At 68.0% G+C, this 57,671-nt stretch carries 48 protein-coding genes (1 of these 48 only partly in view); 23 read left to right on the forward strand and 25 right to left on the reverse strand.

Annotated elements, in window-relative coordinates; translation table 11 throughout:
- A protein-coding gene (locus tag M0G41_RS18755) for a fibronectin type III domain-containing protein (protein WP_248204581.1) crosses the window boundary here: on the forward strand, window positions 1-1,872 show its 3' portion. It extends 786 nt beyond the left edge of the window; only the last 1,872 of its 2,658 coding nucleotides appear in the window; the start codon falls outside the window, past its left edge; the stop codon is at window positions 1,870-1,872.
- A 31-nt stretch (window positions 1,873-1,903) separates the two neighbouring features.
- Here the strand turns inward: M0G41_RS18755 and nei are convergent, their stop codons facing one another.
- Together nei and M0G41_RS01935 are read right to left on the reverse strand one after the other, a co-directional pair.
- Window positions 1,904-2,716 (reverse strand): endonuclease VIII, encoded by an 813-nt coding sequence (gene nei, locus M0G41_RS01930; RefSeq protein ID WP_248204583.1) that lies wholly within the window; start codon window positions 2,714-2,716, stop codon window positions 1,904-1,906.
- 268 nt (window positions 2,717-2,984) lie between these two features.
- Window positions 2,985-3,185 carry a putative motility protein gene (locus M0G41_RS01935; RefSeq protein WP_248204585.1) on the reverse strand — a complete coding sequence of 67 codons (201 nt, stop codon included), beginning with the start codon at window positions 3,183-3,185 and terminating at the stop codon, window positions 2,985-2,987.
- Window positions 3,186-3,843: 658 nt separating this feature from the next.
- Here M0G41_RS01935 and M0G41_RS01940 point away from each other — a divergent pair.
- On the forward strand, window positions 3,844-5,154 hold the full coding sequence (locus M0G41_RS01940) for a hypothetical protein (protein ID WP_248204587.1): 1,311 nt from the start codon (window positions 3,844-3,846) through the stop codon (window positions 5,152-5,154).
- Window positions 5,155-5,208: 54 nt separating this feature from the next.
- Here M0G41_RS01940 and putA read toward each other — a convergent pair whose 3' ends face one another.
- From putA to M0G41_RS01955, 3 genes are all read right to left on the reverse strand, one after another.
- On the reverse strand, window positions 5,209-8,379 hold the full coding sequence (putA, locus tag M0G41_RS01945; protein WP_248204589.1) for a bifunctional proline dehydrogenase/L-glutamate gamma-semialdehyde dehydrogenase PutA: 3,171 nt from the start codon (window positions 8,377-8,379) through the stop codon (window positions 5,209-5,211).
- 287 nt (window positions 8,380-8,666) lie between these two features.
- Window positions 8,667-9,371: a 2OG-Fe(II) oxygenase gene (locus M0G41_RS01950; protein WP_248204591.1), complete on the reverse strand. Its 705-nt coding sequence runs from the start codon at window positions 9,369-9,371 to the stop codon at window positions 8,667-8,669.
- Window positions 9,368-10,387, reverse strand: a complete 1,020-nt coding sequence (locus M0G41_RS01955; protein ID WP_248204592.1) for a class 1 fructose-bisphosphatase — start codon at window positions 10,385-10,387, stop codon at window positions 9,368-9,370. Before M0G41_RS01955 ends, M0G41_RS01950 begins: the two co-directional genes overlap by 4 nt.
- Window positions 10,388-10,465: 78 nt before the next feature.
- Between M0G41_RS01955 and M0G41_RS01960 the strand changes: the two genes are divergently transcribed.
- The 11 genes from M0G41_RS01960 to M0G41_RS02010 all read left to right on the forward strand — a co-directional run bounded on the left by M0G41_RS01960 (window position 10,466) and on the right by M0G41_RS02010 (window position 22,892).
- On the forward strand, window positions 10,466-11,719 hold the full coding sequence (locus M0G41_RS01960; protein ID WP_248204594.1) for an MgtC/SapB family protein: 1,254 nt from the start codon (window positions 10,466-10,468) through the stop codon (window positions 11,717-11,719).
- A 72-nt stretch (window positions 11,720-11,791) separates the two neighbouring features.
- Window positions 11,792-12,229: a D-aminoacyl-tRNA deacylase gene (gene dtd, locus M0G41_RS01965; RefSeq protein ID WP_248204596.1), complete on the forward strand. Its 438-nt coding sequence runs from the start codon at window positions 11,792-11,794 to the stop codon at window positions 12,227-12,229.
- An 85-nt stretch (window positions 12,230-12,314) separates the two neighbouring features.
- Entirely contained in the window at window positions 12,315-14,189 is a 1,875-nt protein-coding gene (gene rpoD, locus M0G41_RS01970) for an RNA polymerase sigma factor RpoD (RefSeq protein ID WP_248204598.1), read from the forward strand.
- A gap of 122 nt (window positions 14,190-14,311) precedes the next feature.
- Entirely contained in the window at window positions 14,312-15,247 is a 936-nt protein-coding gene (locus tag M0G41_RS01975) for an aminotransferase class IV (protein ID WP_248204600.1), read from the forward strand.
- Window positions 15,244-15,975, forward strand: coding sequence for a sulfotransferase-like domain-containing protein (locus M0G41_RS01980; protein WP_248204602.1), 732 nt, complete (start codon window positions 15,244-15,246; stop codon window positions 15,973-15,975). The genes M0G41_RS01975 and M0G41_RS01980 overlap by 4 nt, the downstream gene beginning before the upstream one ends.
- A gap of 1,141 nt (window positions 15,976-17,116) precedes the next feature.
- The gene (locus M0G41_RS01985; RefSeq protein ID WP_248204604.1) at window positions 17,117-17,848 is read left to right on the forward strand and encodes a ParA family protein; all 732 of its coding nucleotides are present in this window, start codon (window positions 17,117-17,119) and stop codon (window positions 17,846-17,848) included.
- A 248-nt stretch (window positions 17,849-18,096) separates the two neighbouring features.
- The gene (gene ahpC, locus M0G41_RS01990) at window positions 18,097-18,660 is read left to right on the forward strand and encodes an alkyl hydroperoxide reductase subunit C (protein ID WP_248204606.1); all 564 of its coding nucleotides are present in this window, start codon (window positions 18,097-18,099) and stop codon (window positions 18,658-18,660) included.
- Window positions 18,661-18,800: 140 nt separating this feature from the next.
- Window positions 18,801-20,384 (forward strand): alkyl hydroperoxide reductase subunit F, encoded by a 1,584-nt coding sequence (ahpF, locus tag M0G41_RS01995; protein ID WP_248204608.1) that lies wholly within the window; start codon window positions 18,801-18,803, stop codon window positions 20,382-20,384.
- Between the two features lie 121 nt (window positions 20,385-20,505).
- On the forward strand, window positions 20,506-21,483 hold the full coding sequence (locus tag M0G41_RS02000; protein WP_248204609.1) for an endonuclease/exonuclease/phosphatase family protein: 978 nt from the start codon (window positions 20,506-20,508) through the stop codon (window positions 21,481-21,483).
- Window positions 21,484-21,733: 250 nt separating this feature from the next.
- A complete protein-coding gene (locus M0G41_RS02005; protein ID WP_248204611.1) occupies window positions 21,734-22,300 on the forward strand; it encodes an outer membrane beta-barrel protein in 567 nt (188 codons plus the stop codon).
- A 148-nt stretch (window positions 22,301-22,448) separates the two neighbouring features.
- Window positions 22,449-22,892 (forward strand): outer membrane lipoprotein, encoded by a 444-nt coding sequence (locus M0G41_RS02010; RefSeq protein WP_248204612.1) that lies wholly within the window; start codon window positions 22,449-22,451, stop codon window positions 22,890-22,892.
- A gap of 80 nt (window positions 22,893-22,972) precedes the next feature.
- Here the strand turns inward: M0G41_RS02010 and M0G41_RS02015 are convergent, their stop codons facing one another.
- The 12 genes from M0G41_RS02015 to dnaA form a co-directional block, all read right to left on the reverse strand.
- Complete coding sequence (locus M0G41_RS02015) at window positions 22,973-23,452, reverse strand: hypothetical protein (RefSeq protein WP_248204614.1); 480 nt, start codon at window positions 23,450-23,452, stop codon at window positions 22,973-22,975.
- A 414-nt stretch (window positions 23,453-23,866) separates the two neighbouring features.
- Window positions 23,867-24,277: an ExbD/TolR family protein gene (locus M0G41_RS02020; protein WP_282452574.1), complete on the reverse strand. Its 411-nt coding sequence runs from the start codon at window positions 24,275-24,277 to the stop codon at window positions 23,867-23,869.
- Between the two features lie 11 nt (window positions 24,278-24,288).
- Window positions 24,289-24,702: an ExbD/TolR family protein gene (locus M0G41_RS02025; RefSeq protein ID WP_248204616.1), complete on the reverse strand. Its 414-nt coding sequence runs from the start codon at window positions 24,700-24,702 to the stop codon at window positions 24,289-24,291.
- Window positions 24,703-24,726: 24 nt separating this feature from the next.
- Window positions 24,727-25,479, reverse strand: coding sequence for a MotA/TolQ/ExbB proton channel family protein (locus M0G41_RS02030; RefSeq protein ID WP_248204749.1), 753 nt, complete (start codon window positions 25,477-25,479; stop codon window positions 24,727-24,729).
- A 111-nt stretch (window positions 25,480-25,590) separates the two neighbouring features.
- Window positions 25,591-26,250 (reverse strand): energy transducer TonB, encoded by a 660-nt coding sequence (locus tag M0G41_RS02035; RefSeq protein WP_248204618.1) that lies wholly within the window; start codon window positions 26,248-26,250, stop codon window positions 25,591-25,593.
- 108 nt (window positions 26,251-26,358) lie between these two features.
- A complete protein-coding gene (locus tag M0G41_RS02040; protein ID WP_248204619.1) occupies window positions 26,359-27,618 on the reverse strand; it encodes a tetratricopeptide repeat protein in 1,260 nt (419 codons plus the stop codon).
- A gap of 185 nt (window positions 27,619-27,803) precedes the next feature.
- Window positions 27,804-28,766 (reverse strand): alpha-L-glutamate ligase-like protein, encoded by a 963-nt coding sequence (locus tag M0G41_RS02045; protein ID WP_248204620.1) that lies wholly within the window; start codon window positions 28,764-28,766, stop codon window positions 27,804-27,806.
- Window positions 28,767-28,770: 4 nt separating this feature from the next.
- Window positions 28,771-30,303 (reverse strand): UUP1 family membrane protein, encoded by a 1,533-nt coding sequence (locus M0G41_RS02050; RefSeq protein ID WP_248204622.1) that lies wholly within the window; start codon window positions 30,301-30,303, stop codon window positions 28,771-28,773.
- 836 nt (window positions 30,304-31,139) lie between these two features.
- On the reverse strand, window positions 31,140-33,575 hold the full coding sequence (gyrB, locus tag M0G41_RS02055; RefSeq protein ID WP_248204624.1) for a DNA topoisomerase (ATP-hydrolyzing) subunit B: 2,436 nt from the start codon (window positions 33,573-33,575) through the stop codon (window positions 31,140-31,142).
- Between the two features lie 54 nt (window positions 33,576-33,629).
- On the reverse strand, window positions 33,630-34,718 hold the full coding sequence (recF, locus tag M0G41_RS02060) for a DNA replication/repair protein RecF (protein ID WP_248204626.1): 1,089 nt from the start codon (window positions 34,716-34,718) through the stop codon (window positions 33,630-33,632).
- Between the two features lie 16 nt (window positions 34,719-34,734).
- The gene (gene dnaN / locus M0G41_RS02065) at window positions 34,735-35,835 is read right to left on the reverse strand and encodes a DNA polymerase III subunit beta (RefSeq protein ID WP_248204628.1); all 1,101 of its coding nucleotides are present in this window, start codon (window positions 35,833-35,835) and stop codon (window positions 34,735-34,737) included.
- 223 nt (window positions 35,836-36,058) lie between these two features.
- Window positions 36,059-37,399, reverse strand: a complete 1,341-nt coding sequence (gene dnaA, locus M0G41_RS02070) for a chromosomal replication initiator protein DnaA (protein ID WP_248204630.1) — start codon at window positions 37,397-37,399, stop codon at window positions 36,059-36,061.
- A gap of 158 nt (window positions 37,400-37,557) precedes the next feature.
- On the opposite strand from dnaA, the gene rpmH reads away from it, so the two are divergent.
- The 5 genes from rpmH to M0G41_RS02095 all read left to right on the forward strand — a co-directional run bounded on the left by rpmH (window position 37,558) and on the right by M0G41_RS02095 (window position 43,086).
- On the forward strand, window positions 37,558-37,692 hold the full coding sequence (gene rpmH / locus M0G41_RS02075; RefSeq protein WP_248204631.1) for a 50S ribosomal protein L34: 135 nt from the start codon (window positions 37,558-37,560) through the stop codon (window positions 37,690-37,692).
- A 43-nt stretch (window positions 37,693-37,735) separates the two neighbouring features.
- On the forward strand, window positions 37,736-38,125 hold the full coding sequence (rnpA, locus tag M0G41_RS02080) for a ribonuclease P protein component (RefSeq protein WP_248204632.1): 390 nt from the start codon (window positions 37,736-37,738) through the stop codon (window positions 38,123-38,125).
- A 103-nt stretch (window positions 38,126-38,228) separates the two neighbouring features.
- Entirely contained in the window at window positions 38,229-39,887 is a 1,659-nt protein-coding gene (gene yidC, locus M0G41_RS02085; RefSeq protein WP_248204634.1) for a membrane protein insertase YidC, read from the forward strand.
- Window positions 39,888-39,912: 25 nt separating this feature from the next.
- Window positions 39,913-41,256 carry a tRNA uridine-5-carboxymethylaminomethyl(34) synthesis GTPase MnmE gene (gene mnmE, locus M0G41_RS02090; RefSeq protein WP_248204636.1) on the forward strand — a complete coding sequence of 448 codons (1,344 nt, stop codon included), beginning with the start codon at window positions 39,913-39,915 and terminating at the stop codon, window positions 41,254-41,256.
- Window positions 41,257-41,349: 93 nt separating this feature from the next.
- Window positions 41,350-43,086: a right-handed parallel beta-helix repeat-containing protein gene (locus M0G41_RS02095; RefSeq protein ID WP_248204638.1), complete on the forward strand. Its 1,737-nt coding sequence runs from the start codon at window positions 41,350-41,352 to the stop codon at window positions 43,084-43,086.
- A 58-nt stretch (window positions 43,087-43,144) separates the two neighbouring features.
- On the opposite strand, the gene M0G41_RS02100 is transcribed toward M0G41_RS02095, so the two are convergent.
- The 4 genes from M0G41_RS02100 to M0G41_RS02115 form a co-directional block, all read right to left on the reverse strand.
- Window positions 43,145-44,314 carry an ABC transporter permease gene (locus M0G41_RS02100; RefSeq protein ID WP_248204640.1) on the reverse strand — a complete coding sequence of 390 codons (1,170 nt, stop codon included), beginning with the start codon at window positions 44,312-44,314 and terminating at the stop codon, window positions 43,145-43,147.
- Complete coding sequence (locus M0G41_RS02105) at window positions 44,311-45,057, reverse strand: ABC transporter ATP-binding protein (RefSeq protein ID WP_248204641.1); 747 nt, start codon at window positions 45,055-45,057, stop codon at window positions 44,311-44,313. The genes M0G41_RS02100 and M0G41_RS02105 overlap by 4 nt, the downstream gene beginning before the upstream one ends.
- Before the next feature lie 3 nt (window positions 45,058-45,060).
- On the reverse strand, window positions 45,061-46,572 hold the full coding sequence (locus tag M0G41_RS02110) for an alpha/beta hydrolase (protein WP_248204642.1): 1,512 nt from the start codon (window positions 46,570-46,572) through the stop codon (window positions 45,061-45,063).
- Window positions 46,573-46,678: 106 nt separating this feature from the next.
- The gene (locus M0G41_RS02115; protein ID WP_343226457.1) at window positions 46,679-47,428 is read right to left on the reverse strand and encodes an FAD-binding oxidoreductase; all 750 of its coding nucleotides are present in this window, start codon (window positions 47,426-47,428) and stop codon (window positions 46,679-46,681) included.
- A 98-nt stretch (window positions 47,429-47,526) separates the two neighbouring features.
- Here M0G41_RS02115 and M0G41_RS02120 point away from each other — a divergent pair, with 98 nt between their 5' ends.
- From M0G41_RS02120 to M0G41_RS02140, 5 genes are all read left to right on the forward strand, one after another.
- Window positions 47,527-48,489: an ABC transporter ATP-binding protein gene (locus tag M0G41_RS02120; protein WP_248204643.1), complete on the forward strand. Its 963-nt coding sequence runs from the start codon at window positions 47,527-47,529 to the stop codon at window positions 48,487-48,489.
- Entirely contained in the window at window positions 48,486-49,292 is an 807-nt protein-coding gene (locus tag M0G41_RS02125) for an ABC transporter permease (RefSeq protein WP_248204644.1), read from the forward strand. Before M0G41_RS02120 ends, M0G41_RS02125 begins: the two co-directional genes overlap by 4 nt.
- Before the next feature lie 94 nt (window positions 49,293-49,386).
- Window positions 49,387-50,772, forward strand: a complete 1,386-nt coding sequence (locus tag M0G41_RS02130) for a hypothetical protein (RefSeq protein ID WP_248204646.1) — start codon at window positions 49,387-49,389, stop codon at window positions 50,770-50,772.
- A gap of 535 nt (window positions 50,773-51,307) precedes the next feature.
- Window positions 51,308-53,191 carry a tRNA uridine-5-carboxymethylaminomethyl(34) synthesis enzyme MnmG gene (mnmG, locus tag M0G41_RS02135; protein ID WP_248204647.1) on the forward strand — a complete coding sequence of 628 codons (1,884 nt, stop codon included), beginning with the start codon at window positions 51,308-51,310 and terminating at the stop codon, window positions 53,189-53,191.
- 78 nt (window positions 53,192-53,269) lie between these two features.
- A complete protein-coding gene (locus M0G41_RS02140) occupies window positions 53,270-53,869 on the forward strand; it encodes a DUF2062 domain-containing protein (RefSeq protein ID WP_248204649.1) in 600 nt (199 codons plus the stop codon).
- A 651-nt stretch (window positions 53,870-54,520) separates the two neighbouring features.
- On the opposite strand, the gene M0G41_RS02145 is transcribed toward M0G41_RS02140, so the two are convergent.
- From M0G41_RS02145 to M0G41_RS02160, 4 genes are all read right to left on the reverse strand, one after another.
- A complete protein-coding gene (locus M0G41_RS02145) occupies window positions 54,521-55,579 on the reverse strand; it encodes a TraB/GumN family protein (protein ID WP_248204650.1) in 1,059 nt (352 codons plus the stop codon).
- 81 nt (window positions 55,580-55,660) lie between these two features.
- Complete coding sequence (rraA, locus tag M0G41_RS02150; RefSeq protein ID WP_248204652.1) at window positions 55,661-56,140, reverse strand: ribonuclease E activity regulator RraA; 480 nt, start codon at window positions 56,138-56,140, stop codon at window positions 55,661-55,663.
- Entirely contained in the window at window positions 56,140-56,481 is a 342-nt protein-coding gene (locus M0G41_RS02155) for a hypothetical protein (RefSeq protein ID WP_248204653.1), read from the reverse strand. The genes rraA and M0G41_RS02155 overlap by 1 nt, the downstream gene beginning before the upstream one ends.
- 109 nt (window positions 56,482-56,590) lie before the next feature.
- Window positions 56,591-57,337: a sulfite exporter TauE/SafE family protein gene (locus M0G41_RS02160; RefSeq protein ID WP_248204751.1), complete on the reverse strand. Its 747-nt coding sequence runs from the start codon at window positions 57,335-57,337 to the stop codon at window positions 56,591-56,593.
- Window positions 57,338-57,671 lie beyond the last annotated feature (334 nt).

Here is a 57,671-nt window from a genome sequence, read left to right on the forward strand (position 1 = left end):
AGCAATCAGGTAACTCTGCGAATGGCATACCAGCCACCGGTGGATCCCTGCGCCTCCGCAAGCGGTGCATTGACCTGCAAGGTCGCCGCGCCCGGCAACGAGGATCTTGTCGTCAATGCGAACGGCAGCTTCACCTTCCTGACTCCGCTGAACATCGACGACACCTTCACCGTGGACATCGCGCCGGCAGGCCAGCCCACTGCGCCGGCGCAGACCTGCACGGTGTCGAACGCCATCACCAAGGCCGCCAGCGGCACGGTCGGCACCTCCGATGTCACCTACATCGTGGTCAACTGCGCCGCGCCTGCCCAGTACACCGTCGGCGGCACGGTCTCGGGCCTGCTCTCCGGCTACAGCGTGACCCTGACCCAGTCGGGCGGCGAAGCCCAGGCCCTGGGCAATGGCGGGTACGTCTTCTCCGTCACCGACGGCAGCAGCTACGCGGTGGCCATCAGCGCCCAGCCCGAAGGTCATACGTGCAGCATCAGCGGCGCGGCCAGCGGCACCGTGATGGGTGCCAACGTCGGCGGCATCGATGTCAGCTGCACGCCCAACGACTACAGCATCGGCGGCAACGTCAGCGGACTGGCTGCAGGCACCCAGGTCACCCTGCGCAACAGCTACGCCCCGGCCGATCCCTGCGTGCCGCAGCCCTCGGGCAGCGACAAGCTGTGCAAGGTCTCCGCGCCCGGCACCGAGGACCTGGTGGTCTCGGCCAACGGCGGCTTCAGCTTCACTACGGCTCTCAACATCGGCGACAGCTACAGCGTCGACGTGGCGCCAGGCGGCCAGCCGAGCAGCCCCAACCAGACCTGCACCGTAACCGGTGGCAGCATCGACAAGCAGCAGGGCAAGGCGGCCACCGGCCAGGTGTCCACCTTCAACGTCAGCAACATCCAGGTGACCTGCACCACCGAGAGTTACACCGTCGGGGGCAGCGTGGTGGGCCTGGCGGCGGGCAACAGCGTGGTGCTGCAGAACAACGGCGGGGACAACCTGACCGTCGCGGCCGACGGCCCGTTCACCTTCGCGACCGCGCTGGCCGATGGCAGCAACTACACGGTCACCGTGCTGACCCAGCCGACCACGCCCAACCAGACCTGCGAGATCTCGCGCCTGACCCCGGGCAAGGGGAGCGGCGTGAACAGCGGCGTGATCGCCGGCGCCAACGTGGTCGACCTCAGGGTTACCTGCACCACCAATCGTTACACCGTCGGGGTCGAGGTGAGCGGACTTGTCGGGAGTGGCCTCGTCCTGCGCAACAACGGCGGCGATGATCTGGCGATCACCGGCAATGGTCCGGCCACTTTCGCCACCTCGCTCGCCGACGGCAGCGGCTACTCGGTCAGCGTCGCGACCCAGCCAGGCAACCCGGCGCAGACCTGCTCGCTGCCGCAACCGGTGAAGACGGCCAAGGGCACGGTGCTGGGCTCGGGCACGATCAATGGTGCCAACGTCACCGGCATCCCGGTCACCTGCGTGACCGATCCCACCGCGCCGGGTGCGCCGACCAATGTGCAGGTCGGCTTCAACGGCGGCATGGCGACCGTCAGCTGGACACCACCGGCGAACGACGGCGGCACCCCGATCACCGGCTACACGGTGGTGCTGCAGCCCGGCGGGCTCGGCTGCACGGTCAGCGGCAATCCGCCGCCGACCAGCTGCCAGATCTCCGGGATCCAGCCGGGTACCGCCTACACGGCCATCGTCACCGCCAGCAACGGGGCCGGCAGCGGCGCGCCCGGCAGCGGCGCCGGGTCTCCGGTAGCAGCGACCCCGGCCGTGATCCCGGTCGACCAGCCCTGGGCCCTGGCCCTGCTGGGGCTGATGTTCGCCCTGGTCGGCGGACGGGTCCTGGTCGGGCGTCGATAGGCACCGCGCTGACGGGGCGCCCCGCGCCCCGTCAGGCCTGGCAGCGCGGACAGAGGTAGAGCCGGCGGCTGCCGCGCTCGGTGCGCAGGATCATCTCGCCGCAGTGCAGGCAGGGCTCGCCGGCGCGGTCGAAGACCCTGAACCGGAACGCGTCCTCGCCACCCTCCATGTACTCGGCCTTCATGCCCTGCGAGCGGCGGATCCCGCGGCTGCGGTAGCTGCGCCGAGGCACCCCCAGCAGGGCCGCAGCCAGGGCCTCGCGCTCGTCTTCATCCAGCTCGCGGGGCCGGCGATCGGGATGCAGGCCGGCCTCGAACAGCACCTCGGAGCGCAGGTAGTTGCCCATGCCGGCGAGGAAGGCCTGGTCGAGCAGCAGGGCCGAGAGCTGGCGGCCGGAGAAACGTTTGGCCGCCAGACGCTCGGCGACCGTATCCGCGTCCAGGGCGGAGTCGAGCACATCGGGACCGATGCGCCGCAGGAACGGGTGCTGCTCGATTTCGGCGTCGCGCCAGAGGCTGACATCCGAAGCCGAATAGAGCCGGATCGCCTTCTTCGCAGTGGCCAGTTCGACGCGCAGCGAGCGACCGGTCTTCGGCGGCTGGTCCGGCTTGCCGACCTTCCAGACCCCATAAAGCTGGTTGTGGGTGTAGAGGGTCCAACCGTTGTCGAAACGGGTCAGCAGCGCCTTGCCGCGCGGTTCGATGGCGCGGATGCGGCACGATTCAAGCTTCCTCTCGTGGCGCTTGAGCTCGGGAAAGGCAAAGAAGACGCGCTGCAGCGGCGTGTTCAGGACCGCCTTGGCAAGCTGGTCCGCCGCGCGGCGGATTTCGGGACCTTCGGGCATGACGCGCTGCTGCGTGGAGACCGGCGTCAGGCTAGGCGACCCCGTGTGGCCAAAACGTCGCAGCCGCTGGAGATCGGGAATGGACCGTCAGCTGGGAGAGCATTGGGCGCAAAGAAGACCTTCCACAACACCCGAATGTAGGAGCCAGCTTGCTGGCGATCGTTCCGTCCGGGGCGCCTATCGCCAGCAAGCTGGCTCCTACAGGGGACTGAGGCGAATGCGAACTTCGCGCCCAAACCAGCCGCTTCTGGCGCGGCCGAGGGACAGATCAGGCGTAGGTGTTGACCAGGGTGCCGAGGGTGCCGGAGCTGGCCAGCTGCGGCTGCGGCAGGGCCTGAATCAGGGCGGCGGCCGAGGCGGCCTGGATGTTCAGCGCGCTCTTCAATACGGCGGTCGACACCTGCTGCTGCAGCTGGGTCTGCTGCAGGCCCTGGGCGGTGCTGACGATGGCGGCGCTGAGCGAATCCACGGCGCTCTCCGGGTGGGGGTGTCGGGCCGGTTATCGGCCAATACCGGCGCTTCTTGAGCACGGAAGTCTCAGAATGTGACGGATATCGCAGTTCTGAGCGCATTTCCGGCCGGCATCGGGAGGGAGACCGCGCCGTGCCGGCCGCGCCACCCGTCCCGAATCCTGCGTGGCGATCGCGACGAAGCCCGCACGAATCATCAAACACGGCGCCGGGCGCTGCTTCAGAGTGCGGCGGGTATCGGCAATTGCCGCTGTGCAGGAGACCGGGATCGTCCGGCCACGGACGGCGCTCGATGGGCTCGGGTCGCGGTACCCCAGCTTGCGCTGGCCAGCGCCAGCGAATCGGTCCCGGCTCGGCTGTCCGCCTCCACGCGCAGGGGTCGGTGGTCCTGAGCGGCCCTGGCGGACCCGCCGCGTGCGAGCCGCAGCCAGTCCGACCGGGGACCAGCCCACCCGCCGATCTGCCCCGCCCCGTCCTTCAGAACTGATCGTTCCACCGCGCCATCCTACCCGACGTGTTGCAGCTTCGCCTCGCGTGACCTGCCGATCAGGCCGCCCCGCCCGCCCGCGGGTCACCGACCTGCCCAGGTCGTCGGCCGGAGGGCCAGAGGGGAAGCCGCCCGCAGAGCCCTCCCCCCATTCCAAACAGGATGCCCTCATGCCCAGTTCCGCTCGCCTCAGTGTCGCCCTGACCCTCGCCCTGGCCGCCTCGTTCGCCCAGGCCGAACTCCGCCTGTCCCCTTCGGGGACCGGCGGCGCGGTCTACGTTCCGTATTTCACCGTCGAGAATGGACAGTCCAGCCTGCTCACGGTCACCAATCATTCGGATGCTCCCGCGTCGGTAGGCATCAACTTCACCGAGCAGCAGAACGGACAGGCCGCGCTGTACTTCATGGTCTTCTTGCCGCCGAAGTCGGCATGGACGGCGGCGGTCGTATCGAGTGGGGAAAGCGCGCTGATGTCCACCGACTCCGAGGTGTGCACCGTTCCCCAGATTCCGCCGGGAGGAGTCAGGCTGCGCAATTTCGACTACGCGCAGAACTTCCCCGACGGCGGACCGACCTCCCTGCAGCGCACCCGGTCGGGAGCGATCGAGCTCATCGAGGGCGCCACCCTGTCCGGGGCCCTCGCAGCGAGCACCGTGGGCCGCGATTGCAACGCGCTGACGATGCGCTACCTGCCGGGCGCCGGCAGCCGAATTGCCGATCTGTCTGCGCCCGCCCAGGGAATCTCGGCCTCGGTCCAGGTCGTCAACGTCGAGGAAGGCGCGCTCTATCCAGTCGCGGGTGTGGCCGTTCGCGGCTACTCGGACAAGCCACTCGACATCGACCCCTCGGGCCCATTCCCGCGTTTCTCCCGCCCGGTGCTGCCCACGGCGAGCCTTGAGTTCGTGGCCCACACGCCGGCCGGCGACCGCCTGGCCTTTGCCGCGAACCGCGGGCCGGACGCCATCAGCAGCCTGTTCATGCAGGGCTCGCTCGGCGGCGAGATCCAGGAGAATGCCACGCTCAACGCCGACACCCAGTGGGTACTGAGCTTCCCCACCAAGCACGAATACGTGGCGCGTTTCCAGGGCACGCTGGCCAGCCGGGTGGGCGCGGGCCAAGCGCTGCCGCCGTTCGCGCGTGCGTTCGCAGCCGGCGGCAGCTGCGAGACGATCGCGTACGGCCAGACCGCGTTCTCGGGCGGCCTGCAGCCCAGCCCTGACACGCTCGATCTGTGCTTCGAGCAGACGATCCTCGAGTTCGAGCCCAACCAGAGCGGCCTGGGCAGCCTGCGGTTTGATGTCGGTGCGACCCGCGAGATCAGTGCGCGCCGCCTGTCCGATGGCCAGACCGTACGCCTGCGCGGTCTACCGGTAATCGGCCAGCGCCTGAGCCGCTTCGTGAATGGTTCGGCGGGTGGCGGCACCCTTGCCAACTACACCGTGGCCCTGCCCCTGGCGGGTGAGCCCAGCAGGGCCGAGTAAGCGCGGTAGATGAGGATGCCCGGCGCGCCCAACGGCGCGCCGGGTCACCCTGCCTCAGTCGCCGAGAGTCAGCAGCGAGGCGTTTCCGCCCGCAGCGGTTGTGTTGATCGTCAACGTGCGCTCGGTGGCGAAGCGCAGCAGGTAGTGCGGGCCGCCGGCCTTGGGGCCGGTGCCGGAGAGCCCTTCGCCGCCAAAGGGCTGCACCCCGACCACCGCGCCGATCTGGTTGCGGTTGACGTAGCAGTTGCCGACCCGGATCCGCCGCGAGATCTTTTCGACGGTCTCGTCGATGCGCGAGTGGATGCCGAGGGTCAGGCCATAGCCGGTGGCGTTGATCGCGTCGATGACCTTGTCCAGCTCATTGGACTCGTAGCGGATCACGTGCAGGATCGGCCCGAACACCTCGCGGGTCAGACGCGACAGCGAATCGATCTCGTAGGCGCGCGGGGCAAAGAAGGTGCCGTGTGCGCACTCGTCACCGAGATTCACCGCCTTGATCAGCGAGCCTTCCTTGTCCATGCGCTCGGCGTGGGCAACCAGGATGCCGCGGGCGTCCTCGTCGATCACCGGGCCGACGTCTGTGGAGAGCAGGCCGGGGTCGCCGACCTTCAGCTCGTCCATCGCGCCGGAGAGCATCGCGATCACCTTGTCGGCGATGTCCTTCTGCACGAACATCACGCGCGCTGCGGAGCAGCGCTGCCCGGCCGAGCCGAAGGCGGCCGTCATGGCGTCCTTGACCAGCTGCTCGGGCAGGGCCGAAGAGTCGGCGATCAGCGCGTTCTGGCCGCCGGTCTCGGCGATCAGGATGCCGAGCGCCGCATCACGGGCGGCCATGCTTCGATTGATTGCGCGGGCGGTCTCGGTGGAGCCGGTGAAGGCCACGCCGTCGACCCGCGGGTCGCGGGTCAGTGCGGCGCCCACCGTGGCGCCGTCGCCCGGCAGATACTGCAGCACCGCTTCCGGCACGCCGGCCTCGTGCAGCAGCTTGACCGCCGCGTGGCCGACCAGGGTGGTCTGCTCGGCCGGCTTGGCGATCACCGCGTTTCCTGCCACCAGCGCCGCAGCGACCTGGCCGACGAAGATCGCCAGCGGGAAGTTCCACGGGCTGATGCAGACGAACACGCCGCGGCCGTGCAGGAACAGCTCGTTGGTTTCGCCGGTCGGCCCGGGCAGCTTCTCCGGGTGGCCGAACAGGCGACGCGCCTGCTGCGCGTAGTAGCGCAGGAAGTCCACCGCCTCGCGCACCTCGGCGACGCCGTCGGGCACAGTCTTGCCGGCCTCGCGCGTGCACAGGGCCATGAACTCCGGCATGCGCGCCTCCAGCAGCGAAGCGGCGTGTTCAAGAACGGCGGCGCGCGAGGCGACCGGCAGGCGGTCCCACTCGGGCTGGGCACGGTGGGCGTTGTCGAGCGCCTGCTCGACGGTGGCGCTGTCGGCCTCGCGGTATTCGCCGACCTCGACCCGGCGGTCCGCCGGCGAGGTCACCTTGACCAGCTTGCCGCCGCTCGAAGCGCCCGGCACCAGCGGGCCGGCGGTCCACGGCTTGATCGCGGCATTCATGGCCTCGCCGAGGCGGCGCAGGTCGTGGTCATTGGCAAGGTTGATGCCCATCGAGTTCTTCCTTCCGTCGCCAAACAGGGCAACCGGCTGCGGGATCTTGGGGTGGGGAATGGAGTCGAACTGGGCCACCGTGCGCCGCGGATCGGCGACCAGCGCCTCCGGGCTCAGCGACTCGTCGGTGATCTTGTTGACGAAGCTGGTGTTGGCACCGTTCTCGAGCAGCCGCCGGACCAGGTAGGGCAGCAGGTCCTCGTGGCTGCCGACCGGCGCGTAGACGCGGCAGGGCACGCCGAGGCGGTCCTTCGGCGTGACCTCCTCGTAGAGGTCCTCGCCCATGCCATGCAGGCGCTGGAACTCGAAGGCCTTGCCGCCGGCCATTTGCGCGATGGCGGCGATGGTGTGCGCGTTGTGGGTGGCGAACATCGGGTAGAAGGCGTCGGTGGCGGCGAGCATGCGCTTGGCGCAGGCCAGGTAGCTGACGTCGGTGTTCGGCTTGCGGGTGTATACCGGGTAGCCCTCGTGGCCATCGACCTGGGCGCGCTTGACCTCGCTGTCCCAGTAGGCGCCCTTGACCAGGCGCACCGGCATCCGCCGCCCGGTCTCGCGGACGATGGCGGCGAGGTAGTCTAGCGCCGCCGGGGCGCGCTTCTGGTAGGCCTGCACCGCGAGTCCATAGCCCTGCCAGCCGTCGAGGGAACGATCAGTGTAGGCGCCGACGATCACGTCGAGGCTGAGCTCGAGGCGCTCGGACTCCTCGGCGTCGACGGTGAAGCCGATGCCCAGCTGTCTTGCTGCCTGCGCCAGCTCGAGCACGCGCGGGGTCAGCTCGGCGCGGACCCGGGCCCGCTTGGACGCCTCGTAGCGCGGATGCAGGGCGCTGAGCTTGACCGAGATGCTCGGCGCGGCGAAGACGTCCTCGCCGACGAAGGTGCCGTTCGGACCGCTGGCGCCGATCGCGGCGATGGCCTTGCGATAGGCCTCGAAATACCGCGCCGCGTCGCGGGCGGTGAAGGCCGCCTCGCCGAGCATGTCGAAGCTGTAGCGGTAGCTGGCATTGCGGCCCTTGCGTGAGCGCTTGAGCGCCTCGCCGATAGTCCGCCCCATGACGAACTGGTGGCCCATGATGCGCATGGCCTGGCGCACCGCGAGGCGAATCACCGGCTCGCCGGTGCGTCCGACCAGGCGACGCAGGGCGCCGCTGAAGTCGCGCCGGGTGTCCTCGCTGAGGCTCACCATGCGCCCGGTCAGCATCAGGCCCCAGGTCGATGCGTTGACGAACAGCGAGTCACTCTGGCCGAGGTGCTTCTTCCAGTTGGCCTCGCCCAGCTTGTCGCGGATCAGCCGGTCGGCGGTGTCCTCGTCGGGGATGCGCAACAGGGCCTCGGCCACGCACATCAGCAGCACGCCTTCCTCCGAGGAGAGGTCGTACTGGCGCATGAAGGCCTCGATGGCGCCCTGGTCCTCGGCCCGGGCGCGAACCCGCTCGACCAGCTGCACCGCGGTGCGCTGGGTGGCGGCCATCTCGGCGGGATCATCACCCAGCTCCTCGAGCAGGGTCGTGACCTGTTCGCGCTCGTCGCGGGCCCAGGCCGCGGTGATCGGTACCCGGCGCGGATCCGGCGCCGGGAGTTCGGAAAGCAGGATGGAGGCCGGCGGATTGCTCACAGGGTTTCCGGGGGGGAGAACGCGCCGCGGGGGGCGCGAAGACGGCCAGTGTAGTGAGGCCCCATGGTGCAGGGAACCCCGTCGCCGGCGTATGGAAAAACGCGCATCGCAGGCCCGCGTACGGACACGACACAAGCACCGCATCAGGGGCGGTCGGGCAGGGCGTAGGGCGACCCGCTGGGTGCCGGCGGGCCCTCGAATGCAGCCGGTCGCCGGCAGCGGGCGCCAGAGCCGGGAGGGGTCACCCGCATCCGGGTCCATCGCCTCGGGAAGCCGAAACGGCCCGATCAGCCCGGCCGCGGCCCGAACAGGGTCTCGGCGCGCTGGAACAGCACCCAGCTGGTGGCGATGTACTTGTCGCCGCCGCGCGGCCGGTTGCCGCGGTGGGTGTGGGTGAAGGCGGTGGGGGCGATGAGCAGCGCGCCGGTGCTGGGGGTGATCTTGCGCTGCTGGTAGAGGAACTCGGTCTCGCCCTCGGCGAAGCCCTCATTGAGATAGACCGTCCAGAGCAGGTGGCGGTGCAGGGGCTCGCAGCTCGGGTCCTTGGGATAGAGCTCGCAGTGCCAGTAGGGATAGCCGCCCTCGTTGGCCCGGTAGTGCTGCAGGTTGATCCCGCCCGGACGCAGGCAGGTGCGCACGAGGTTGCCGAGCGCGTCGTCGTCCATCGCGCGGATGTCCTGCTCGGTGATGCGCCGGGCCTCGCCGGTATGGGGGTCGCTGAGCTGCAGCATCAGCGGGGCGATCAGCATGTACGGGTACTGCCGGACGTAGCGCAGCAGGCAGGCGAACAGCACGTTGTTGAGCGCCGCCTCGGCGTCCTGCCAGTCACTGCGCCCGGTCAGGGTGAGGTCCTCGCTGTTCTTCAGCTCGGGCATGACGCCGCTGCCGACGCGGCCCGGGTGACGCCCGCCGTCGGCACGGAAGCGCTCGATCAGCCGGGCGCAAAGCTCGGCTGACAGGGCCCCCGGATAGACCTCGATGAAGTCGTTCACGAGGCCGCCGCGTCGTGCTCGCGATGCAGGGCGGTGACCCGCTCGACCTCGTTCTTCGAACCAAGGAAGACCGGCACGCGCTGATGCAGGGCCTCGGGTTTGCGCTCGAGCAGGCGCTGCCGGCCGTCGGTGGCCGCGCCCCCGGCCTGCTCGACCAGGAAGGCCATCGGGCTCGCTTCGTAGAGCAGGCGCAGGCGGCCGCCCTTCTCGCGGGTCTTGGCGTCGACCGGGTAATAGAACACGCCGCCGCGGGTCATGATCCGGTGTACGTCGGCGACCATCGAGGCAACCCAGCGCATGTTGAAGTCGCGGCCGCGCGGTCCGGTCTTGCCGTCCAGCAGCTCCTGCACGTAGCGCTGCATCGGCGCCTCCCAGTGGCGCTGGTTCGACATGTTGATGGCGAACTCGCTGGTGTCCTCGGGGATGCGCAGGTTGCGCTGGGTGAGGACGAAGCTGCCGATCTCGCGGTCGAGGGTGAACTGGTGGACGCCGGAGCCGGTGGTCAGCACCAGCAGGGTGCTCGGCCCGTAGACGGTGTAGCCGGCGGCGACCTGCTCCACGCCGGGCTGCAGGAAGTGCTCGGCGGTCGGCTCGGTCACGCCCTCCGGGCAGCGCAGCACCGAGAAGATCGTGCCGACCGAGATGTTGACATCGATGTTCGAGCTGCCGTCCAGCGGATCGAAAACCAGCAGGTAGTTGCCCTTCGGGAAGCGGTGCGGGATCAGGTGCGGGGCTTCCATCTCCTCGGAGGCCAGCGCTGCCAGGTGGCCGCCCCACTCGTTGGCCTCGAGCAGGATCTCGTTGGACAGCACGTCGAGCTTCTTCTGCGCCTCGCCCTGCACGTTGTAGGCCTCGGCATTGCCGAGCACCCCGCCGAGTTCGCCCTTGCTGATGGCCAGCGAGATGTGCTTGCAGGCGCGGGCGACCACCTCGATCAGCAGACGCAGGTCAGGGGTGATCTGGCGGCGCGAGCGCTGCTCCTCGATCAGGAAGCGGGTCAGGGAGATGGGTTTCATGGGGGCCCCGGGCGAAAAGCCGCTATTGTCGACGACGCGGGCAGGCTTGTCAGTCAGCCGGGTGGTTCGATGCAGGGGATGGGCGGGATCGACATGGCGGAGCTGCACGCGCTGGCCGTGGCACTCGGCGTCGGCCTGCTGATGGGCGTCGAGCGCGAACGCCACGCCGCGGGCAGCGATGCGTCGACGGCGGGCGTGCGCAGCTTCGCCCTGGCCGCCCTGTGCGGCTGGCTGGCTGGCCTGTTCGGCCTCGCGCTGATCGCCGTGGCCCTGTCCGGCACCGCCCTGCTGGCCGGGCTCGGCTACTGGCGCAGCTCGCGGCGCGATCCGGGCATGACCAGCGAACTGGCCCTGCTGCTGTGCTGCCTGCTCGGTGCGCTGGCCGTGTCCCGACCTGCCCTGGCCGCCGGCGTCGGGGTGGTGGCCGCCCTGCTGCTGGCCACCAAGCGCGGACTGCACCGGGTCTCGCGCGAACTGATCAGCGAGGCCGAACTGCGCGACGGGCTGCTGCTGGCAGCGGCGGCCCTGGTCGTCCTGCCCCTGCTGCCCGACCGCGCCATGGACCCCTGGGGCATCTTCAACCCGGCTGCCATCTGGCGGCTGGTCGTGCTGATCATGGGCATCGGCGCGATCGGCCATCTCGCCCTGCGCGCCCTCGGCGAGCGCTGGGGCTGGATGGTCGCCGGCTTCTTTTCCGGCTGCGTGTCGTCGACCGCCGCCACGCTCAGCTTCGCGCAGTCGACCCGCAGGGATCCGGCGCTGAACCGCCGGGCGGCAACCGCCGCGCTGGCCGCGAACCTGGCCTCGCTGTGCCTGCTGGCGCCGGTGATGGCCGCGGTGTCGCCGCCGGCCGCGCTGGCCGTGCTGCCGGTGCTGGGCGGCGCAGCGCTGGGTCTGGGGGCCACCCTGCTGGTGGTCGGCCTCGGCAGCCGTTCATCGCCCCCGCGCAGCAGGACGGCGGAGCCAGCGCAGCGCATGTTCCGACTTCTGCAGGCGATCTGGATGGCCCTCGTCCTGAGCGCGGTGATCATCGCAGCCGGCCTGGTCAATCGCTGGTTCGGCAGCGCGGCGGCCCTTCTCACCGCGCTGGTGGCGGGCTCGGTCGAGGTGCATTCGGCCAGTGCCGGACTGGCCCAGCTGCACAGCACCGGCGGTCTTACCGCAGGCCAGCTGACCCGGGGCACCACCCTGATCCTGCTGTCGAGCAGCCTGGTCAAGACGGTTCTGGCGCTCTCCGCTGGGTCGCGCAGCTACGCGCTCCTGCTGGGCATCGGTCTTGCCGCGATGGCCGGGAGTGCGGCGCTGGCGCTTTGGCTGTCCCCGCTCGGCTGACAGCGGGGGTTGCGCGGCGAACCGGCGGCGGCATCATCGTCGTTCCGCCGGAAGACCTGAGGACCGCCCACCTTGATCGCCCTGATCCAGCGCGTATCCGAAGCCACCGTGAAGGTGGAGGAAGCCTGCGTCGGCCGGATCGGCCGCGGCATCCTGGCCCTGGTCGCGGTGCAACCGGGCGACGACGCGGCGCGTATCCAGCGCATGGCGGAGCGTCTGCTGGCCTACCGCATCTTCGAGGACGAGGGCGGGCGGATGAACCGCTCCCTGACCGATACCGGCGGCGGCCTGCTCCTGGTCAGCCAGTTCACCCTGGCGGCCGACACCCGCTCCGGACTGCGGCCCAGCTTTTCCTCCGCGGCCCGCCCCGAGGAGGCCGAAGCGGGCTTCCTCGCCCTGGTCGAGGCCTGCCGCAAACGGCACCCGGGGGTGGAAACCGGGCGCTTCCGGTCCCATATGCAGGTCAGCCTGGTCAACGACGGCCCGGTGACCTTCTGGCTGGAAACGTGAACGCTCTGACCCCTTGACTCAGCGCGGCCCAGCTGGTTCGGCTATACTGGAACGTTCCCATCACCTCTTCCCCCCGGATTTCTTCATGGCGATCGAGAAGCAGGAGCAGCAGTCCGAAATCAAACAGCTCATCAGCAAGGGGCTGGAACAGGGCTACCTGACCTACGCCGAAGTCAACGATCACCTGCCCGGCGACATCGTCGACCCGGAGCAGATCGAGGACATCATCGGCATGATGAACGGCATGGGCATCGAGGTGCATGAGAGTGCGCCGGATGCCGAATCGCTGTTGATGTCCGATGGTTCGGGCGCGAACGACGACGAGACCGCGGCAGAGGAAGCCGTGGCCGCCCTGTCGGCGCTCGACTCCGAAGCGGGACGCACGACCGATCCGGTCCGCATGTACATGCGCGAGATGGGCACGGTCGAGCTGCTGACCCGCGAGGGCGAGATCGCCATCGCCAAGCGCATCGAGGAAGGCCTCAACCAGGTGCAGGCAGCGCTGGCCAGCTTCCCCTGGGCGATCCAGCTGCTGCTCGAGGAGTATGACCAGCACGTCGAGGGGAAGAAGCGCCTCAACGAGGTGGTCACCGGCTTCATCGACCCCAACGCCACCGACGAGGTTGCCTCGCCGAACTCCGCTGCCAGCAACAGCAACGACAGCAGCGATGACAGTGACAGCGACGACGATAGCGACGACGACGACGACGACGACAGCAGCGACGACGACAGCACTCCCGACACCGGACCCGATCCGGCAGAGGTGCTGCGCCGCATGGAGCTGATGCGCTCGATCTACGTCAAGTTCCAGAAGACCCACGCCAAGTACGGCGCGACCGACAAGAAGGCGGTCAAGCTGCGCGAGGAAATGGCCGCCGAGTTCCTCGGCTTCAAGATGCCGATTCCGCTGGTGGACAGCCTGGTGCGCAAGATGCGCGATGTGGTGAATTCGCTGCGCAGCCACGAGCGCGTGATCATGGAGCACTGCGTCAAGCACGGAAAGATGCCGCGCAAGGACTTCCTCAAGTCCTTCCCGGGCAGCGAGACCAACCTGACCTGGGTGGACGAGCTGATCCGCCGCAAGCAGAAGTGGTCGTCGACGCTGAAGGACTACCGCGACGCGATCATCGCCGAGCAGGAAAAGCTGATCGCCATCGAGCAGGCGCTGTACCTGTCCCTGCCCGACATCAAGGAGATCAACCGCTCCATGGCCATCGGCGAGGCCAAGGCCCGGAAGGCCAAGAAGGAGATGGTCGAGGCCAACCTGCGCCTCGTGATCTCGATCGCCAAGAAGTACACCAACCGCGGCCTGCAGTTCCTTGACCTGATCCAGGAAGGCAACATCGGCCTGATGAAGGCGGTGGACAAGTTCGAGTACCGCCGCGGCTACAAGTTCTCGACCTATGCGACCTGGTGGATCCGCCAGGCGATCACCCGCTCGATCGCCGACCAGGCGCGCACCATCCGCATCCCGGTGCACATGATCGAGACGATCAACAAACTCAACCGCATTTCCCGCCAGATGCTCCAGCAGTTCGGCCGCGAGCCGACGCCGGAGGAGCTGGCCAAGGAAATGGACATGCCCGAGGACAAGATCCGCAAGGTGCTGAAGATCGCCAAGGAGCCCATCTCGATGGAGACTCCGATCGGCGACGACGAAGACTCGCACCTGGGCGACTTCATCGAGGACACCAGCATCGAGTCGCCGATCGACACCGCGACCGTGACCGGCCTCATGGAGACCGTGCGCGACGTGCTCGCCGGGCTGACGCCGCGTGAGGCCAAGGTGCTGCGCATGCGCTTCGGCATCGACATGAACACCGACCACACCCTGGAGGAGGTCGGCAAGCAGTTCGATGTCACCCGCGAGCGCATCCGCCAGATCGAAGCCAAGGCCCTGCGCAAGCTGCGCCACCCGAGCCGCTCGGAGCAGCTGCGCAGCTTCCTCGATATCGAGTAGCCGACGCCGCCCACCGCGCCCCGGACGCCCCGCCTCGAGCGGGGCGTCTGCGTTTCGGGCTCGGGTAGGCGGAAGCCTCTCCGCTGGCCCACAATCGCTACGCCCATACGAGGGAGCGTTTGATGAGCCACGGCACGCACGACTTCGTCGATGATCCGCGCAACGCGCAGATCCGCATCTGGATCAATGGCCAGCTGAAGCCGCGCGCGAAGGCGACGGTGTCGGTGTTCGACTCAGGCTTCGTACTGGGCGATGGCGTCTGGGAAGGCCTGCGTGTGGTCGACGGCCACCCGGTGTTCCTCGAAGACCATCTCGACCGTCTCTACGAGGGCGCCAAGGCGATCCTGCTCGATATCGGCATGGACCGTTCCGTCCTGACACAAGCCCTGTACGACACGCTGACGGCCAACGGCATGCGCGACGGCGTGCATATCCGGCTGATGGTGACCCGCGGCCTCAAGCGCACGCCCTACCAGGACCCGCGGGTGTGCATCGGGCCGGCCACCGTGGTCATCATCCCCGAGTACAAGACCCCGCTGCCGGACACGCTGGAGCGCGGCCTCGCCCTGTTCACCGTCCACGTGCGGCGTGGCCACCCGGACGTGCAGGATCCCAAGCTCAACAGCCACAGCAAGCTCAACTGCATCACCGCCTGCATCCAGGCCTACACGGCCGGCGCCGACGAGGCCCTGATGCTCGACCCACAGGGTTTTGTCGCCACCTGCAATTCGACGCACTTCTTCATTGTCCGCCGGGGCGAGGTCTGGACCTCGACCGGCCAGTACTGCCTTGGCGGCATTACCCGCTCGAAGGTGCTCGAGGCTTGCCGCGAGCTGGGCGTGCCCGCCTTCGAGAAGGCCTTCAGCCTGACCGACGTGTACGGCGCCGACGAGGCCTTTGTCACCGGCACGTTTGCCGGCCTTGTACCGGTGCGCTCGGTCGATGGCCGCGAGCTGGGCTCGGCGCAGGCGCAGGGCAGGGCCATGATCGAACGGCTGCGCGGAGGCTATCGCCAGCTCGTCCAGCGCGATGTCCAGGCGCGGAGCAGGGCGCGATGAGCACGCGGCGGATCGCCATGTGGTCCGGCCCGCGCAACATTTCGACGGCGATGATGCGCGCCTTCGAGAACCGCGAGGACTGCGAGGTCATCGACGAGCCGCTCTACGCCCACTACCTGGCCGAGACCGGCGCCGCCCACCCCGGCCGCGAGACGGTGATCGCGGCGGGCGAGACCGACTGGCGCCGCGTGGTGGAACGCCTGGTAGGGGACGCGCCGGGCGGGCATTCGCTCTGGTACCAGAAGCATATGTGCCACCACCTGCTGCCCGGCATGGGCACAGGCTGGATCGCCCGACTGGAGAACGTGTTCCTGATCCGCGACCCGGCCGAGGTGGTCGCCTCCTACCTGCGCACCCGCGACACCTGCAGCCCCGCGGAGATCGGCATTCCGCAGCAGCGGGCGCTGTTCGAGCAGCTTTCGGCGGGTCCGAGCGGTGCGCCCGTTGTGATCGATGCCGGCTGCTTCCTTGCCGACCCGCGCGCCCAGCTGCAGGCACTTTGCGCGCGGCTGGGCATTGGTTTCAGCGAACGCATGCTGCGCTGGCCGCCCGGCCCCCGCGAAAGCGACGGCGTCTGGGCGCCGCATTGGTACCACCAGGTCTGGGCGTCCACCGGCTTTGCCGCACCGCAGCGACCGTCGGTGGAACTCGATGCCTCAGCGAGGCAGATCGTCGAGGCCTGCCGCCCGGACTACGAAACGCTGTTCGCCCATCGGCTTCTGGGCTGAGGCGCGATTCGACTGCGTCGTGGGTAAATGGTTGCTTCGGGCGCATTCTTGCCGTTCGCCCTGGCCGGCGAAATGGGCCTTTCGGGCGAAGCCAAATCAAGAACAGGATCAAGAGCTTTCAGACCGACCTTCGGTCGGCCCGAGTCACTTTCTCTTGATCGGCACGAGCCGCGCAGGAGCGCGGCCGAACGCCGCAGGCGGCCCGAAGGGCGGCGGACAGGAGGTCCGCCGTAAGAGAAAGTAACCAAAGAGAAGCCGACCCGACTTCCGCGCCGTCATTGCTGCGCAATGCCGGTCCCCTGCGTTGCTCGGAATCCGGCGGCCGGCGTGAACTCGCGCATCCATGCGCTCAAACATCCACGCCTTTCCCCGCCGGCTTCCTGCGCTACTCGGCGCTGCACACGGGACCCACGCGCAATGAGGTTTTCGAGATTCGAGGGCCACGTTCCGCGACACGCCGCCTGAAAAGCTTCGGCCGACCGGTCCACAAGCTGTGCGGCCAGGAAGGCCGATCAATGGGCCCCCTGTCTGGCGGCGGGCGGGTGGAGGGTGAGCCGGTTAAAGGCGACGCATGCGTCGCCCCGGCGAACGCCACGGGCACGGAATGCCCGTGGCCGGACCTGCTGGAATAAGCATGGCCAGGATGGCCATGCCCAGCAGGAGCCCGCAGGGACGCGCGCACGATGCGCGCGTGTTTTTCGCCAGGACAAGGACGTGCTGTCGAAAAACCCCGGAGCCCGCACGCGAACCTGGAGGGCAGGAAGCCCGGAAGGCGCCTGACCGGGGTGCCCTTTCTCTTGGTTACTTCTCTTTGGGCACGCAAAGAGAAGTGACTCGGGCCGGCCGAAGGACGGTTCGAAACGCCCTTGATGTTGATCTTGATCCGGCTCTGGATCCAGAAAAGAGGCCCCATTCGCCGGCCAGGGCGAACGGCAAATTTACGCCCGAAGCGCGCACCCGCATCACCCTTTCGATGAAGCCCGCCCGTCGCCTCGTGCCCGTCCAGGGTCCGTGGCGAATGTACAAGCCGCGCCCTGGCTTTTTCCTCGACACGCTCTGCGAACCCGAGGAGCGGTGGGTCACCGGGGACCCCGTCCCGCCGCATGCAGTAGAGTGGCCGCGACCTCGGCATGCCGAATACATGCATCGCATCCTGATCGCCAGCTCGAAAGGCGGCTGCGGCAAGACCACGCTGGCGACCAACCTGGCGGTGGCGCTCGCCCATGCCGGTCAGCAAGTCTGCCTGGTCGATGCCGATCCTCAGGGATCGAGCCGCGACTGGATGTCGGCGCGCGGCGATCTGTTCCCGCCGGTGAACGGCTTCCACAGCGCCGACCCGGGGCAGGCGGTGAGTTTCGGCTGGTCGCTGCGGATTCCCGCCGGGACCGGGGCTTTGATCGTCGACACCCCCGCCGGTCTGCGGCCCAACCAGCTCGGGGAATTTCTTCGCCGGGTGGACCGGGTGCTGGTTCCGCTGCTGCCGTCGGCTATCGACCTGCGCGTATCCACGGGCTTCCTGACCGACCTCGCCGGTGCGCTTCCGGTGCGCCAGGGATTGGTCCAGGTCGCACTCGTTGCCAACCGCGTCCGGGCGCGCACCGTAGCGTCCCGGGCTCTCCCCGGTTTCGCAGCGGACACCCCGTTTCCGCTGCTCGGGCAGGTTCGCGACAGCCAGGCATTCGTCCTGGCCGGCGCTTTGGGCCGCGGGCTGTTCGACTATCCCGGCGCGGCGGTGGCCGCTGCCCGCGAGGATTTCCATCCCTTGCTGGAGTGGATACTCGGTGATGCACATCCAACGTCGCCAGACACCGTCGAGGGGTCGGAGCCGCTGCCGGGCGACCCGGCTGGACGCGGACGGCGCCCGGAGGACTGATCCGGCGCGGGCACCGCAAAGCTCTGCCGGACGCCTGTTCGAAGGGATGACCTGACCGGCCACGCGGGTTGGGATCTTCGCGTCAGCCCCAACCTGTGGGGGTTCGAGGGCCGGCGGTCCCGCCCAGCGCCACTCGATCATAGATACGATCTATGGGAACGTTAGGTTTAATCGATTTGCTGCGTCGCAGCAGGAACGATAGTCTACGTCGATCGCTTCTCCCCACTTACACAAAAAGGACCCAAGCCATGTCGCTTATCAACACCTCTGTGCCCGCCTTCAAGGTCAACGCCTACCACAACGGCAAGTTCATCGAAGTTACCGAGCAGAGCCTGAAGGGCAAGTGGTCGGTCCTGGTCTTCATGCCGGCGGCCTTCACCTTCAACTGCCCGACCGAGGTCGAGGACGCGGCGAACAATTACGCCGAGTTCGAGAAGGCCGGCGCCGAGGTCTACATCGTCACCACGGACACCCACTTCTCGCACAAGGTATGGCACGAGACCTCGCCGGCGGTGGGCAAGGCCGGGTTCCCGCTCATCGGTGATCCGACCCACCAGCTGACCCGCGCCTTCGGCGTGCACATCGACGCCGAGGGCCTGGCCCTGCGCGGCACCTTCATCATCAATCCGGAGGGCGTGATCAAGACCTCCGAGATCCACGACAACGCCATCGCCCGCGACATGAACGAAACCCTGCGCAAGCTCAAGGCCGCCCAGTTCGTCGCCGCCAACCCGGGCCAGGTCTGCCCGGCGAAGTGGAAGGAAGGCGCCAAGGCGATCGCCCCGTCGCTGGACCTGGTCGGCAAGATCTAAGGGACTGCAAGCCCCTGCCGACACGGACGTCGGCCCCCTTTCGCGGGTCCCGGGATCCGCACATCGAGTGCGCCACGCGCACCCCCGTCCCCCGCACTGCGGGGGACGGCCTCCCGCGCTTTGCCTGAAAGGAGTTTTCCATGCTGGACGCCAATCTGAAGACGCAGCTGCAGGCCTATCTGGAAAAGGTCCGCCAGCCGATCGAGCTGGTCGCCACCCTGGATGACGGCGAGCGCGCAACCGAACTCGACGGCCTGCTGGCGGATGTCGCCGCGCTGTCGGAAAAGATTTCCTATCGCAAGGACGGCACCTCCGACCGTGCGCCCTCGTTCGAGATCCGCTGCGCCGGAAGCGATGTGGCGGTGGCCTTCGCCGGCATTCCGCTTGGCCACGAGTTCACCTCCCTGGTGCTGGCCCTGCTGCAGGTCGGCGGCCATCCGCCCAAGGTGGAGGAGGCGGTCATCGAGCAGGTCCGCGCCCTGAACGGCTCGTTCCACTTCGAGACCTACTACTCGCAGTCCTGCCAGAACTGCCCGGACGTGGTCCAGGCATTGAACCTGATGAGCGTGCTCAACCCGTCGATCCGCCACGTCGCCATCGACGGCGCGGCCTTCCAGGACGAGGTCGAGTCGCGGCAGGTGATGGCGGTGCCGTGCGTCTATCTCAACGGTGAGGTCTTCGGTTCGGGCCGGATGAGCCTTGAGGAGATCCTCGCCAAGCTCGACACCGGCGCCGCGGCGCGGATGGCCGGCCAGCTCGACGCCAAGGAGGCCTTCGACGTTCTGGTGGTCGGGGGCGGCCCGGCCGGCGCGGCGGCGGCGATCTACGCCGCACGCAAGGGCATCCGCACCGGAGTGGTCGCCGAGCGCTTCGGCGGCCAGGTGCTGGACACGCTGGGCATCGAGAACTTCATCTCGGTCCGCGAGACCGAGGGCCCGAAGCTGGTCGCGGCGATGGAGGCGCATGTCCGCGACTACGAGGTCGACGTCATGAACCTGCAGCGGGCCAGCAAGCTGGTCCCTGCCTCGCAGAGCGCCGACGGCCTCAACGAGGTCCACCTCGAGAGCGGCGCCACCCTGCGCGCGCGCAGCCTGGTCATCGCCACCGGCGCCCGCTGGCGCGAGATGGGTGTGCCCGGGGAGGCCCAGTACCGCAACAAGGGTGTCGCCTACTGCCCGCACTGCGACGGCCCGCTGTTCAAGGGCAAGCGCGTGGCGGTGATCGGCGGCGGCAACTCCGGCGTCGAGGCGGCCATCGACCTCGCCGGCATCGTCGCCAGGGTCACCCTGATCGAGTTCGACAGCAAGCTCCGCGCCGACGAGGTGCTGCAGCGCAAGCTGCGCTCGCTGCCCAATGTCGAGGTCATCCTGCATGCGCAGACCACCGAGGTGCTGGGCGACGGCCAGCGGGTCACCGGGCTGCAGTACCGCGACCGCGGCGATCTGGTGATGAATACCCTCGAGCTGGAAGGGATCTTCGTGCAGATCGGCCTGCTGCCCAACACCGAATGGCTGAAGGGCACCCTGGAGCTGTCTCCGCGCGGCGAGATCGTGATCGATGACCGCGCGCAGACCTCCCTGCCGGGCGTAATGGCTGCCGGTGACGTCACCACCGTGCCCTACAAGCAGATCGTGATTGCCATGGGCGAGGGCTCGAAGGCGGCGCTGTCGGCCTTCGATCACCTTATCCGCGTGCCGGTCGCCGGCGAGCGCGCCGCAGCCTGAGTCACTGTCCGGGCGCGACCCGCGGGGGTCGCCGTGCGGAACACTCGCCGCGCCGTCCTGACCCGACGCGGGGATTGGGGAGCGGCTACGATTCGGGGCCCAATCCCTGGCCCTGATGCCGATGCGCGCTTCGCCCCATCGCCTGATCCTCCCGACCCTGCTCCTGCTGCTGGCCGGCCTGGGCCTGTCTCCGGCCCTTGCAGCGCCGGCGGCCTGGCTGCCCCGCGCCGAGGGCACCGAGCTTCGAGTGCTGAGCTGGAACGTCGCCCGCGAGCAGCTGTTTGCCAACTGTTCGCGCAGCGCGCGGCTGCTGCAGATGGCCGAACCCGACGTCCTTCTGCTGGACGAGATGGACCCCGGCGTCGATGCGCAGGCGCTGGCCGACTGGCTGGATGAGGTGCTGCCCGGAGCGCCCTGGCAGGTGGTCCTGGGCCGTGAGGCGGGCAACAGGGAGCGCGGCAGCATTGCCGCGCGCGTTCCGCTGCAGCGCGTCGAGGCCTTCGACCGCCTGCATTACAGCGAGGCCGAACAGGCCGACTGGATCGCCCGCGCACCCCAGCACGCCGAGCGCCTGCGCCGACAGCTACCGAATGGCGTTGCGGCGGCGGCTGCCCTGGCCCGGTTCGGCAACCGGTCCGTTCTGCTGGTTTCCTTCGACATGCAGTGCTGCGGGGACGCGCCGGACGGTTGGGAGGAAGCCCGCCGGCGTCGCGAGGCTGCGCTGATCCGCGCTGCGCTGGAGACGGTGTTCAGCTCCGGCGTCGCGCTCGCCATCGTCGGCGGGGATGCGAATGCCGTGCAGGGGCCGGAACCGCTGCGTCGGATCGCCGGCTCCAATCCGGCGCTGGAGAGTGTTGAGGCCCGCCGAGAGGACGGCAGCGACTGGACCTGGGACGGTCGGGGAACCCCGTTTCCGAGCAGCAAACTGGATCATCTCTGGGTCAGCCCAGGGGTGTCCGCGCTGCAGGCCCGACTGCTCGATTCCGAGGCCTGGTCACCGGCGCTGCGCTCCCGGCTCGGCGTCCAAGAGGCATGGTCACGAGAACAGTCGCCGCACCGGCCGATCGTGGTCGACCTGTTGCTCAGCCCGGGAGAATAGTCCGGCGCGGTGCCCGCTGCGCCAGAGCGAGTCGCCGGCATGACTTCCCTCCCTGTCGCAACCGCTTGTTCCGGCGCACGCGCGCGAAGGGGCCGCCGCGCGTCGGATGCAACCCAACGATGTGTGAACCCGCTTCGGGTTAAGCCACCAGCAGGGTGCAGGTTCAGGGTTCGTTTCGCGCCGGATGCCCAGTCTGGCACCCGTCCCGATCTCGGGCCGATACGAACCACGTGAACAAGGAGTTCCACCCATGAAGCGTTCCCTGCTTGCCCTCGCCGTGCTCTCGCTTCCGCTGGCTGCGGGCGCGGCCGACCTCAACTACAACTATATCGAGGGCGGATACAACCAGCTGGATCCGGACGGAGGCGGCTCGGAGGCCGACGGCTTCGGCCTGAACGGCTCGGTCTCGCTCGGCCAGAGCCTGTTCCTGTATGGCGGCTGGTCCAGCAACGAGATCGACGGCACCTCCGCCGACATCGACGTCCAGCGCATCGGCCTTGGCTGGCGCAACGGGATCGGTGATCGCACTGACCTCGTGGTCAATGCCAACTACCTGAAGTTCGACGTCGACGCCGGCGGCGGTGTCGACTTCGACGCCGACGGCTACGAAGCCGAGGTCGGCGTCCGCCACGCCTTCGGCGATCGCTTCGAAGGCCAGGCTTCGCTCGGCTACGTCGATGGCGGGGATTTCAGCGGCACCTTCTACGGCAAGCTGACCGGCCAGTTCCGGTTCAACCAGAACTGGGGTCTGGTTGGCAGCACCGTCATCCGCGATGACGTGAAGGAATACTTCATCGGCCCGCGGCTGAGCTTCTGACCGCTGTGCAGGCTGCATGGGGCGACCCATGCAGCCTGCAGCCGCGCATGCCCCCGCTGCGGAGCAACCTGCGTCAAATCATAAGCTTGGCGGCTGGCACGGAAGCTGCTCGACAGGGGAACAAGAAACCACTTCGGAGGATTCCACCATGTTCCGTGTCCTTGCATCCCTGTGCCTGGCCACCCTGCTCACCGCCTGCGCCAGCAGCGGCGGCGGCGGTGGCTACGGCTATCGTGATGACTATCGCTACAACCGCTGCGAGCAATGCGGCGTCGTCGAGCGCGTCGAGGTCGCCCGCTACGGCGATGGCCGCACCAGCGGCGGTGGCGCCGTGGCCGGTGCGATCATCGGCGGCGTGCTTGGCAGCCAGGTAGGCAGTGGCCGTGGTCGCGATGCGGCCACGATCGCTGGTGCCGTAGCCGGCGGCGTGGCCGGCAATCGCATCGAGAGCGAGCGTCGCTCAAAGGATGTGTATGCGGTCTACGTCCGCATGGATGACGGCCGCCGTCGCGTCTTCGAGCAGCGTGAGCTCGATGGTCTGTATGAAGGCGCTCGGGTTGAAATCCGCAACGGCCGCGCCGTACAGATCTGAGTCCGGGTCAACCGCGTTGGGCTTCGCCCCGCCGATCAGCGAGCGGGGCGAAGCTTTCTCCGGTGCCTGGTGCGCCGCGCCTAACGGGGGCGGCCATCCGTGATCCAGACCCCGCAACGCTTTTCCCACTGGGCCAGGCTGAAGTCGGGTTCTCCGTTGGCATCGCCGGAGTCGTGGACGCGGAGCTCGAACGTGTCCTGCTCTCCACCGATACGCGTCAACCGCAGGTAGGCCCACTGGGTGGCCTGTTGTCCGGGTACCGGCCGGTCGGCAGAGCGGCCCACGGCGCTGACCAGGAACTCGTCGCCTCCCTGCAGGCTGCGCCCGGTGGCCGAGCGCGGGTGATGCAGCCGGCAGGCCAGCCGCCTCGGCGCCTCATCGCCGTTCTCCAGATCGACCTCGAAGAGGCTGGCAAAGGCCTGATGCGCCGGCATGGCCATCTCGCCCATCAGCATCAGCCGGGCCCCCGGAGCCACCTGGTCAAGCTGTTGTGCGCCTGCCCGCCCCGGGACGAGGCTTAGCAGGGTGCAGACCAGGCAGCCGAGCAGAGTAGTCTTCATCGGGGGCTCCGTGGGTGGGGCGTGGAAGGGGACGTTGGGCCGCCACATTCGGGCGACGCCGACCTGAGGAACAGGCTAGGCAGGCCGGCTAGAGCGACCACCCTAGAGAATCAGGCGGAACGTGCGCCGGCGCACGCACGCGCCGGAACGCCTTCACACTTTTATCAAGCGCCACGCGGTCGGGGCTCGATGGCCGTAAAAGGCCGGCGCGTCGTGCATGCAGGCAGCCACTCCGCTGGCTGGGCTGCGGGAGGGCGGCGACGGCCCGTCCCGCTCCGGACTGCCTCCAAAGCCCTGGGCGCGGTGGCGCAGGCTTCCTTGCGGCCGCCATCGGCTGCCGCTCGCCCCTTCCAGATAGGGAAAAAGAAACGGCCGCCCGGAGGCGGCCGTCAATGGTTCACAGATGGCCTGGTCTTAAAGGGTTTCGACGAAGCCGATCTTTTCCAGGCCGGAGTTCTTGGCCATGGTCAGCACTTCGGTGAGCGTCTGGTACTGCGCCTCTCCAGCGGTTTCCAGTTCGATCAGCGGCTGCGGATCACGGGTGGCTTCGAGCATCATCGAGGCCTGTACCGCGGCACGCGGCATGGGCTGGTTGTCCCAGAAGATGCCTCCGTTGGCCTCGATGCGGATACGTACCGGCGGAGGCGGCTCCTTGAGCTGCTCCGGCGGGGTACGGCTCTGCTGCGGCAGGTCGACCTGGATTTCGTGCGATGCCATCGGTGCGGTGACCATGAAGATGATCAGCAGGACCAGCAGAACGTCGACCAGGGGGGTCACGTTCATATCGGACATGCTGCTACTGCTGCTGCCGGAACTGAATGCCATGTGTTTCTCTCCTAGCGTTCCGGGGTGGTCACGAAGCCGATCTTGGCGATGCCCACGTCCTTGGCGGTTTTCACCACCTCGGCGATCACCTTGTACTTGGTGGTCCTGTCTGCCCGGATGTTGACCTGGGGCTGCGGCTGCTTCTGGGCTTCCACCGCCAGTCGCGATTCAAGAATCGCGCGCAGAACCGGGTCATCATTCCAGTAGATGCTGCCGTCTTCGGTGATCGCGAGGGTGATCGGGACGCCCTGGCCTTCGACCTTCTCTTCGAGCGTGGCCTCCGGCAGCTTCACCTGGACCTTGTGGGCCATCAGGGGGGCCGTGATCATGAAAATGATCAACAGCACCAACATCACGTCGACCAGCGGCGTGACGTTGATTTCCGCCATCGGTCCGCCGCCACCACCGCCAGTACTGAATGCCATGGCGTCCTGACTCCTCGTCGTTGCTTAGCGCTTGACCGCGACTTCGCCGACGCGCGAGCCGGTAGCGAAGAAGTCGTGCAGGTCGTGCGCGAAGGTATCGAAGTTCGCGTTGGTGTTGCGGTTCATGCGCGCAAAGAAGTTGTACGCAAAGACCGCCGGGATCGCGACGAACAGACCGATCGCGGTCATGATCAGCGCCTCACCGACCGGGCCGGCGACGGCGTCGATGGAGGCCTGACCGGTCGCACCGATCTTGATCAGTGCGTGGTAGATACCCCACACGGTGCCGAGCAGACCGACGAACGGGGCGGTTGCACCGACGGTGGCCAGCCAGGTCATGCCGGTCTCGAGCTTGCTGCTCTCGCGGGTCACCGCCTGGCGCAGGGCGCGGTCGATGAACTCGGAGCGATTCAGGGCCTCGACCAGACGCGAACCCTCATGGCGCTGGTGGTGGGCAGCCGCCTGGGCGCAGTCCAGGGCGATCTTCGAGAAGGGCTCGCCGGCAGGCTGCTCTTCCATGAAGCGGATCGCGTCCTGGGCGTTGGTAGTCTCCCAGAAGGTGCGGATCACGGTCTCGGCGCGCGAACGCAGCATCATGTTCTTGAGCACGTTGACCACGGTGTAGAACCAGGAGCCGACCGACATCAGCACCAGGACGACGAACACGGTCCAGTTCACCGCGTCCATGTGCTGGATCATGTTCTCGAAGCCGAACTGGTTGAACGCAGCGGCGTCGGAATCACCTGCGAAACCGGCGCCCGGCATGCCGGTGTTCATCGGTTCCAGCGGGGTCGGAGCGGCGGGAGCGGCCGGGGCCGGGTTGGCAGCGGCGGCGTCGTTGGCCGGCGTAGTGGAAGCAGAATCTTGCAGCATAACGCTTACCCTTTTTTAGGCGTCGGAGAGTCGGAAGGAAATCGGTACCAGCACCCAGCCCTGAACCGGCTGGCCATTGCGCAGGCCCGGGTTGAACACCCAGTTCTGCACGGCTTCGATGGCGGCGCGATCGAGGAGTCGCGAGCGGCTGGTGCGCTCGATCTCGATCTTCACCGGCTTGCCGTCGACGCCGACCAGCACGCGGAGGATGACCTCACCCTCCTCGCGGCGACGGATCGCCTGCGGCGGGTAGCGTGGCGGCCGGATCCGGCGATAGGTCTGGTCCTCGGACGGACCGTAGTCGGCCGGCGGAGCAGGCGGCGCGGGGGGCGCCGGCGGCGGAGCGGGGATCGACATCGGGGTCGGGTCATCAAGGACCACCGGCGGCGGCGCCTCGGGGGGCGGCGGGACCGGCTTGGGCTTTTCGATCGTCTTCGGCGGCGGCCGCTTCGGCGGTTCCGGCGGCGGCGGCGGCGGGGGAGGGGGCGGCGGCGGCGGCTCGATGAAGGTGACTTCGACGATCTCCTCCTCTTCCTCCGCTTCGTCCGGGGGCGCCACGGGCACGAGCAGCATCACGAAGAGGCTGACGTGGATGGCGATTGCAGAGGACAGACCCGCAATGCGCAGCCAACTCAGGCCCTGCTTCTCGTTGGTTTGTTTATTGAAATCGGTCATGCGTGGCCGCTATTCAAGGTTGCATCCGGGGAATGCCCCCCACCGGGCCGATGGGCCGGCAAAGGGGGGTCACAAGCTTATACCAACGGGTGTCGCTTCCGAAGCCCGCTACTTGACGCCGGCCGACTTCAGCCAGGCCCGGGCGTTGTTTTCGGTTTCGGGGTACTTGGCGGCCTCGCGGTAGGCGGCGATGGCCGCAGCGCGGTTGCCCAGCTCCAGCTCGGCGCCTCCCAGTACGATGTGGGCGTCGCCGGGGCGGCGGATGCCTTTTGCAAGCGCCTCCTTGGCGGACGCCTTCGCCTCGTTCCAGCGCGCCTCCTCGTACAGCACGCGGGCCAGGTTGAGGCTGATCTCGCCATCCTGCGCGAAGGCCGCTGCCTTCTTGTAGGCCTCGATGGCGGCCGGAATGTTCTCGGAGAAATAGTTCGCCTCGGCCATCGTCCGGTACACCTCGAGGCTCGGCTTCAGGATGCCCTTGTCGAGGCCCTCCTGGATGGTCGCGATGGCCTGCGGCTCCTTCTCGGCGAAGTGGTACAGCTGGTACAGCTGACGGTAGTCACGCTCTTCGGTCAGCAGCCCCTTGGCCTTCGCGCCTTCCAGCAGGACCAATGCCTTGTCGTTGAGGTCGGCGTTGATGTAGATCGAGGCCAGATTGCGGATCAGCGCCTTGTCGTTCGGGTCCTTCTGCAGCAGCTGCTCGGCGACCTCACCGGCCTTGTCGAACTGTTCGGTGTCGGCATAGGCGGCCATCAGCAGCTGGTACCACGAGGACTGCGGCTCTTCCGTGGCCGCGATCGCCTTGCTCAGCGTGTCGATGGCCTCGGGGAAGCGCTCCAGGCGATAGAGGATGTTGCCCTTGATGGCCAGCGCCTCGGCCTTCTCGGAGCGGGTTTCGGTAAAGAAACGATCGAGGTAGGCCAGCGCCTGGTCGTACCGCTCATCCGACATGTGCAGCTGGGCGATCTGGTACATGATCTGGTAGTGCGAGTCGTTCGGCAGGCCGTTTTCCTGCAGCGCCTTCTCGAAGTAGGTCACCGCAGAGTCGTAGTCGTCGCGGTCGATGTAGGAGACGGCGATGATCTGCGAAGCGAGCGACTTCTCGTACGGTGTCGACAGCTTGCTCTCGAGCACCTCGAGGGCGGCTGCCTCGGTCGCGGTCGGGTTGTCCTCCTGGGACAGCTCGTACATCTTCTTGACCTTGGACTGCATCCGACGCGACTGCTTGGGATCGGGGTCCTCGCGGGTGGCGTTCGGATAGGCCGGTTCCGGCTTGTCATCCTTCCGGTTGCGCTGGGCATCGGCCGGCGCGGCAATCGCGGCCAGCAACAGGAAGAGCACGGCGGTCTTGAGCAGATTGGCCAGTCTCATCGTTGTCCTCTCGATCCGTGAAGCGGCGCGCTATCGGGGGCTGCGCGCCGGCGGAACCATCAACACTAGCCCGGGTTAGTGCTTTTACTCAATAGGGAGATTGTGACTTTCGGCACATCGCGACGCGGTTGAACGCTGGAACGATGGCAAACGGGTGAATCTGCCCAGTTTCGTTAGGAATCGATTCAGGTTGTTGGAAACTCTGCGCGGGCGAAAGCGACCCGTTCCGCCGGGTCTGTGCTCAGCCCTCCGGCGGCCTTCAGGGCCTCCACCTTGCGCAGCCTGTGCAGCGCGCCATTGCCGTTGGCGATCTGGATCGCGAGGCCCGGGCGGGCGTTCAGCTCAAGGATCAGCGGGCCGCGGTTGCGGTCGAGCACGAAGTCGACCCCGACGTAGCCAAGCCCCGACAGCTCGTAGCAGCGCGAGGCCATCTCGAGCAGCTCGTCCCAGCGCGGAATCTCCAGCCCGACGATGCTCTGCTCGGTGTCCGGGTGGTCCTTGATGATCTCGGTGCCCCACACCCCGCGGCGGGTCGTTCCGGTCGGGATGTCGATGCCCACGCCGATGGCGCCCTGGTGGAGGTTGGCCTTGCCGTCCGACATGCGTGTCGGCAGACGGATCATGGCCATCACCGGGTATCCGAGGAAGACGATGATGCGGACGTCCGGCACACCCTTGTAGCTGACCTGGTCGAACACCGGGTCAAACTGCACGCAGTATTCGACCAGCAGATGGTCCGGATGGCCGCCCAGTGAGAACAGGCCGGACAGCCCGTTCGACAGATGATGTTCGAAATCACCGCGGCTCATCAGGTGGCCGTTGGAGCGACGGTACTTGTCGCCGCGCTTGCCGGTGATGACCAGGATGCCGTCGCCTCCGGAGCCATGGGCCGGCTTGACCACGAACTGGTCGTGGGCCTTGAGCTTCTCGTGCAGATCGCCGATCTGGTGCTCCTCGTGCACCACCGCGTAGAGGTCGGGGACCGGCAGGCCGGCCTCGAGGGCCAGCCGCTTGGTGATCAGCTTGTCGTCGACCCTCGGGTAGAACTTGCGCTGGTTGTAGGCCAGCACATAGTCGGCATTGCGCCGCCCGATTCCCATCAGTCCGATGCGGCGTAAACGGCGGGCGATTTCGAACGGTGTCAGCATGGCCTCAGCCCGGGCCCACTTCGCGCGCCAGCGCACGGAACCGGAACAGCTCGGTCAGGCGGTAGCCCGAGTAGCGTCCCAGCACCAGGGTGAAGGCGAGCAGGACCAGGAGCAATTCGGGGAAGACGAAGATCAGGTGCTCGAGGAGGTCCCAGGTCATCACCAGGGCGGCCAGTGCGGCGACCAGCATGGTGCCGAAGGCTTCCTTGATCGCGGCGCCGCCGCCGCGCTCTTCCCAGGTCACCGACATGCGTTCGATGGTCATCGCCATGATCACCATCGGGAACAGCGCGATCGACAGGCCGACCTCGATGTCCAGGCGGTTCGAGATCACCGAGACCAGGGCCATCAGCAGGACGGTCACGATCAGCACCGCGGTCAGGCGCGGCACCAGCAGCAGGCGCAGACGCTCCAGGTAGAACCTGACCAGCAGACCGGAACCGACCACCGAGACGAACAGAAGGATGCCGGCAATCACGCCGGTGTCGCGGAACGCGAGCGCGACCAGCACCGGCATGAAGGTGCCGTAGGTCTTGATGCCGATCAGGTTGCGCAGGATCAGCATGATGAAGGCGCCGATCGGCACAAGCAGCAGTACCTGGTAGACCTGCTGGGTCTGCAGCGGCAGCGAGAGCAGGGAGTAGCGGACGAGGTTCTCGTTCTGCACTTCCAGCCTGCGCTCGGCAATGGCCATGGCGTCAGCGAGATTGCGGCTGACGCTCCAGGTGACGTTGGCCCGCGGATTCTCGTCGACCACGAGCAGGGGTGAGCGGCTCGAGGACCACAGGAACAGGTTCTCCGGCCAGCCGTCCGAGGCGTTCTGCAGGTTGATGGTGATCCAGTCGTTGCCGTTGTGGACCTGCAGCCAGGGCTGCATGTCGACCTCGGTATTCATGTCTCCGAGTTCGAAGCCGTGGATCACCCTTGCCGGGATCTTGCGCGAGGCCAGCAGTTCGGCGAGCAGCTGGGCCCGCAGTTCGGGTGTCCCTCGGTCTTCCAGCAGAAGGGCGACTTCCTCGCTGGGCGAGTCGACGTTGAAGCGGCGCACCAGTTCCTTGGCGAAGGTACTGATATCCGCGGAACGGTCGCGGACCTGGTCGAGTACGGTCTGCGCGGCGCTGGCGTAGGGCTCCTCGAGCACCGGCGGATCACCGATCCGTGGCTTGCCGCCCAGAGCCGGATTCTCCGTATTCCGGACGACGGTGGCGCGGTAGTACAGCACCTGGGTGCCACGGGCGCGACGGATCGCCCACTGCACTTCCCGATTGTTGCCGCGCTGCTCCTCCAGCTTGGAGTAGTTGTTGGCGACGAAGCGTTCGTCCAGCAGCGCGAAGCCCGGCGGCTTGTAAGGGATCTGCAGGGTCACCGTGTTCGGCAGGCGGCGCGGCGGATACTCGACCCGCGCCTGGACGGTCCACACCTCGACCTCGGCGACCGGCTGCAGGGGAAAGTTCAGTACCTTCCACTTGTAGACCACGGCCGCCAGACCGATCGTGCCAATCAGGAAGGCGAGCAGATAGAGATGGGTCTTCTTCATAGGTTCTTATTAGGGCCTCGCGGCTCCCCACCGCGTTGCCGGCGGCGCTTCAGCGCGCCGGCCGGGGGCCCAGTATAGCCGCGCGCCGGGGGCGCTTTGAGGACGGGGTTTTTCCCGCTTGCGTGAGCCGCTGCCGGGCTGTGTTCCGGAAGCGACCGCCGCCGCGGGAACCGCCGGTGGGGAAGCGGGCTGCGCGGCTGCGCTCGATGAACGCTCGCTCGGTGGAAGCGAACTCCTCGTCGGGCAGGGTGGAGAGGCAAGCTCTTTGAGGATCTAAAGAGCATTGTTGGGAGAGCCTCGAACTCGTCGGTTCAACTTGATCGGCTTCGAAGTTGAACGGCAGGTTCGGGCGCGAAGTTCGCATTCGCCCCGGCCCCGCTGTAGGAGCCAGCTTACTGGCGATAGGCGCCCCGGATGGAACGATCGCCAGCAAGCTGGCTCCTACACGCAACGTCGCTGCCAGGTCCGGTTTGCGCTGCAAAGCAGGCCTTGCCGCAGTCAAATTGTGGGAGTGCCCTCGGGCGCGACCGCAGCGCTACGGATTCACCACAGACCGCGGCCAGAGCGGAACTTCGCGGTCGCGCCCAAGGGCTTTGGGCGCGAAGTTCGCATTCGCCCCGGTCCCGCTGTAGGAGCCAGCTTGCTGGCGATAGGCGCCACGGATGGGACGATCGCCAGCAAGCTGGCTCCTACATTCGGGTGTTGTGGAAGGTCTTCTTTGCGCCCATTTCGCCCCTCCCGGAGTTGCCTGGAAGATCCGCGCACCCCCGAGCGCCCTAGGTAGGAGCCGAGGGCCGAGCCCGCAGCGACTCGAACCGCGCTGCCGCGCGCCGGGGTCAGACGTCGAGGTTGGACACCCGCAACGCATTCTCCTCGATGAAGTCGCGACGCGGTTCGACCACATCCCCCATCAACGTCGAGAAGATCTGGTCGGCGGCGACCGCGTCCTCGATACGCACCTTGAGCAGGCGGCGGGTCTCGGGGTTGACCGTGGTTTCCCAGAGCTGCTCGGGGTTCATTTCGCCCAAGCCCTTGAAGCGCTGGATGGTGCGGCCGCGCTTGGCTTCGTCCATCAGCCAGCGATGGGCTTCCTCGAAACGGGTGATGGCCTGGCCGCGGCCGCCGCGCTCGATTCTTGCGCCGTCCTGGATCAGGTCGGCCAGTGCGCTGGCGGCCTCGACCAAGGGGCGCAGTTCGGCGCTGGCGAACTGGGTGCTGGCGATGCTCTGGGTGGCGCTCAGACCGTGATGGCGGCGCTCGATGCTGAGCAGGCCCGGTTCCTCGTTGGCCCGCGCCTGCAGGTTGACCGTGTAGACCGGTCGGCCGAGGCCGGCGCCGGCCAGTTCGGCGGAGAGGCGTTGGCCCCAGCTGTCGAGCCGGGCCTGATCGTCCCAGATATCGCCGGAGAGCGGCGGCAACTCCAGCATGGCCTCGAGAACGCGCGGATCGAAACGGGTGGCGACGCGGCGGATGGCGTCCTGGGCGGAGGCGTACTGGGCGAGCAGCTTCTCCAGGGCCACGCCGGTCACCGGCGGCGCTTCCGGTGCGTACTGCAGGGTCGCTCCTTCCACGGCGTGGCTGATCAGGTAGGCGCTGAGCGTCTGGTCGTCCTTGATGTACTGCTCGTTCTTGCCCTGTTTGATCTTGTACAGCGGGGGCAGGCCGATGTAGACGTGGCCGCGCTCGATCAGCTCCGGCATCTGCCGGTAGAAGAAGGTCAGCAGCAGGGTGCGGATGTGCGAGCCGTCGACGTCGGCGTCGGTCATGATGATGATGCGGTGGTAGCGCAGCTTGTCCGGGTTGTACTCGTCCTTGCCGATGCCGCAGCCCAGCGCGGTGATCAGGGTGCCGACCTCGGCCGAGCTCAGCATCCGGTCGAAACGCGCACGCTCGACATTGAGGATCTTGCCCTTCAGCGGCAGGATCGCCTGGGTCTTGCGGTTTCGGCCCTGCTTGGCCGAGCCACCGGCGGAGTCACCCTCGACGATGAAAAGCTCGGACAGGGCGGGGTCCTTCTCCTGGCAGTCGGCCAGCTTGCCGGGCAGGCCGGCGATGTCGAGGGCGCCCTTGCGGCGGGTCATCTCGCGGGCCTTGCGCGCGGCTTCACGGGCGCGGGCGGCATCGACCACCTTGCCGGCAATCGCACGGGCCTCGTTCGGGTGCTCCTGCAGGAACTCCTCCAGCTTGGCGCCGACGATGGATTCGACCACCGGCTTCACCTCGGAGCTGACCAGCTTGTCCTTGGTCTGGGAGGAGAAGCTCGGGTCGGGCACCTTCACCGACAGCACCGCGATCAGGCCTTCGCGCATGTCGTCACCGGCCATCTGCACCTTGGCCTGCTTGAGCAGCCCGGACTGCTCGATATAGGCGCCGATCGTGCGGGTCAGGGCGGCGCGGAAGCCAGCGAGGTGGGTACCGCCGTCCTTCTGCGGGATGTTGTTGGTGAAGCAGAACATGGTCTCCTGGTAGGCGTCGGTCCATTGCAGGGCGACGTCCACCGCGATGCCATTGGTCTCGTGGCCCTGCAGGGCGATCACCGAGGGGTGCAGCGGGGTCTTGAGCTGGGCCAGATGCTCGACGAAGCTGCGGATACCCCCTTCGTAGGCAAAGCGGTCGTGCTTGCCCTCGCCGCGCTCGTCGACCAGGTCGATGCGTACGCCCGAGTTGAGGAAGCTCAGCTCGCGCAGGCGCTTGGCCAGGATGTCGTAGTGGAATTCGACATCGCTGAAGATCTCGACCGCAGGCTTGAACCAGACCAGGGTGCCGCGCTTGCTGGAGGGCGTGGTCCGGCGCAGCGGGTAATCCGGCTCACCCAGGCTGTATTCCTGTTCGTGGTGATAGCCCTCGCGCCAGATGTCCAGGCGCAGCTTCTCGGACAGGGCATTGACCACGGAGACGCCGACGCCGTGCAAGCCACCGGAGACCTTGTAGCTGTTGTCGTCGAACTTACCGCCAGCATGCAGCACGGTCATGATGACTTCGGCGGCGGAGCGGCCCTCTTCCTTGTGGATGTCTACCGGGATGCCGCGACCGTTGTCCGACACGCTGACCGCGCCGTCCGAATGGATGGTGACCACGATCTGATCACAGTGCCCGGCCAGCGCCTCGTCGATGGCGTTATCGACCACCTCGAACACCATGTGGTGCAGGCCGGTACCGTCGTGGACGTCGCCGATGTACATGCCGGGACGCTTGCGCACCGCCTCAAGGCCCCGCAGCACGGTGATCTTGCTGGAGTCATAGGCATTGGACGGCTGCTGTTCTTCAGTCATTGGACGCTCTTCCAGGGTCCCCAAGGTCTCGGGGCTGGGTGAAGGGGAGGGCGATTATAGCTGCCTGTGCAGGCGACCCTGTTCCACGTGGAACACGTCGCTGGCCTCGTCAACGTGACGCTCCAGCACGCTGTGGTCCGCCGTGGCCAGCAGGGCCTGCACCTGGTGCTGGCGAAGGTAGTGGACCAGCCGCGCCTGGTTATCGGGGTCCAGTTCGGCCAGCGCATCATCCAGACCGAGCACGGGCGGTTCGCCGCGTTGAGCGCTGAAGTCAGCCACCTGGACCAACAGCATCAGCAGCGAGGCCAGCTTGGCCTGACCGCGCGAGAACAGCTCACGCTGGGGAAGCGACTCGAAGCCCAGCGACCAGCCAGCCCGATGAGGGCCGATACCCGTAAAACCCATCCGTCGGTCGGTGTCCTGCTGCCTGAGCAACGCCTCATGGAAAGACCCCCGATCCGCAGGCCAGCCGGGTCGGTGTCGAAGCCGCGGCCGGCCCAGCCCGGGGAGGAGCCAGCTCGCGACCTCGCTCAGGCGGGCATCCAGTGAGGACAGATAGCGCTCTCGATAGCCATGGATCAGCTCGCCCTCGCGCGCCAGCTCCTCCAGCCAGGCCTGTTCCACCGAAGCGCTGCCCCGTTGCCGCAATAGGAGGTTCCGCTGGCGGAGCGCGCGAGCATAGCGGCGCCAGGCCGGATAGAAGTCCTGTTCCACGTGGAACAGACCCCAATCAAGAAATCGGCGACGCAGCTCACCGGGCCCGCTGATCAGCTCACCGGTATCCGCGGGAAACACCACCGCGGGAAAGGCCTGGAACAGCTCGGACAGAACGTCGGCCCGTTGCCCATCGACTCGGGCCTCGAAGCCACCCCGCAGCACCCGGGTCAACCCGACCCGACCCGGCCCGCTCCCGGGACGCTCGACCTCGGCAAAGACGGTCAGAGACTCCGCACCCCGCTGGATGCAGCCATCCGGAGAACCCCCGCGGAAACTACGCCCACTGGCCAAAAGTGAAACGGCCTCCAGTGCGCTGCTCTTGCCGCTGCCGTTGGGCCCGACCAGCCAGTGCAGGCCGGGCCCGAAATCAAGCTCGGCAGAGTCGATCAGCCGCAGGCGCTCGATGCGCAGACGCCGCAAGCGCATGAGGCCTCCCGCGCGACTAGAGCCGCAGCGGCATCACAACGTGGCGGCAGGCCTCGGAGTCGACCTCGCGCACCAGCGCCGAGGAATTCGCGTCACGAAGCTGGACCAGGACCTTCTCCCCGCGCAGGGCGGAGATCGCCTCCAACAGGTAGGTAACGTTGAAACCGACCGAAATTCCGTCGACGCTGGTCTCGGCTTCAATCTCCTCGACCGCCTCTTCCTGCTCCGGATTGTGGGCCACCACCCGCAGCTGGTCAGGCGTGACCTCGATCTTGACCCCGCGGAACTTCTCGTTTGACAGGATCGCCGCCCGCTGAAGCGCCGCGCGCAGCACCTCGCGCTCCACGGTCACCAGTTTGTCCGCACCGATCGGGATGACGGCCTCGTAGTCCGGGAAGCGCCCGTCGATCAGCTTCGTCGTGAACACGACATCGCTGCGCCGGACGCGCAGATGCGAGCGCCCGAGTTCGAGCTCGATCTCGGTGTCGCTGCCCTCCAGCAATCGCTGCAGCTCGAGGATGCCCTTGCGCGGCACAATCAGCTGCTTGCGCGAGCTCCCTCCGGTCGGCACGTTGGCCTCGCACACAGCCAGACGGTGGCCATCGGTGGCCACGCAGCGGAAACGCGTCTCGGCCAGATCGAAAAGCAGGCCATTCAAATAGAAGCGGACGTCCTGCTGCGCCATGGCGAAGGCGGTCCGCTCGATCAGCTCCTTCAGCACCGACTCCGGCAGCCGGACGCGTTCGACGACCTCGAGCTCGTCCGAGGACGGGAAATCCCCGGCGGGCAGGGTAGCCAGGGTGAACCGACTGCGTCCCGCAGACACCGTGACCTTCTCCGAGGCCATCGACACGGTGACCTGACTGCCGTCGGGCAGGGCGCGGACGATATCGAACCACTTTCGCGCCGGGATCGTCACCTCTCCAGGCTGCGCACCCTCGAGCGAGGCCTGGGCCACCAGCTCGACCTCCAGATCGCTACCGGTCAGCAACATGCGGTCCTGCTCGACCACGACCAGAAGATTGGCGAGCACCGGCATGGTCTGTCGGCGTTCGACGACATTCACCACCTGCTGCAAGGGCTTGAGCAGGGCTTCCCGCTGGAGAGTGAATCGCATGCTGGCTCCCTCGATGATTGCTTCTTAAATATGTGAATAAAAAAGACAAGTAGCGTTGGTAGGAGCCGCCCCTTGCTGCGGACAACTCATGCAAGTCGATGAATCATAGAGCATTTTCAGTACCAGACACGCTGTGAATCCGGCCGCCCGGTCCTGTGCACCGGCTGTGGACAGATTATCGCCGGAACGGGCATCTCCAGCTTGTCCACAGCTCCGCCCACGCTTATTCGGTCAACTTGCGGATCAGCTTGTCCCAGTCCTCGCGGATCTTGCCATCGGTCTCGAGCAGGCCGCGGACCACCTTGCACGCATGCAGGACGGTGGTGTGGTCGCGCCCGCCGAACTCGTTGCCGATCTCGGGCAGGCTGTGCTCGGTCAGCTCCCTGGCCAGGGCCATGGCCATCTGCCGCGCCCGGGCCAGCGATTGGGTGCGCCGCTTGCCGAGCAGGTCGGCCACGCGCAGCTGGTGGTAGTCGGCGACGACCTTGACGATGTTGCTGATCGAGATCGCCTGCTGCTGGGCATGCAGAAGGTCGCGCAGGGTTTCCTGGGCGAAGTCCTCGGTGATGGGGCGGGCCATGAAGTTGGCGCGTGCCGCCAGCGTGTTCAGGGCGCCCTCGAGGTCGCGCACGTTCGAGCGCATCCGCTTGGCGATCAGCATGGCGACGCTGTCCGGCAGGGCGATGCCGCGGCTGTGCGCCTTGGACAGCAGGATCGCCGCGCGGGTCTCGAAGTCCGGCGGCTCGATCGCCACCGACAGTCCCCAACCGAGGCGCGACTTCAGCCGCGGCTCGAGGTTCTCGACCTCCTTGGGATAGCGGTCGCAGGTGAGAATGATCTGCTGCTTGCCGTCGAACAGCGCGTTGAACGTATGGAAGAACTCCTCCTGCGTCGTGTTCTTGCCGGCGAAGAACTGGATGTCGTCAATCAGCAGGGCATCGATCTGACGAAAACGCTGCTTGAAGCTTTCCATGCTCCGCTGCTGTAGCGCCTTGACCATTTCATTGGTGAACTGCTCGGAGCGCAGGTAGAGCACGCGAAGGCCGGGGTTGGCTGCGCGGATGGCGTTGCCGGCGGCGTGCATCAGGTGCGTCTTGCCCAGCCCGGTGCCGCCGTAGAGCAGCAGCGGGTTGTAGGCCTTGCCCGGGTTGGCGGCGACCTGCATCGCCGCGGCGCGGCCCAGCTGGTTCGACTTGCCTTCGACGAAATTCTCGAACTGGTAGCTCGGGTCCAGCGCCGAGGGGTACTCGGGCTCGCTGCGCTGGGGGGACGCCGGTGCCGGGCCCGGCCGGCTGGCCGGCGCCTCGACCCGCGCTGCGCGCGCCGAGTTGCCCACCTCCACGCGAACCACCAGCTCGGGCTGGCCGGCGAAATGCCGGGCCAGCTCGGCGATGCGCGGCAGGAAGCGCTCGCGGACGCTGTCGACCACAAAAGGGTTGGGCGCCAGCAGCTGCAGCGCCCCCTCGGACTCCTCGGCCTGCAGCGGGCGGACCCAGGTCTGCAGCTCCTGGGCGGTGAATTCGCTTTCGAGCCGCGCGAGGACTTGCGGCCAGCAGGATTGCATGGGGGAAGCGGTTCCGTTGACGGGGCAGCGCCGCGCGCTGCGAACCTTGCAGTCTACGCGGCGCACGGGCGAGCTGCCAAGGCGCGAGGGCTTGCCATGAACCTCCCCGCCTTGTAACATCCCCGCTCTTTTCCACTCTAAAACCGACAGGTGCAGCCATGAAGCGCACTTTCCAGCCCAGCAACCTCAAGCGCGCCCGTACCCACGGTTTCCGCGCCCGCATGGCGACCGCCGACGGCCGCAAGATCATCAACGCCCGTCGCGCCAAGGGCCGCAAGCGCCTGACCCCGTGATGGAGCCTGCCGGCCGCTCCGCGCGCGCCGGCAGGCTGAAGCAGTGACCGGATTGCAGCGGCTCCCGCCCACGGCGCGGGTTCGCAGCGGTGCTGACTTCAACCGATGCTTCGCGGCCCGGCAGCGACTGCCGGGCCGTTATTTTTTGCTCCAGTGGCGGCACAACGAGTCCGACGGAGCACGCATCGGCCTGGCCGTGTCACGCCGCGTGGACCGACGCGCCGTCGGCCGCAACCGCATCAAGCGCCTGTTGCGCGAGGCATTTCGTCGAACCCGAGCCCAGCTGCCTGCGGTGGATCTGGTTTTCGTGCCGAAACCCGAGGCAGGCCGCGCTCCGTCCGAAGTCCTGCGCCAGGACGTCGAGCAGCTGCTCGAGCGCGCGCGCGCGTTGCCGCCACCCGCCCCGCAGGGCACAATGCCGGCCGCTTCCTAGCCGCCCCGGCGCTGCCGACGTCACATTCGCGGCTGCTCCTTCGACCTGACAAGTCCCGATGCCGCAGCGACGGCAGGCGGGGCTTTCCCATCGAATCAAGACCATGAATCAAGTCCGCACCTTCCTGCTGTTCGCCTGGATCCTGGTTGGCTTCCTGATCTGGGAGGCCTGGCAGCGCGACTACGCTGCGCCGCCGGCGCCGCAGACCAGCACCAGTCCGGCCGTTCCCGACCAGCAGGACGACGGCGCCCTGCCGCCAGCCGGGGCCATCCCCGAAGCGCCGGCCGACGGCGCGCCCGCCGCAGCCAGTGAGCCGGCCGAGGTCGAGGCGCGACGCGTCGTCATCCAGACCGACGTCCTGCGCCTCGAGGTGGATACCCGCGGTGCCTCGATCGTCCAGGCCGACCTGCTCGCCTACGGCAAGACCGCCGAGCCGGGCGCGGAGCCGGTCCGACTGCTCGATCCGGACGACCAGTACTTCACCGCCCAGTCGGGCTGGGTCAGCAGCCAGGGCGAGGCGCCCACCCACCAGTCCTTGTTCAGCGCCGACCAGGACAGCTATCGCCTGGCCGACGGCGAGCAGACCGTCGAGGCACGTTTCACCTGGCAGGGCGCCAGCGGCCTGATGCTGGAGCGGACCATCCGTCTTGAGCGCGGCAGCTACACGGTCGCCGTCGACGACCGCCTGCTGAACCAGGGCGCAGCCTGGAAGGGCAGCCGCTACCACCAGCTGCTCCGCGTGCCGCCGCCGGCGCCGAAGAGCAGCTTCACCAACCCCGAGGCCTACAGCTTCGTCGGCGCGGCCTGGTACAGCGACAGCGAGAAGTTCAACAAGATCGCTTTCGACGACTTCGATCCGCGCGAGCCACTCAACGAGACCGCCCGCCAGGGCTGGGTCGCCATGCTGCAGCACTACTTCTTCGCAGCCTGGATACCGGCGGGCGAGCTCAGCACCCAGCTGTCGACCGGCGTGGTCAACGGCCGCTACCTGATCCGCAGCGTGTCGCCGCCCCTGGAACTTGCTGCAGGCGCCGAGCAGACCGTCGCCTCGCGCCTCTATGTGGGTCCGAAGCTGCAGGAGCAGCTGGCCGACCTCGCCCCCGGGCTCGAGCTGGCCGTGGACTACGGCATCTTCACCATCATCGCCGAGCCGCTGTTCTGGCTGCTGTCCCTGTTCCATGCCCTGACCGGAAACTGGGGCTGGGCGATCATCCTGCTGGTGGTGCTGATCAAGCTCCTGTTCTTCAAGCTCAGCGAGACCCAGTACAAGAGCTTTGCCCGCATGCGCCAGGTCCAGCCGCGCATCGAGGCACTGAAGGAGCGCTACGGCGACGACCGCCAGAAGTTCAACATGGCGATGATGGAGCTGTACAAGAAGGAGAAGATCAACCCGATGGGCGGCTGCCTGCCCATCCTGGTGCAGATCCCGGTCTTCATCTCCCTCTACTGGGTGCTGCTGGAATCGGTTGAGCTGCGCCACGCGCCGTGGATAGGCTGGATCCAGAACCTCACTGCGCCGGATCCCTACTTCATCCTGCCGATCCTCAACCTGCTGTCGATGTGGCTGACCCAGAAGCTGTCGCCGACGCCGGGCATGGATCCGCTACAGAAGAAGATGATGCAGGCGATGCCGCTGGTGTTCGGCGTGCTGTTTGCCTTCTTCCCGGCGGGACTGGTCCTCTACTGGACCGTCAACGGCGCCCTCGGCCTGCTGCAGCAATGGGTCATCACCAGGCGCCACGGCGAACCGAAGAAGGCCTGACCGGCCGACGGCGAAGGCGCGGCCGGTGAGTCGCGGCGACACCATCGCCGCCGTTGCCAGCGGCGCCGCGCCGGCCGGCGTCGGCATCGTCCGGGTCTCCGGGCCCGCCGTGCCGGGCCTGGCCGCGCGCCTGCTCGGGCGCCCGCCGCGGCCGCGACACGCGCATTATCTGACCCTTCGCGATGACGCCGGCGAACCCATCGACCAGGGCCTGCTCCTGTTCTTCCCGGCGCCGCACTCGTTCACCGGCGAGGACGTGATGGAACTGCAGGTCCACGGCAGTCCGGTGGTCCTGAACACGCTGGTCCATCACCTGGTCGGGCTCGGCGCGCGTCACGCGCGCCCGGGCGAGTTCAGCGAACGTGCCTTCCTTAACAACAAGCTCGACCTTGCCCAGGCCGAGGCGGTGGCCGACCTGATCACCGCCGGCTCCGAGCTTCAGGCCCGCGCCGCCCTGCGCTCGCTGCAGGGCGCATTCTCCCGTCGCGTCGACGACCTGGTCGAGGCGGTCACCCGCCTGCGCATCCACGTCGAGGCAGCCATCGACTTCCCGGAGGAGGAGATCGATTTCCTCGCCGACCCGGTGATCGGAGAGAGACTGGCCGCGGTCACCGACCAGGCGCGCGCGCTGCTCGGTGAGACCCGCCGCGGGGCGCGGATCACGCGAGGCCTGCATGCGGTGATCCTGGGCCCGCCGAATGCCGGCAAGAGCTCCCTGCTTAATGCCCTGCTCGGCGACGAGCGCGCTATCGTCACCGAGCAGGCCGGCACCACCCGGGACCTGCTGCACGAGCGTCTGCGCATCGACGGCGTGGAGATCGGGCTCGTCGATACCGCCGGACTGCGCGAGGACAGCGAGGACGCCATCGAGCGCGAGGGCATGCGACGCGCCCGCCAGCAGCGCGCCCAGGCTGACCTGCTGCTGCTGGTGCTTCCGGATGGCGACGGCGCGGCCGAAGCCCTGCTCCGCGAAGAGTCGGCCGGCGCCGCCCGGCGCATCTGGATCCACAACAAGATCGACCTCAGCGGCGGGCCGGCAGGCCGCCGGGACGCCGCCGACGGCGAACTTCATGTCGGCCTCTGCGCACGCAGCGGGCAGGGACTCGACACGCTGCATCGGCTGCTTCGCGAGCTGGCCGGGGCCAGCACCGAAGGAGGCGCCTTCAGCGCGCGGGAACGCCATGTCGAGGCCCTCGCCGCCGCGCTGGCTCACCTGGAGGCCGCCGCTGATCCCAGTCTCGCCGGGGCCGGGGAACTGATGGCCGAGGAACTGCGCCAGGCCCAGCAGCGCCTGGGCGAGATCACCGGCGCGTTCGACGCCGACGCCCTGCTGGGGCGGATCTTCTCGGAATTCTGCATCGGCAAATAGTTCTTAGCGTTCAGCTTGTCTTGCTACGCTATCGGCCCCGCGCTGTGTTGCGCGGGCGCCAACGGGCACGCAGCCCTCGAGACGGGAGTGCACATGACACACCGTTCCACTCTGGCGGCGGCCGCGGTGCTTGCCAGCCTCGCCCTGACCCATGCTGGCTCGGCGCTGGCACAGACGGCGACCACCGCCGGCACCGCGCGACTGCCCGAGCCGACCCTGCATCACCTCAGCATCGAATGGCCGATCAGTGGCGACAGCGACAATGACGGCGTCGTAGCGGTGCGCTTCCGGCAGCGGGGCACCACGCCCTGGCGGGTCGGCATGCCCCTGCGCCGGGTACCGGCGGGCAGCAACGCCAGCACCGGCAACAGCTGGACCAACCGCCATGCCGGCAGCCTCTTCGGACTGCAGCCGGGCACCACCTACCAGGTCGAGCTGACGCTCACCGATCCGGATGGTGGCAACTCACAACAGATCGTTTCGGCGAGCACCCGTCCCGTGCCGCAGCCGGGCACCGGTACGCTGCGCAATGCCACACCGGCCACCCTGAACAGCGTGCTGAACCAGTCCCAGCCCGGAGACATCGTCCAGCTGGCGGCCGGCAGCTACGCCGGGTTCACCCTTAGCCGCGATGGCAGCGCGGGCAACCCGCTCACGCTGCGCGGCCTGCCCGGCGCCGTCATCAGCGGCGAGCTGGGACTGTTCTCCCGCCGCCACGTGATCCTGCAGACCCTCACCGTCAACGGTCGGATCCGCTTCAACGGGTCGGACGACATCAGCATCATCGACAGCATGATCAATGCCTCGCCGAGCCAGTTCAACGGTGACGGCATCGTCTGCTTCACCCGCTGCGCCCGCGCCTACATCGCGAACAACACGGTGATTGGCACCACCACCTGGGCGCAGTCCTCATTCGGGGTATCCGGCAACAACCGTGGGGAAGGCATCGCGGTCAATGGTCCGGGCCACGTCATTATCGGCAACACGGTACGCGGCTTCCGAGATGGCATCTCCTTCCTCGAGGACAGTGAGGCCGACGACCAGTACAGCATCGACGTGCTCGACAACCTAATCAGCGAGTCGGCCGACGACGGCATCGAGGCCGACTCCTGTTTCCACAACTGCAGGATCATCGGAAACCGCCTCACCAACAGCTTCATCGCGTTCTCATCGCAACCATCGCTGGGCGGGCCGACGTATTTCATCCGAAACGTGGCCTACAACGTGGTCCACGTGCCCTTCAAGCTGTACCGGGGCAGTGTCGGCGACGTCCTCCTGCACAACACCATCGTCAAGACTGGAGATGGCTTCAACAGCTACCCGGGTTCGGGGGAGTTCACGATTCGGAGGGCCTACGCCCGCAACAACCTGTTCCTCGGCGGCGAGCCCGGCACCTATGCCGGCTTCTCCAGCGGCAGCGGTCGCGTGGTCGATATCGTCGACCTGCAGACCTCGACCTCGTCCTTCGACTACAACGGCTACGGCACCACGCGCTCGGATTTCCGCGGACGTCTTGGCGGCAACAGCTTTACCTCGCTGGCGAGCCTGCGCAGCAATACCAGCGAAGCAAACGGCCAGCAGGTCGACATGGCCATTTTCGAGTCGGCCGTGGCGTTTCCGCAGAATCCGCTGGTGCAGTACGCGCCGGTGACGCTGACCCTCGCGGACGATGCGCGCGCAGTGGATCAGGGAGTGGTGATCCCGAACATCAACGACGACTTCAACGGGACGGGGCCGGACCTCGGAGCGTTCGAGCGCGCGGCGGCGGTGCCTCCGGGGCGGATCTACTGCGACGGGTTCGAGGAGACGCCCTGCCTGTCGGTACCCTGATCATCGCAGGCCAGGCTTGGTTCGACCGCCGCCGCATCGCTGCGGCGGCGGTCCGGCATCAGGCGGAGATCGCCAGCTTTTCCTTGTGATAGAGGCGGGCGGCCAGCACCCACAGCACGCCACAGATGGCGAGGCTGCTGCCGAGATAGGTCGACCATTCCAGTACCGAGATCGCCTCGCCGCGGACCAGGCGGATGATCAGCTGGTTCTGGGCCAGGAAAGGCACGGTGAACTGCCAGAGCTGGTCCTTGACCGGATTCACCATCAGCACGATGGTCGGGATCAGCGGCATCAGCATTAGCACGCTCATGTAGCTCTGCGCCTCCTTGACCGACTTCACCGAGGCCGAGATCAGGGTCAGCAGGCAGGTGCCGAGCAGGACCATCGGCACCAGCACCAGCAGCACGCCGAGCGCCGCTGCGGTGTCGAGGTTGCCGCCCAGCTTGCCCTCGGCGAAGACGAATGTCAGCTTGAGCGCGACGATCAGAAGCACAAGGCTGATCATTCCGAACACGGTCGAGGCGAGGATCTTTCCGCTCATGATCGCCTCGCGGGCCGCCGGTGTGGCCAGCAGCGGCTCCAGCGACTGCCGCTCGCGCTCGCCGGCGGTGGAGTCGATGACGATGGCCGCGCCGCCGAGGAAGGCACTGAGGATCAGGAAGTAGGGCAGCATGAAGGCGAGGAACTGGCTGCTGCGGGCCTCCGGCGTGGCCAGATCGCGGCTGGTCACCAGCACCGCGCTGTCGAGCTGGGTGTCGACCCCTCGGGAGAGCAGGCGCAGCTTGCCGGCGGTGGCCGAGTAGCCCTGCAGCACGCCGCGCACGCGGCGCAGGGGAATCTCGGTGTCGCGCCGGGTGGAATCGAAGATCAGCTCGACCTCGGCCGCCTCGCTGCGCCGCCACTGGTCCGGGTAGCCCTCGGGAATGCGCAGGATCACATCGTGGTTCTGCTCGCGCACCTCGAGGTCGGGGTCTTCAGGCGCCGGCAGCACCTCGATATTGTGCGTGCCGATGTAGGCGACCAGATTGGGCGCGTGCTGGGCGCCCACCACAGGCAGCTTGAGCGTGCTTTCCAGCTGGGTGGTGGCGCGTTTCTCGGCGAGATGGCCGACGCCGAGCAGGAGCAGCGGCAGCAGCACCGGGCCCATGAACAGGCTCAGCATCACCGTCTTGCGGTCGCGCATCAGGTCGGTGAGTTCCTTCAACATCACCGCGATCACGGTCTTCATGCGTGCAGGCCCTCCTCCGAGCCGATCGCCTTGACGAAGGCGTCCTCAAGGTTCTCCTCACCGGTCAGCGCGCGCAGCTCATCCGCCGTGCCCTGGGCGACTACCGCGCCCTTGGCGACGATCACGATGCGATCGCAGAGGGCTGCGACCTCCTGCATGATGTGGCTGGAGAAGATCACGCAGCGGCCCTCCGCGCGCAGGGTCCTCAGGAACTCGCGCATGGCCCGCGTGGTCATCACGTCGAGGCCGTTGGTCGGCTCATCGAGGATGACGTTCTTCGGGTCGTGGACCAGGGCGCGGGCGATCGCGGTCTTGGTCCGCTGGCCCTGCGAGAAGCCCTCGGTCTGCCGGTCCATGATCTCTTCCATGCCCAGTGCCTTCTCGAGTACCTCGCTGCGCGCGCGGATCACCGCCTCGTCCATGCCGTGCAGGCGGCCGAAGTAGGCGATGTTCTCGCGCGCGGTCAGGCGCTTGTAGACGCCGCGCGCATCAGGCAGCACGCCGAGCTGCCGGCGCACCGCCGCCGGATCCTTGGCCGCGTCCACGCCATCGACCTCGACCCGGCCCTGGTCGGGGCTCATCAGGGTGTAGAGCATGCGCAGCGAGGTGGTCTTGCCGGCGCCGTTGGGCCCGAGAAGGCCGGTGATCTCGCCGTCGTGGGCCTCGAAGCTGACCCCGCGCACGGCCTTCACCGTGCCGGTCTTGGTCTTGAACGACTTGTGCAGGTTGTCGACGCGAATCATGGTTCAGGGCTCCCATCCGTAGGGCCCCGCGAACGGGGGCAGGGGCTTCAGGCGCTCGAGGCAGGCGGCGTCCAGCGCCGCCGGGTCGGCCTTCTCGATGAACTGGGCGAGCAGCTTGGGGGCGCAGCCCAGGCCGAGCACGCTGTGGCCCTGACCCGGCAGCACCAGGTGCCGCGCCCTGTCCAGGGATTCCGCCACCTCGTCGCCGTAGCGCGGCGGGGTCACCGGATCGAACTCGCCGGAGAGCAGCAGCACCGGCAGGTCGCCGGTCAGCGGTTCGCGGAACACCGGATCCCGGCTGCCGCGCGGCCAGACCGCGCACTGCGCCTGGGTGAACTCGACCAGCTGGTTGCCCAGCACGCTGGCATCCTGGGCCGGATCGGCGCGCAGCTCGTCGGCGTCCTCGGTGCAGCTCACCGACAGCTGCATGCCGTGGTAGATCTGCTCGGTCAGGCTGCCGGTGATCGCCTCGGCCTGGGCCAGCATGGCTGCATAGCGGCCCCCGGCGGCCTGCTCCAGCAGGTAGGGCAGGGTGGTCGCGGTTTCCGGCGAGTAGGCATACATGCGCAGCAGGATGGCGAGATGGCCGAACTCGGGCGTCGCCTCCTTCCACTCGCCGCTGCGCGCGTCGCGGTAGCTCACCGGGGCGATGTCGCCCTCGCGCAGGGTCTGCGAGACCTGATCGAGCAGCTCCCGCGGGTTGCCGATGTTGGCGCTGCAGCCGGCATCCTCCCGGCAGCGCTCGAAGTGGGTGTCGAGCGCCTGCTGCAGGTTGGCGGCGTGGTCGGCGCCCAGCACCAGGCTGTTCGGCACCACCGAGTCGAGCACCACGCTCCGGGTGGCCTCCGGATAGCGCTTGGCGTACTGCTGCGCCACCCGGGTGCCATAGGAGATGCCGACCAGGTTGATCCGCGCGACGCCCAGTGCCCGGCGCACCTCGTCGAGGTCGTCGATGTGCTCGCCGGTGGAGTAGAAGCGCAGATCGGCCTCGCGGCCAAGCGTCTCGGCGCAGCGGCGGGCGAAGTCGCGCGCGGTATCGAGGTCCTCGCTGGTGCCCTCGGTCAGGTTGGCACGGCCCTCGCTGTCGCGGCAGACCAGCGGCTGCGAGTCCCCGGTGCCGCGGGCGTCGACCAGGATGATATGGCGGGATCGGCGCACATCGCGGAAGGCGGCATGCACCATCGGGTAGGCCTGCTTGGCGGCCTGACCCGGCCCGCCGGCAAGCATGAACACCGGGTCCGGATCGGCAATGCCGTCGACCGGGATCCAGCCGATGCCGAGCGTGATGCGGCGGCTCTCAGGATCCTCGCGATTCTCGGCCACCTCCAGGGTGCCGCACTGCGCCTCGACGGCGACCGGCATGCCGGGCGCCTGCAGCGAGCAGGGCTCGAAGCGGATCTGGCCATAGGCCCGCTGACCCGGTTCGAGCGAGACCCGGGCGGCCGCCACCGGCGTCGCGCCGGCCGGACCCGACAGCAGAGACGCGGCCAGAAGGACGATGGGTATCGATCTCATGTTTTCCCCTGAGCGATGAACATGCGTGGTTGCATTACGTTGGGCCGGCCTGGATGTGACATCCCCACCGTCCTGGCGGCCCTGCCGTCCGCGGTGCAACGGTCCGCTACTTGGAACTTACGTACTTCTCGCGGCGGATATGCGGCACCGGCAGGCCGGCCACCTTGAGCACCTCGAAGGCGGCATCGACCATGTTCGGGTTGCCGCACAGATAGGCGATGTCGCGCTCGGCATCCGGCGCGAACTCGGCCAGCGCGTCCTGCACGTAGCCGCGGCGGTCGTCCGGCCGCGGCGGCGCAGCCGCTTCCCGCGAATAGCAGGGCACGAAGCGGAACCAGGGTCGCGATTCGGCAAAGGCGATGAACTCGTCACCGTAGAGCAGTTCCTGCGGGCTGCGGGCGCCGAACAGCAGGACCACCTCGACCCCGCGCTCGGCGTGAAGGGCCTCCAGCTGGGGCAGCATGGCCCGGTAAGGCGTGACGCCGGTGCCGGTCGCCACCAGCAGGTAGCGCGCATTGCGGTCGGGCGGCATCAGGCAGAAGCGGCCAAACGGGCCCGAGGCCTCGATGCGGTCACCGACGGAAAGGGACTCGAACAGGGCGGTCGCCGCGCCGCCGGTAACGTAGGACACCGCGATCTCGACCGGCGAGTCGGCGTCCTGCGGGCGGCCGTCCGAGGTGGCGATGGAATAGCTGCGCTTGGTCGGCGTGCCGTCGGGATAGTGGAAGTGCACCTGCACGAACTGACCCGGCAGGAAGGCCAGCACCTCGCCATCGTCTCGCTGGAAGACCAGGTGGCGGACGCTGGGTGCAAGCATGCGGCTGCCGACCAGGCGGAGGGGGAAGTGCTTGGGCACGGGTTTGATCCGTCTTGCGCAAGGGGGCGCCTATACTAGCGGCCCCGCTGCGCAGCCGCCCGTGAAGCCGCGCGCCAGCCCCCGAACAGGATCCCCGGATGAGCGAGACCCCTGCGCTGCGCCTGCGCGGCCTGAAGAAGACCTACGACAACAAGGTGGAGGCGCTCAAGGGCATCGACCTCGACGTCGAGCCGGGCGACTTCTTCGCCCTGCTCGGCCCCAACGGCGCCGGCAAGTCGACCCTGATCGGCGTGGTCAGCTCGCTGGTCAACGCCAGCGCGGGCGAGGTTTCGGTGTTCGGCATCGACCTGCTGCGCCAGCGCTCGCTGGCCATGCGCCAGATCGGCCTGGTGCCGCAGGAGATCAACTTCAACATGTTCGAGAAGCCCTTCGACATCTGTGTCAATTACGCGGGCTTCTATGGCGTGCCGCGGCCCGAGGCCGAGCAGCGCGCCGAGCACGAACTGCGCGCCGCCCATCTGTGGGACAAGGCCCGGGTGATGAGCCGCACCCTGTCCGGTGGCATGAAACGCAGGCTGATGATCGCCCGCGCGATGATGACCCGGCCGCGCCTGCTGATCCTCGATGAGCCCACCGCAGGGGTCGACATCGAGATCCGCCGCGGCATGTGGAAGACCCTGCGCGAGGTCAACGCACGCGGTACCACGGTGATCCTCACCACCCATTACCTCGAGGAGGCCGAGAACCTCTGCCGCAACCTCGCCATCATCGATCACGGCCGGATCATCGAGCAGGGACCGATGAAGCAGCTGCTGGCCAAGCTCGATGTGGAGGGATTCCTGCTCGACATCGACGGTACGCTGCCCGCAGGCCTGCCGCGGGTCGAGGGTGCGAAGCTGGAGGCGGTCGACGAACACAGCATCGACCTCGAGATGCCGCGCGACATGGACCTCAACCGCATCTTTGCCGCGCTCGGCGAGGCCGGGATCCGGGTCCGCTCGATGCGCACCAAGACCAATCGCCTGGAGGAGCTGTTCGTCCGCCTCACCGGTCCGGCAGACGCCGCCGCCGGCCAGACCGAGGGAGCCCGCGCATCGTGAATCCGTCCCTGCCCCCTGCCCCCGTGACGCCCTCCGCGCACCCGAACTGGGTGGCCTACCTGACCATCGTCCGTCGCGAGCTGACCCGCATCCTGCGCATCTGGGGCCAGACCCTGGTGCCGCCGGCGATCACCATGACCCTGTATTTCCTGATCTTCGGCAGCCTGATCGGCTCGCGGATCGGCGACATGGGCGGGTTCGACTACATGGACTTCATCGTCCCGGGCCTGGTCATGATGAGCGTGATCCAGAACGCCTACGGCAACATCTCGTCGAGCTTCTTCGGCGCCAAGTTCGGCCGCCACGTGGAGGAGCTGCTGGTCAGCCCGCTGCCGAACTGGGTGATCCTTTCCGGCTATGTCACCGGCGCGGTGACCCGCGGCCTGCTGGTCGGCATCATCGTGCTCGGCATCGCCATGTGTTTCACCGACGTGCGCATCCCGCATCCGCTGGTCATGGCCAGCACGGTGCTGCTGGCGGCGACGGTGTTCTCGCTCGCCGGCTTCGTCAACGCGGTCTACGCGAAGAAGTTCGACGACATCGCCATCGTCCCGACCTTCATCCTGACCCCGCTGACCTACCTTGGTGGCGTCTTCTATTCGGTGACCCTGCTGCCCGATTTCTGGGAGGCGGCCAGCTGGTTCAATCCGGTGCTGCACATGGTCAACGCCTTCCGCTACGGCCTGCTCGGAGTCAGCGACGTGCCGCTGTGGATCGCCTATGCGGTGATGCTGGGCTTTGCCATCGGCCTCAGCGCCGCGGCGCTGTTCCTGCTCAAGCGGGGCGTCGGCCTGCGCAGCTGAACGCTGCGCAACGCCATCGTGCGGTTTACACGGGGTTTACTCCGGGCGCCTGAGGCTGGCTTAAGCTGGTCGCATACCTTCGCGGAGCGCCGCCATGTTGCGAATCCTGCCCCTGGCCGCCCTGGCCCTGCTGCTGGCCGGCTGTGCCAGTTCGCCTTCCTATCGCTACTACGGTGAGCGCACCTACAGCGACGGCTACGGCGGTCAGGTGGTGGCCGAGCCGGTACGCAGCTACCAGGGTGGATATGTCAGCCCGGTCTGGTACGACTACCCGGCCTACTACTCCCTGTTCTGGTCGATCAACCGTTCCTACGTCGATCCCTACTGGAACCCCGGCTTCTACTACGGGGTGACCTGGTTCCCGCGCAACTACTACAGCGTGCTCTACCGCAGCTGGCACGGCCCGGGTTATTACAGCGGCTGGTACGGGCGCCACTGGAACTTCCACCTGGCCTATTCGCCCTATCGCCATGCCTGGGTCGACCACTACTACGACTGGTACCCGTGGTACGTGACCTATCCCCACGTGCACCGTTACTACCCGGCGCGCTATGGCAATCCGCGCAATGAGGCCGAGCGCCTGACCCGCTACAGCAACGCCTATCGCGGCGACGGCCTGCCGGCCGGTCAGGGCATCTCCGGCTTCGGCCGCGCTGCACGCAGCCAGGCCCTGGTCGATGCCCGTCGTGAAGGCTGGCGCGGGGCCGACTACGGCAGCCCCGGCGGGCGTGGCCGCGCCGACCCGGACGTCTCAGGATTCCGCCAGCCGGCCACCGGCCGCCTGCCCACGGGCCGGGCCGGCGAGCCGTCCGCGCGCCAGGATCCACAGGTCTCGGGATTCCGCGGTCCGGAGTACGGCGATGCGCCGCGCCAGCTGCCGCCGCGCAGCGCACCGCGCGAAAACCGCGCCTGGCGCGACGAGGGTGTCGCCTACCCTTATGACGGCAGCAATGCGCCGGTGCGTGGCCGGCCCATCGAGCGACGGGAGGCCTCGGTCGGCACGCGCTCATCCTCGATCAGCCTCCCCGAAGCCCGCTCGCGGGGGAACGTCGCCGGCGGTCCGCCACGCGTCGGCGGCACCTACGGCAGCAACCCGGTGGAGCGCGCCGAGCCGCGCAGCGCGCCCATCCAGCGTGCGCCCATCCGGGGCGGGGGTGACGACTACGCTGCACCGCCCCGCCGCGAGATCCCGCGCTACCAGGCAGCGCCGCAGCCGCGCTACCAGGCGCCGGCCCGCGAGGCACCCCGTTACGAGGCACCAGCCCGCGCCGAGCCGCGCTATGAGGCCCCAGCCCGGCAGCCCCGCTATGAAGCCCCGGCCCGCGTCGAACCGCGCTATGAGGCCCCGCGCCCCGAACCCCGCTACGAAGCCCCGCGCGCCGAGCCTCGCAGCTACTCGGCGCCGGCCCCGCGGGAGCGTGCCGAACCGATGATGCGCGGCGAGCCACGTGTCGAACGGCCGAGCCGCGACGAGGAGTAGTCCGGGCATCCGGAAGCGTTCAGCAGGACGCTAGTACCGTCTGGAAAATAGTGGTAGAAACTGACGCACTGGGTCGGTTTCAGACCGACACTGCGGGGCGCTCCGGTTCCTCGCAGACCACCTATCCGGCGTCCGGGTCGGGTCTTCTGGATTCCCCCTGTTCCTTCGACCCTCCCGGGCGCCGGATACCCTCCGGCCCCGCCCCAAGGGCAAAGAAAAACGCTGCGGCGCGCCGGATCCTTTCGGAGGGCGACACCGCAGCGCGGTGCTTCCCCACCTCGTGCGAAGGCCGGCCCCTGTTCAGTCCGGCCCGACGCCACGGCGCTCGCCGGGGTGGGTGCGGGGTAAAGCCTGCAGGAAGCGGGCCAGGTCGGGGAGTACACTGGACATACAGGCAGGACAAACCCCCGGATCGCCTCCGTGGCGGCCGGGCTGGCCGCTGTGCGCTCCGACCTCGGCCGCTCGACCTTCTGAGCGCAGGACCCGCGAGCGTAGTCGGCGGCGGTGCCGGTAACGGAAGCTGGAACGAAGTGTGATGAATGACAATCGCTATGACGTGATCGTGGTCGGTGGCGGACATGCCGGCACCGAAGCCGCCCTCGCCAGCGCCCGAACCGGCGCCCGCACCCTGCTGCTCACCCACAACATCGAGACCGTGGGCGCGATGAGCTGCAACCCGGCCATCGGCGGAATCGGCAAGGGCCATCTGGTCCGCGAGATCGACGCCCTCGGCGGCATCATGGCGCGGGCAGCCGACCATGCCGGGATCCAGTGGCGGCGGCTCAACGCCAGCAAGGGCCCGGCCGTGCGCGCCACGCGCTGCCAGGCCGACCGTGGCCTGTATCGCGCCTTCATCCGCCGCGCAGTCGAGAACCAGCCCAACCTGTCGGTCTTCCAGGCCGCCGTCGACGACATCCTCATCGAGCAGGACCGCGTACGCGGCGTGGTCACCCAGCTCGGCCTGCGCTTCAAGGCCGACTGCGTGGTACTCACCGCTGGCACCTTCCTCGCCGGCAAGGTCCACGTCGGCCAGAGCACCCACGCCGCCGGACGCGCTGGCGATCCGCCGGCCACCGCGCTGGCCGCCCGGCTGCGCGAGGGACGCTTCGTGGTCGACCGGCTGAAGACCGGCACGCCGCCGCGCATCGACGGCCGCAGCCTCGACTATTCGCTGATGGAGGAGCAGCCCGGCGACGCCCCGCGGCCGGTGTTCTCCTTCCTCGGCTCCACCGACGACCATCCGCGCCAGATCAGTTGCTGGATCACCCACACCTCCGAACGCACCCACGAGATCATCCGTGAGGCCCTCGACCGTTCTCCGCTCTACACAGGTCAGATCGAGGGTATCGGCCCGCGCTACTGCCCCTCGATCGAGGACAAGGTGGTGCGGTTTGCCGAGAAGGCCAGCCACCAGATCTTCGTCGAGCCCGAGGGCCTCGACGTGGCCGAGATCTATCCCAACGGCATCTCCACCTCGCTGCCCTTCGATGTGCAGGTGGCCCTGGTGCGCAGCATCCGCGGTTTCGAGAACGCGCACATCACCCGGCCCGGCTACGCCATCGAGTACGACTTCTTCGACCCGCGCGGCCTGCGCGCTACGCTGGAGACCAAGGCCGTCGACGGCCTCTTCTTCGCCGGGCAGATCAACGGAACGACAGGTTATGAGGAAGCCGCCGCCCAGGGCCTGCTCGCCGGGCTGAACGCGGCCCGCCGGGCACGCGGCGAGGACGGCTGGAGCCCGCGCCGCGACGAGGCCTATCTCGGCGTGCTGGTCGACGATCTGGTCACCCACGGCACCAGCGAGCCCTACCGGATGTTCACTTCGCGTGCCGAGTACCGACTGCAGCTGCGCGAGGACAATGCCGATGCGAGGCTGACCCCGGTCGGCCGCGAGATGGGCCTGGTCGATGACCGTCGCTGGCAGCGCTTCGAGGCCAAGCAGGCCGCGGTGGCCGCCGAGACCGCCCGACTCGGTGGCATCTGGCTGGGTCCGGGCAATGCCCTCGGTCGTGAGCTGGAGGCGCGCCACGGCGTCGCCCTGTCGCGCGAGGTCAGCGCGCTCGACCTGCTCAAGCGCCCGCCGCTGGACTACGCCGCCCTGGTCCAGGTCGAAGGCCTGGGACCCGCCCTCGACGACGCCGAGGCGGTCGAGCAGATCGAGATCAGCACCCGCTACGCCGGCTACCTGCAGCGCCAGCAGGAAGAGATCGCCCGTCAGCGGCGCAGTGAGGGCACGCCGATCCCGCCGGGCTTCGACTACGCCGGCGTGTCCGGACTGTCGGCCGAGGTGCGACAGAAGCTGGAGCGGGTCCGTCCGGAATCGGTCGGGCAGGCGATGCGCATTCCCGGCCTTACGCCGGCGGCCATTTCCCTGCTGCTGGTGCACCTCAAGCGGCTCGGCGGCCGCACCGCAGCCTGAACGGAGCGCATGGCCTTCGCGGCGAAGGCACGCGCCAGCCCGTAAACTCCAGTTCCTTCCACGTGCACTGCCCGACCGATGAGCGAGGAGTACGAGCGCCACTTCCGCGAGCTTCTTGCTCGCCGGCGCCGTCTGCGCAAACTGCTCAAGCCGCTCCCCCGTCGCGCCAATGTCCGGCGCTACCCGGTGCTCAAGTGGTTTGCCCGCCAGGCCGCCGCGCGACCCTACCTGTGGTCGTTTCGCCGCGAGAACGTGCTCCCGGCCATCTACATGGGAAGCGTGGTGTCCCTGCTGCCGCTCTACGGGGTTCAGCTTGTCGTCGCCGTGGTGCTGGCCATCTGGCTGCGCGCCAATCTCACGGTGACCGTCGCCCTGCAGTTCATCACCAATCCCTTCACCATCGCCCCGATCTATCTGTTCACGACCTGGGTCGGCGTGCAGCTGATGGAGGCGATGTCACTCGGCGAAAGCCTGCCGCGCGCCATCTATGTCACCAACGCGCTGATGATCGGTGGCGTCGTGGTCGGACTGATCGTCGCCCTGCTCTGCGACCTGGGCTGGCGCTTCCTGGCCTGGGAAGCGCGCCGCTTCCGCAATCGCCTGGCCGCGCACCGGATCCACAAGGAAATGATCCAGACCGGGCGTGACGACAGCGCGGCCGCGGGAGAGTCGTCCTAGGTGTTGCCCGCCGGGTTGCCTCAGGGCGCGGAGCACACTGCAGGCCGCCACGCGCGGCGAGTGCAATGGACCTCCGGTTCGGGCGAAAGGATGACATTCATAGGGTGCGGCTGGCCGCACCGGGCATACCGTCCGAACGCCCGTATCGTTGCACCAAGGCACACCCTATGGGGCTTCGCCGACGCCCAGCGAAGCCCGACTGTGGGAGCGCCCTTGGGCGCGAACGCAGCGCTACGGATTCACCACAGACCGTGGCCAGAGCGGAACTCCGCGGTCGCGCCCAAGGGCGCTCCCACAATTTGACCGCGGCAAGGTCTGCTTTGCGGCGCAAAGAAGAGGTTCATAGGGTGCGGCTGGCCGCACCGGGCGTACCGTCCGAACGCCCGTATCCGTGCGCCCAAGGCGCACCCTATGGGGTTTCGCCAACGCGCAGCCAAGCCCGACTGTGGGAGCGCCCAAGGGCGCGACCGCGCGGTGGCGTGTCACCACAGACCGAGGCAAGGGCGAAGCTCCGCGGTCGCGGCCATGTCCGCTCCTACGAAAAGCCCGCCCATCAGAAGCCGTGGCGGACGGCAGATATGCGCCCGAACGCGTCCTTCCACTACCCCCACGGCCTCGGCTCCCGAACTGCTGGAGATCCTCTAGCCGCGGCTACGGCAGCGAGGCGGCGGCGTCTGGTTCGGCTTCGGGTTCCGATTCGGCTTCGGCGGCGGCGCCTGGAGCCACGATGGAGTAGCCCTCGGCCTGCAGCTCGGTGAGCAGGCTCTCGGCGCCGACGACCCAGGCGATGGGCAGGACCGCGAAGCTCGTTTCCACCTCGGTCAGGGCCTTGCGCGCCTCGTCCAGCCACAGCGTGCGCAGGCGCTGTTCGACATCGGCGAAGCCGTAGCGCTCGGCGATGGCGGTGCCGAGCAGGGCATCGACGCAGGCGCGGTTGGCGTCGCGCCATTCCAGCGACTGCAGCAGGTCGACCGCACCCAGCGCCCAGGCATTGGCACGCAGCTTCATCGGTTCGATGTCGGTTTCCAGGCGGATCAGGGTCTTCTCGAAGCAGTCGAGGTCCTCGAGCTGCGACTCGTTGAAGTCCTTGAGCAGGGCCTTGGGATCCTCGATCACGATATCGAGAACCGGGTCGACCACCTCGCGGTCGGTGCGCTTGGCGATCTTTTCCACCCGCTGCTGGGCGAGGTTCTTCCAGGACAGGTCCTCCTCGTCCAGCGCCTCGGAGAACAGGGTCTGCGCAGCGACCAGCGGGCGCCGCTTCTCCACCGAGCGGCTGCGCGGCATGTACTTCTTCTTCTGCACCGTCCAGCGCGCGTACAGCGGCGCGGGAACGACCTCCGCCAGCGGTTGCTTGCCGGGGTTGTTGCGCGCGCGCATGGCGGCGGGAATCAGCCCCAGGCGGGCGAAGAACCCGACCTTGACGTCGAACCGGCCACCCGGGGTGTAGAGCACCCGGTCAGCCTCGGCGACGCGGCGTTCCACCTCGGTGGCGGTCCATTCCATGCGCTTGGGTAGCGGCACCAGGCTGGCCAGCACCCACATGCGATGGCCTTGCGGGGACTCGACGCGCCAGAGGCCGGGACCGGGCTGCTCGCCGGTGACCACCACCGTGTCCAGCACCTGGGTGGGGAGCTCAGGAGGAGGCTCATCGGCCCGGGCGACAAGGGGGCACAGCAGGGCACACAGCAGCAGGGGGCGCAGGGGCATGGCGATCCGGTGACGGGATGTCTGGCGCGGCGAGCTTCCGCCGCGGGCGATGAATCCCGCGTGTCCGGAACGAGGCTTCGTTCAGAGCAGGGCGCGGGGGCTGACGAGGATGCCGTCCTCGTCGGCATACAGCCAATCGCCGGAAGTCATGCGCACGCCGAGGAATTCCACCGCCCCATCGGCCGCACCGCCGTGCGCACCCTTGGCGCTCTTGCGCGGATGGGTGGCCAGGGCGCGCACGCCGACTGCCTGCTCGCGCAGCTCGACGTGGTCGCGCACGCAGCCATTGACGACGATGCCGGCCCAGCCGTTCTTCACCGCCAGTTCCCCCAGCATGCCGCCGACCAGGGCGCAGCGCAGCGAGCCGCCGCCGTCGACCACCAGCACGGCGCCGTTGCCCGGCGTTTCCAGCGCGGCGCGGACCAGGGCGTTGTCCTCGAATACCTTGAGCGTGCGGATCGGCCCGGCAAAGCGCCGGCTGCCGCCGAAGTCCTGCAGCCCGGGGGCGAGGATCGGACAGTCGGGATGGGCGTCGGAAAGATCGGCTACGGCAAAGTCCATCAGGAAGGCTCCTTGTCGTCGGGTGAAGATTCCGCGCTGCGCACGGCGCGCGCCATCAGCCCGAGGCCGCCGGCCAGGAGGGCCAGCATCAGCAGCGTGTTGAATAGGCTGGTCGGGCGGAAGTAGATGTTCAGGTTGGCCAGGATGCCGGCGAAGATGATCACCAGCCCGGCGAGCAGCAGCAGCCAGCCCAGCACCGAGCGTCCGTTGAAGAACAGCAGCCCGGTGCCGGCAATGAAGGGCAGGAGGGAAAGGCCGAAGCTGTTGTAACCCCACAGCGCCCAGCCCCCGCTGTGCACGGTGACCTGGTTGACCAGTAGCCAGCCGCCGGCTACAGCCATCACGAATCCGATCAGAAACGGGCCGATCCCGCCCGGTGTGCCGCCTGCGCCCTGCATGGGTCGTCCCCGCTTAAGCCGACGCCGATCATAGCCGGACGCCGGCGGCGAATCAGATCAGCGCATGGGCCAGGGTCGAGACGCTCAGCAGCAGCACCACACCGCCGGTGAGGCCGGAAGCCAGACGCGGCGGCACCCGGCGGGCTGCGAGCGCGGCAATCGGCGCAGCGATCAGCCCGCCGATCAGCAGGCCCCCGACCACCGGCAGGGCCTGCGGGCCGACGACCTGCCAAAGCAGGGCGGCGACGGTCACGCTGACGAAGAACTCGGCCGCGTTGACCGTGCCGACCACGGTCCGCGGCGGCACCCCACGGGCAATCAGGGTGGTGACATTGATCGAGCCCCAGCCGCCGCCGCCGATGGCGTCCAGGAAGCCGGCCAGCAAGCCCTGGGGCGGCGGTGCCAGATCGCCGGGCGCCACCACGCGAGGCGGACGGGGCCGAAAGGTGCGCCACAGCACCAGCAGGCCCACGATCAGCAGGTAGCCCGCGACCAGCGGCTTGATCTTGGAGCCGTCGACCCAGCCAATCAGCAGGGCGCCCAAAGCGGCCCCCGCAACACCGGGCAGGACCAGACGCCAGAACAGCCTGCGATCGACATTGCCGAGCGCCCAGTGGCTGGCGCCCGAGACCGCGCTGGTACCGACCTCGGCGGTGTGCACACTGGCCGAGGCCAGCGCCGGAGGGGCCCCCATCGAAAGCAGGAGGCTGGTGCAGGTGATGCCGTAGGCCATGCCCAGGGCGCCGTCCACCAGCTGCGCGGCAAGGCCGATCAGGATGAACAGCCAGATGTCCTCCATTCCGCCCACGTTCCATCCTCGAAGACCGGCCCAGTGCACGGTGACGCTAGTGTCGGACCGGCAGGGCGCAGGCGGGAAATGATCCCGGGGCATGAGCGGAGGCATGTGGCCGACTCCCCGGTGGAACCCGGGCGCAATGCCCTGTCCAGGGTCGGGGAATCCACCGGCGCTGTCGCCGCCACGGTCAGCGCCATCGACGCAGGCGAGGTCGATCGTCAGCTGAAGCGGGACATCAGGGCTCGTGCGCCTTCAGCCCGACGGGCTGATGCGCCACCAGGTGGGCCGCTTCGGCCTGTCGGGCTGGGCGTCCACTACGTTGCGGTGGAGACCGACA

Origin of the sequence: Pseudomarimonas salicorniae, from assembly GCF_023156535.1 — a bacterium.
Lineage (GTDB): Bacteria > Pseudomonadota > Gammaproteobacteria > Xanthomonadales > Xanthomonadaceae > Pseudomarimonas > Pseudomarimonas salicorniae.

Coding starts and splice junctions, on each gene's coding strand:
- M0G41_RS02040 (WP_248204619.1), bottom strand. CDS start 27,618: ATGAGACTGGCCAATCTGCTCAAGACCGCCGTGCTCTTCCTGTTGCTG.
- M0G41_RS01975 (WP_248204600.1), top strand. CDS start 14,312: ATGAGCCACGGCACGCACGACTTCGTCGATGATCCGCGCAACGCGCAG.
- M0G41_RS02100 (WP_248204640.1), bottom strand. CDS start 44,314: ATGAAGACCGTGATCGCGGTGATGTTGAAGGAACTCACCGACCTGATG.
- M0G41_RS02130 (WP_248204646.1), top strand. CDS start 49,387: ATGTTGCGAATCCTGCCCCTGGCCGCCCTGGCCCTGCTGCTGGCCGGC.
- ahpC (WP_248204606.1), top strand. CDS start 18,097: ATGTCGCTTATCAACACCTCTGTGCCCGCCTTCAAGGTCAACGCCTAC.
- M0G41_RS02160 (WP_248204751.1), bottom strand. CDS start 57,337: ATGGAGGACATCTGGCTGTTCATCCTGATCGGCCTTGCCGCGCAGCTG.
- M0G41_RS01940 (WP_248204587.1), top strand. CDS start 3,844: ATGCCCAGTTCCGCTCGCCTCAGTGTCGCCCTGACCCTCGCCCTGGCC.
- M0G41_RS02120 (WP_248204643.1), top strand. CDS start 47,527: ATGAGCGAGACCCCTGCGCTGCGCCTGCGCGGCCTGAAGAAGACCTAC.
- M0G41_RS02045 (WP_248204620.1), bottom strand. CDS start 28,766: ATGCTGACACCGTTCGAAATCGCCCGCCGTTTACGCCGCATCGGACTG.
- ahpF (WP_248204608.1), top strand. CDS start 18,801: ATGCTGGACGCCAATCTGAAGACGCAGCTGCAGGCCTATCTGGAAAAG.
- rpoD (WP_248204598.1), top strand. CDS start 12,315: ATGGCGATCGAGAAGCAGGAGCAGCAGTCCGAAATCAAACAGCTCATC.
- recF (WP_248204626.1), bottom strand. CDS start 34,718: ATGCGCTTGCGGCGTCTGCGCATCGAGCGCCTGCGGCTGATCGACTCT.
- M0G41_RS02140 (WP_248204649.1), top strand. CDS start 53,270: ATGAGCGAGGAGTACGAGCGCCACTTCCGCGAGCTTCTTGCTCGCCGG.
- M0G41_RS01960 (WP_248204594.1), top strand. CDS start 10,466: ATGGGCGGGATCGACATGGCGGAGCTGCACGCGCTGGCCGTGGCACTC.
- dnaA (WP_248204630.1), bottom strand. CDS start 37,399: ATGCAATCCTGCTGGCCGCAAGTCCTCGCGCGGCTCGAAAGCGAATTC.
- rraA (WP_248204652.1), bottom strand. CDS start 56,140: ATGGACTTTGCCGTAGCCGATCTTTCCGACGCCCATCCCGACTGTCCG.
- M0G41_RS02110 (WP_248204642.1), bottom strand. CDS start 46,572: ATGAGATCGATACCCATCGTCCTTCTGGCCGCGTCTCTGCTGTCGGGT.
- rpmH (WP_248204631.1), top strand. CDS start 37,558: ATGAAGCGCACTTTCCAGCCCAGCAACCTCAAGCGCGCCCGTACCCAC.
- yidC (WP_248204634.1), top strand. CDS start 38,229: ATGAATCAAGTCCGCACCTTCCTGCTGTTCGCCTGGATCCTGGTTGGC.
- nei (WP_248204583.1), bottom strand. CDS start 2,716: ATGCCCGAAGGTCCCGAAATCCGCCGCGCGGCGGACCAGCTTGCCAAG.
- M0G41_RS02105 (WP_248204641.1), bottom strand. CDS start 45,057: ATGATTCGCGTCGACAACCTGCACAAGTCGTTCAAGACCAAGACCGGC.
- mnmG (WP_248204647.1), top strand. CDS start 51,308: ATGAATGACAATCGCTATGACGTGATCGTGGTCGGTGGCGGACATGCC.
- M0G41_RS02095 (WP_248204638.1), top strand. CDS start 41,350: ATGACACACCGTTCCACTCTGGCGGCGGCCGCGGTGCTTGCCAGCCTC.
- M0G41_RS01985 (WP_248204604.1), top strand. CDS start 17,117: ATGCATCGCATCCTGATCGCCAGCTCGAAAGGCGGCTGCGGCAAGACC.
- M0G41_RS02010 (WP_248204612.1), top strand. CDS start 22,449: ATGTTCCGTGTCCTTGCATCCCTGTGCCTGGCCACCCTGCTCACCGCC.
- M0G41_RS01980 (WP_248204602.1), top strand. CDS start 15,244: ATGAGCACGCGGCGGATCGCCATGTGGTCCGGCCCGCGCAACATTTCG.
- M0G41_RS02000 (WP_248204609.1), top strand. CDS start 20,506: ATGCGCGCTTCGCCCCATCGCCTGATCCTCCCGACCCTGCTCCTGCTG.
- M0G41_RS02020 (WP_282452574.1), bottom strand. CDS start 24,277: ATGGCATTCAGTTCCGGCAGCAGCAGTAGCAGCATGTCCGATATGAAC.
- M0G41_RS01955 (WP_248204592.1), bottom strand. CDS start 10,387: ATGAAACCCATCTCCCTGACCCGCTTCCTGATCGAGGAGCAGCGCTCG.
- dnaN (WP_248204628.1), bottom strand. CDS start 35,835: ATGCGATTCACTCTCCAGCGGGAAGCCCTGCTCAAGCCCTTGCAGCAG.
- M0G41_RS02050 (WP_248204622.1), bottom strand. CDS start 30,303: ATGAAGAAGACCCATCTCTATCTGCTCGCCTTCCTGATTGGCACGATC.
- gyrB (WP_248204624.1), bottom strand. CDS start 33,575: ATGACTGAAGAACAGCAGCCGTCCAATGCCTATGACTCCAGCAAGATC.
- M0G41_RS02035 (WP_248204618.1), bottom strand. CDS start 26,250: ATGACCGATTTCAATAAACAAACCAACGAGAAGCAGGGCCTGAGTTGG.
- M0G41_RS02015 (WP_248204614.1), bottom strand. CDS start 23,452: ATGAAGACTACTCTGCTCGGCTGCCTGGTCTGCACCCTGCTAAGCCTC.
- M0G41_RS02145 (WP_248204650.1), bottom strand. CDS start 55,579: ATGCCCCTGCGCCCCCTGCTGCTGTGTGCCCTGCTGTGCCCCCTTGTC.
- M0G41_RS02005 (WP_248204611.1), top strand. CDS start 21,734: ATGAAGCGTTCCCTGCTTGCCCTCGCCGTGCTCTCGCTTCCGCTGGCT.
- M0G41_RS02030 (WP_248204749.1), bottom strand. CDS start 25,479: ATGAACACCGGCATGCCGGGCGCCGGTTTCGCAGGTGATTCCGACGCC.
- M0G41_RS02155 (WP_248204653.1), bottom strand. CDS start 56,481: ATGGCTGTAGCCGGCGGCTGGCTACTGGTCAACCAGGTCACCGTGCAC.
- M0G41_RS02025 (WP_248204616.1), bottom strand. CDS start 24,702: ATGGCATTCAGTACTGGCGGTGGTGGCGGCGGACCGATGGCGGAAATC.